Annotated in this window: 58 protein-coding genes (2 of these 58 cut by a window edge); 23 read left to right on the top strand and 35 right to left on the bottom strand. The window is 54.2% G+C overall.

Going from position 1 to position 57222, the window contains the following annotated elements; translation table 11 throughout:
- On the bottom strand, positions 1 to 1418 hold the 5' portion of the coding sequence (gene fdhF / locus NIG5292_RS06880; protein WP_048598740.1) for a formate dehydrogenase subunit alpha. 1351 nt of this gene lie to the left of the window's left edge; only the first 1418 of its 2769 coding nucleotides appear in the window; its start codon is at positions 1416 to 1418; the stop codon falls past the left edge of the window.
- A 137-nt stretch (positions 1419 to 1555) separates the two neighbouring features.
- Between fdhF and NIG5292_RS06875 the strand changes: the two genes are divergently transcribed.
- A complete protein-coding gene (locus NIG5292_RS06875) occupies positions 1556 to 2233 on the top strand; it encodes a histidine phosphatase family protein (RefSeq protein ID WP_048598739.1) in 678 nt (225 codons plus the stop codon).
- Positions 2234 to 2248: 15 nt separating this feature from the next.
- Positions 2249 to 3310, top strand: a complete 1062-nt coding sequence (locus NIG5292_RS06870) for a saccharopine dehydrogenase (protein ID WP_048598738.1) — start codon at positions 2249 to 2251, stop codon at positions 3308 to 3310.
- On the opposite strand, the gene NIG5292_RS06865 is transcribed toward NIG5292_RS06870, so the two are convergent.
- Genes NIG5292_RS06865 through NIG5292_RS06845 form a run of 5 tightly spaced genes read right to left on the bottom strand, consistent with a single transcriptional unit; the run spans position 3287 to position 7926 of the window.
- A complete protein-coding gene (locus tag NIG5292_RS06865; RefSeq protein WP_048598737.1) occupies positions 3287 to 4021 on the bottom strand; it encodes an SDR family NAD(P)-dependent oxidoreductase in 735 nt (244 codons plus the stop codon). The two genes, NIG5292_RS06870 and NIG5292_RS06865, sit on opposite strands and share 24 nt — an antisense overlap.
- Positions 4022 to 4039: 18 nt before the next feature.
- A complete protein-coding gene (locus NIG5292_RS06860; RefSeq protein ID WP_048598736.1) occupies positions 4040 to 4624 on the bottom strand; it encodes a DUF3833 family protein in 585 nt (194 codons plus the stop codon).
- Positions 4621 to 5868 carry an MFS transporter gene (locus tag NIG5292_RS06855; protein ID WP_048598735.1) on the bottom strand — a complete coding sequence of 416 codons (1248 nt, stop codon included), beginning with the start codon at positions 5866 to 5868 and terminating at the stop codon, positions 4621 to 4623. Before NIG5292_RS06855 ends, NIG5292_RS06860 begins: the two co-directional genes overlap by 4 nt.
- Positions 5865 to 6635 carry a DUF1365 domain-containing protein gene (locus NIG5292_RS06850; RefSeq protein WP_143082001.1) on the bottom strand — a complete coding sequence of 257 codons (771 nt, stop codon included), beginning with the start codon at positions 6633 to 6635 and terminating at the stop codon, positions 5865 to 5867. Before NIG5292_RS06850 ends, NIG5292_RS06855 begins: the two co-directional genes overlap by 4 nt.
- 1 nt (position 6636) lies before the next feature.
- Positions 6637 to 7926, bottom strand: a complete 1290-nt coding sequence (locus tag NIG5292_RS06845) for an NAD(P)/FAD-dependent oxidoreductase (RefSeq protein WP_048598733.1) — start codon at positions 7924 to 7926, stop codon at positions 6637 to 6639.
- 234 nt (positions 7927 to 8160) lie between these two features.
- Here NIG5292_RS06845 and NIG5292_RS06840 point away from each other — a divergent pair, with 234 nt between their 5' ends.
- Together NIG5292_RS06840 and NIG5292_RS06835 are read left to right on the top strand one after the other, a co-directional pair.
- Positions 8161 to 8712 (top strand): sigma-70 family RNA polymerase sigma factor, encoded by a 552-nt coding sequence (locus NIG5292_RS06840; RefSeq protein ID WP_143081997.1) that lies wholly within the window; start codon positions 8161 to 8163, stop codon positions 8710 to 8712.
- A 4-nt stretch (positions 8713 to 8716) separates the two neighbouring features.
- Positions 8717 to 9385, top strand: a complete 669-nt coding sequence (locus tag NIG5292_RS06835) for a ChrR family anti-sigma-E factor (protein WP_048598732.1) — start codon at positions 8717 to 8719, stop codon at positions 9383 to 9385.
- A gap of 27 nt (positions 9386 to 9412) precedes the next feature.
- On the opposite strand, the gene NIG5292_RS06830 is transcribed toward NIG5292_RS06835, so the two are convergent.
- From NIG5292_RS06830 to NIG5292_RS06790, 9 genes are all read right to left on the bottom strand, one after another.
- Entirely contained in the window at positions 9413 to 10579 is a 1167-nt protein-coding gene (locus NIG5292_RS06830; RefSeq protein ID WP_048598731.1) for a DNA recombination protein RmuC, read from the bottom strand.
- Positions 10576 to 12405, bottom strand: a complete 1830-nt coding sequence (gene mutL / locus NIG5292_RS06825; RefSeq protein ID WP_048598730.1) for a DNA mismatch repair endonuclease MutL — start codon at positions 12403 to 12405, stop codon at positions 10576 to 10578. Before mutL ends, NIG5292_RS06830 begins: the two co-directional genes overlap by 4 nt.
- Positions 12406 to 12438: 33 nt before the next feature.
- On the bottom strand, positions 12439 to 13755 hold the full coding sequence (locus NIG5292_RS06820) for a M16 family metallopeptidase (protein ID WP_048598729.1): 1317 nt from the start codon (positions 13753 to 13755) through the stop codon (positions 12439 to 12441).
- The gene (locus NIG5292_RS06815; RefSeq protein WP_053084845.1) at positions 13752 to 15122 is read right to left on the bottom strand and encodes a M16 family metallopeptidase; all 1371 of its coding nucleotides are present in this window, start codon (positions 15120 to 15122) and stop codon (positions 13752 to 13754) included. Before NIG5292_RS06815 ends, NIG5292_RS06820 begins: the two co-directional genes overlap by 4 nt.
- A gap of 79 nt (positions 15123 to 15201) precedes the next feature.
- A complete protein-coding gene (locus tag NIG5292_RS06810; protein WP_048598728.1) occupies positions 15202 to 15732 on the bottom strand; it encodes a DUF3035 domain-containing protein in 531 nt (176 codons plus the stop codon).
- 50 nt (positions 15733 to 15782) lie between these two features.
- Positions 15783 to 16256 (bottom strand): signal peptidase II, encoded by a 474-nt coding sequence (gene lspA, locus NIG5292_RS06805; RefSeq protein ID WP_048598727.1) that lies wholly within the window; start codon positions 16254 to 16256, stop codon positions 15783 to 15785.
- A complete protein-coding gene (gene purH / locus NIG5292_RS06800; protein ID WP_048598726.1) occupies positions 16256 to 17839 on the bottom strand; it encodes a bifunctional phosphoribosylaminoimidazolecarboxamide formyltransferase/IMP cyclohydrolase in 1584 nt (527 codons plus the stop codon). The genes lspA and purH overlap by 1 nt, the downstream gene beginning before the upstream one ends.
- Positions 17840 to 17855: 16 nt before the next feature.
- On the bottom strand, positions 17856 to 19571 hold the full coding sequence (locus tag NIG5292_RS06795) for a heparinase II/III family protein (protein WP_306372342.1): 1716 nt from the start codon (positions 19569 to 19571) through the stop codon (positions 17856 to 17858).
- Positions 19572 to 19675: 104 nt separating this feature from the next.
- Positions 19676 to 20944: an RsmB/NOP family class I SAM-dependent RNA methyltransferase gene (locus NIG5292_RS06790; protein WP_048598724.1), complete on the bottom strand. Its 1269-nt coding sequence runs from the start codon at positions 20942 to 20944 to the stop codon at positions 19676 to 19678.
- Positions 20945 to 20991: 47 nt separating this feature from the next.
- Between NIG5292_RS06790 and NIG5292_RS06785 the strand changes: the two genes are divergently transcribed.
- Entirely contained in the window at positions 20992 to 21180 is a 189-nt protein-coding gene (locus NIG5292_RS06785) for a DUF1674 domain-containing protein (RefSeq protein ID WP_048598812.1), read from the top strand.
- 18 nt (positions 21181 to 21198) lie between these two features.
- Here NIG5292_RS06785 and NIG5292_RS06780 read toward each other — a convergent pair whose 3' ends face one another.
- Together NIG5292_RS06780 and dapB are read right to left on the bottom strand one after the other, a co-directional pair.
- On the bottom strand, positions 21199 to 21564 hold the full coding sequence (locus tag NIG5292_RS06780) for a hypothetical protein (protein ID WP_048598723.1): 366 nt from the start codon (positions 21562 to 21564) through the stop codon (positions 21199 to 21201).
- A 65-nt stretch (positions 21565 to 21629) separates the two neighbouring features.
- Complete coding sequence (gene dapB, locus NIG5292_RS06775; protein WP_048598722.1) at positions 21630 to 22439, bottom strand: 4-hydroxy-tetrahydrodipicolinate reductase; 810 nt, start codon at positions 22437 to 22439, stop codon at positions 21630 to 21632.
- 75 nt (positions 22440 to 22514) lie between these two features.
- Between dapB and rbfA the strand changes: the two genes are divergently transcribed.
- From rbfA to NIG5292_RS06730, 9 genes are all read left to right on the top strand, one after another.
- The gene (gene rbfA / locus NIG5292_RS06770) at positions 22515 to 22931 is read left to right on the top strand and encodes a 30S ribosome-binding factor RbfA (RefSeq protein ID WP_048598721.1); all 417 of its coding nucleotides are present in this window, start codon (positions 22515 to 22517) and stop codon (positions 22929 to 22931) included.
- A 4-nt stretch (positions 22932 to 22935) separates the two neighbouring features.
- The gene (locus NIG5292_RS06765; protein ID WP_082136644.1) at positions 22936 to 23661 is read left to right on the top strand and encodes a phosphodiester glycosidase family protein; all 726 of its coding nucleotides are present in this window, start codon (positions 22936 to 22938) and stop codon (positions 23659 to 23661) included.
- A 14-nt stretch (positions 23662 to 23675) separates the two neighbouring features.
- Positions 23676 to 24587: a tRNA pseudouridine(55) synthase TruB gene (truB, locus tag NIG5292_RS06760; RefSeq protein WP_048598720.1), complete on the top strand. Its 912-nt coding sequence runs from the start codon at positions 23676 to 23678 to the stop codon at positions 24585 to 24587.
- On the top strand, positions 24584 to 25090 hold the full coding sequence (locus tag NIG5292_RS06755; RefSeq protein ID WP_048598719.1) for a DUF1643 domain-containing protein: 507 nt from the start codon (positions 24584 to 24586) through the stop codon (positions 25088 to 25090). Before truB ends, NIG5292_RS06755 begins: the two co-directional genes overlap by 4 nt.
- A 112-nt stretch (positions 25091 to 25202) precedes the next feature.
- Entirely contained in the window at positions 25203 to 25514 is a 312-nt protein-coding gene (locus tag NIG5292_RS06750; protein WP_048598718.1) for a hypothetical protein, read from the top strand.
- Between the two features lie 159 nt (positions 25515 to 25673).
- Entirely contained in the window at positions 25674 to 25943 is a 270-nt protein-coding gene (rpsO, locus tag NIG5292_RS06745) for a 30S ribosomal protein S15 (protein WP_048598717.1), read from the top strand.
- Positions 25944 to 26220: 277 nt separating this feature from the next.
- A complete protein-coding gene (pnp, locus tag NIG5292_RS06740) occupies positions 26221 to 28371 on the top strand; it encodes a polyribonucleotide nucleotidyltransferase (RefSeq protein ID WP_048598716.1) in 2151 nt (716 codons plus the stop codon).
- A 162-nt stretch (positions 28372 to 28533) separates the two neighbouring features.
- On the top strand, positions 28534 to 29115 hold the full coding sequence (locus NIG5292_RS06735; RefSeq protein WP_048598715.1) for a L,D-transpeptidase: 582 nt from the start codon (positions 28534 to 28536) through the stop codon (positions 29113 to 29115).
- A gap of 68 nt (positions 29116 to 29183) precedes the next feature.
- A complete protein-coding gene (locus tag NIG5292_RS06730) occupies positions 29184 to 30608 on the top strand; it encodes an aldehyde dehydrogenase family protein (RefSeq protein ID WP_048598714.1) in 1425 nt (474 codons plus the stop codon).
- A 71-nt stretch (positions 30609 to 30679) separates the two neighbouring features.
- On the opposite strand, the gene NIG5292_RS06725 is transcribed toward NIG5292_RS06730, so the two are convergent.
- The 6 genes from NIG5292_RS06725 to msrC form a co-directional block, all read right to left on the bottom strand.
- Positions 30680 to 31327 (bottom strand): pseudouridine synthase, encoded by a 648-nt coding sequence (locus tag NIG5292_RS06725; RefSeq protein ID WP_048598713.1) that lies wholly within the window; start codon positions 31325 to 31327, stop codon positions 30680 to 30682.
- A 24-nt stretch (positions 31328 to 31351) separates the two neighbouring features.
- A complete protein-coding gene (locus NIG5292_RS06720) occupies positions 31352 to 33796 on the bottom strand; it encodes a GcvT family protein (protein WP_048598712.1) in 2445 nt (814 codons plus the stop codon).
- 69 nt (positions 33797 to 33865) lie between these two features.
- The gene (locus NIG5292_RS06715; RefSeq protein ID WP_048598711.1) at positions 33866 to 36310 is read right to left on the bottom strand and encodes a GcvT family protein; all 2445 of its coding nucleotides are present in this window, start codon (positions 36308 to 36310) and stop codon (positions 33866 to 33868) included.
- Between the two features lie 2 nt (positions 36311 to 36312).
- Positions 36313 to 36684 carry a GFA family protein gene (locus tag NIG5292_RS06710; protein ID WP_048598710.1) on the bottom strand — a complete coding sequence of 124 codons (372 nt, stop codon included), beginning with the start codon at positions 36682 to 36684 and terminating at the stop codon, positions 36313 to 36315.
- A complete protein-coding gene (locus NIG5292_RS06705; protein ID WP_048598709.1) occupies positions 36684 to 37247 on the bottom strand; it encodes a helix-turn-helix domain-containing protein in 564 nt (187 codons plus the stop codon). The genes NIG5292_RS06710 and NIG5292_RS06705 overlap by 1 nt, the downstream gene beginning before the upstream one ends.
- A gap of 85 nt (positions 37248 to 37332) precedes the next feature.
- Positions 37333 to 37788: a free L-methionine (R)-S-oxide reductase MsrC gene (gene msrC, locus NIG5292_RS06700; RefSeq protein WP_233488185.1), complete on the bottom strand. Its 456-nt coding sequence runs from the start codon at positions 37786 to 37788 to the stop codon at positions 37333 to 37335.
- Between the two features lie 124 nt (positions 37789 to 37912).
- Here msrC and NIG5292_RS06695 point away from each other — a divergent pair, with 124 nt between their 5' ends.
- From NIG5292_RS06695 to NIG5292_RS06685, 3 genes are all read left to right on the top strand, one after another.
- On the top strand, positions 37913 to 38248 hold the full coding sequence (locus NIG5292_RS06695) for an STAS domain-containing protein (RefSeq protein ID WP_048598707.1): 336 nt from the start codon (positions 37913 to 37915) through the stop codon (positions 38246 to 38248).
- Between the two features lie 40 nt (positions 38249 to 38288).
- On the top strand, positions 38289 to 38723 hold the full coding sequence (locus NIG5292_RS06690) for an ATP-binding protein (RefSeq protein ID WP_158441649.1): 435 nt from the start codon (positions 38289 to 38291) through the stop codon (positions 38721 to 38723).
- 72 nt (positions 38724 to 38795) lie between these two features.
- Positions 38796 to 40367, top strand: a complete 1572-nt coding sequence (locus NIG5292_RS06685; protein ID WP_048598705.1) for a gamma-glutamyltransferase family protein — start codon at positions 38796 to 38798, stop codon at positions 40365 to 40367.
- Positions 40368 to 40371: 4 nt separating this feature from the next.
- Here NIG5292_RS06685 and hspQ read toward each other — a convergent pair whose 3' ends face one another.
- Positions 40372 to 40698, bottom strand: coding sequence for a heat shock protein HspQ (gene hspQ, locus NIG5292_RS06680; protein WP_048598704.1), 327 nt, complete (start codon positions 40696 to 40698; stop codon positions 40372 to 40374).
- An 85-nt stretch (positions 40699 to 40783) separates the two neighbouring features.
- Between hspQ and NIG5292_RS06675 the strand changes: the two genes are divergently transcribed.
- Together NIG5292_RS06675 and NIG5292_RS06670 are read left to right on the top strand one after the other, a co-directional pair.
- Positions 40784 to 41665 (top strand): AEC family transporter, encoded by an 882-nt coding sequence (locus tag NIG5292_RS06675; RefSeq protein ID WP_048598703.1) that lies wholly within the window; start codon positions 40784 to 40786, stop codon positions 41663 to 41665.
- Positions 41666 to 41744: 79 nt separating this feature from the next.
- Entirely contained in the window at positions 41745 to 42329 is a 585-nt protein-coding gene (locus NIG5292_RS06670) for a transglycosylase SLT domain-containing protein (RefSeq protein WP_048598702.1), read from the top strand.
- Positions 42330 to 42340: 11 nt separating this feature from the next.
- Here the strand turns inward: NIG5292_RS06670 and NIG5292_RS06665 are convergent, their stop codons facing one another.
- From NIG5292_RS06665 to NIG5292_RS06650, 4 genes are all read right to left on the bottom strand, one after another.
- Positions 42341 to 42940 (bottom strand): LolA family protein, encoded by a 600-nt coding sequence (locus NIG5292_RS06665; protein WP_233488184.1) that lies wholly within the window; start codon positions 42938 to 42940, stop codon positions 42341 to 42343.
- A 105-nt stretch (positions 42941 to 43045) separates the two neighbouring features.
- Entirely contained in the window at positions 43046 to 45961 is a 2916-nt protein-coding gene (locus NIG5292_RS06660; protein ID WP_048598701.1) for a DNA translocase FtsK, read from the bottom strand.
- Between the two features lie 11 nt (positions 45962 to 45972).
- Positions 45973 to 47151, bottom strand: coding sequence for an aminotransferase class I/II-fold pyridoxal phosphate-dependent enzyme (locus NIG5292_RS06655; protein WP_048598700.1), 1179 nt, complete (start codon positions 47149 to 47151; stop codon positions 45973 to 45975).
- Positions 47152 to 47261: 110 nt separating this feature from the next.
- Positions 47262 to 48587, bottom strand: coding sequence for an amidase (locus NIG5292_RS06650; RefSeq protein ID WP_048598699.1), 1326 nt, complete (start codon positions 48585 to 48587; stop codon positions 47262 to 47264).
- 55 nt (positions 48588 to 48642) lie between these two features.
- Between NIG5292_RS06650 and NIG5292_RS06645 the strand changes: the two genes are divergently transcribed.
- Positions 48643 to 49902 carry an FAD-dependent monooxygenase gene (locus tag NIG5292_RS06645; protein WP_048598698.1) on the top strand — a complete coding sequence of 420 codons (1260 nt, stop codon included), beginning with the start codon at positions 48643 to 48645 and terminating at the stop codon, positions 49900 to 49902.
- Here NIG5292_RS06645 and NIG5292_RS06640 read toward each other — a convergent pair.
- The 4 genes from NIG5292_RS06640 to NIG5292_RS06625 all read right to left on the bottom strand — a co-directional run bounded on the left by NIG5292_RS06640 (position 49899) and on the right by NIG5292_RS06625 (position 52553).
- On the bottom strand, positions 49899 to 50096 hold the full coding sequence (locus NIG5292_RS06640) for a Trm112 family protein (RefSeq protein WP_048598697.1): 198 nt from the start codon (positions 50094 to 50096) through the stop codon (positions 49899 to 49901). The genes NIG5292_RS06645 and NIG5292_RS06640 overlap by 4 nt on opposite strands.
- Positions 50093 to 50731: an LON peptidase substrate-binding domain-containing protein gene (locus NIG5292_RS06635; RefSeq protein WP_048598696.1), complete on the bottom strand. Its 639-nt coding sequence runs from the start codon at positions 50729 to 50731 to the stop codon at positions 50093 to 50095. The genes NIG5292_RS06640 and NIG5292_RS06635 overlap by 4 nt, the downstream gene beginning before the upstream one ends.
- Positions 50732 to 50794: 63 nt before the next feature.
- The gene (locus NIG5292_RS06630; RefSeq protein WP_048598695.1) at positions 50795 to 51709 is read right to left on the bottom strand and encodes a tetratricopeptide repeat protein; all 915 of its coding nucleotides are present in this window, start codon (positions 51707 to 51709) and stop codon (positions 50795 to 50797) included.
- Between the two features lie 55 nt (positions 51710 to 51764).
- Complete coding sequence (locus tag NIG5292_RS06625; RefSeq protein ID WP_048598694.1) at positions 51765 to 52553, bottom strand: exodeoxyribonuclease III; 789 nt, start codon at positions 52551 to 52553, stop codon at positions 51765 to 51767.
- A 114-nt stretch (positions 52554 to 52667) separates the two neighbouring features.
- Here NIG5292_RS06625 and NIG5292_RS06620 point away from each other — a divergent pair, with 114 nt between their 5' ends.
- On the top strand, positions 52668 to 53264 hold the full coding sequence (locus NIG5292_RS06620; protein WP_053084844.1) for a pyridoxamine 5'-phosphate oxidase family protein: 597 nt from the start codon (positions 52668 to 52670) through the stop codon (positions 53262 to 53264).
- A gap of 140 nt (positions 53265 to 53404) precedes the next feature.
- On the opposite strand, the gene NIG5292_RS06615 is transcribed toward NIG5292_RS06620, so the two are convergent.
- Positions 53405 to 54091, bottom strand: coding sequence for a response regulator transcription factor (locus tag NIG5292_RS06615; protein WP_048598693.1), 687 nt, complete (start codon positions 54089 to 54091; stop codon positions 53405 to 53407).
- 149 nt (positions 54092 to 54240) lie between these two features.
- Here NIG5292_RS06615 and ribA point away from each other — a divergent pair, with 149 nt between their 5' ends.
- Both ribA and NIG5292_RS06605 read left to right on the top strand, forming a co-directional pair.
- Positions 54241 to 55308: a GTP cyclohydrolase II gene (ribA, locus tag NIG5292_RS06610; RefSeq protein WP_048598692.1), complete on the top strand. Its 1068-nt coding sequence runs from the start codon at positions 54241 to 54243 to the stop codon at positions 55306 to 55308.
- On the top strand, positions 55305 to 55826 hold the full coding sequence (locus NIG5292_RS06605) for a L,D-transpeptidase family protein (protein WP_048598691.1): 522 nt from the start codon (positions 55305 to 55307) through the stop codon (positions 55824 to 55826). The genes ribA and NIG5292_RS06605 overlap by 4 nt, the downstream gene beginning before the upstream one ends.
- Positions 55827 to 55836: 10 nt before the next feature.
- Here the strand turns inward: NIG5292_RS06605 and NIG5292_RS06600 are convergent, their stop codons facing one another.
- On the bottom strand, positions 55837 to 56490 hold the full coding sequence (locus NIG5292_RS06600) for a YggS family pyridoxal phosphate-dependent enzyme (RefSeq protein ID WP_048598690.1): 654 nt from the start codon (positions 56488 to 56490) through the stop codon (positions 55837 to 55839).
- Positions 56471 to 57222, bottom strand: partial view of a tetratricopeptide repeat-containing sulfotransferase family protein gene (locus NIG5292_RS06595; protein ID WP_048598689.1) — the 3' portion only. Its footprint extends 733 nt past the window's final position; only the last 752 of its 1485 coding nucleotides appear in the window; the start codon falls outside the window, past its right edge — the gene reads right to left on this strand; the stop codon is at positions 56471 to 56473. The genes NIG5292_RS06600 and NIG5292_RS06595 overlap by 20 nt, the downstream gene beginning before the upstream one ends.

The following is a 57222-nucleotide window of genomic DNA, read 5'->3' as shown; positions in this document are numbered from 1 at the left end:
TATTGCTGATCATAAAGCTTTTCTTCGACGATCGTATGCATAATCGCGTTCAGCATCGACACGTCAGCACCGGGCCGGAATTGCAGCATATGGCTGGCGAAACGCTTCAACGCTTGGCCGCGCGGATCCATCACAATCAGCTTGCCACCACGCTTGGCGAATTGTTTGAAATACGTCGCAGCAACCGGATGGTTCTCAATCGGGTTAGCGCCGATCACAATTGCTACATCAGCGTTCTCAATCTCGTTGAAAGTGGCTGTCACAGCCGCTGAGCCAACGTTTTCCATCAGTGCCGCAACAGAGGATGCGTGGCAAAGGCGCGTGCAGTGGTCGACGTTGTTGTGTCCAAATCCTTGGCGGATCATCTTTTGGAACAGGTACGCTTCTTCGTTGGTGCATTTTGCTGAACCGAAACCCGCAACTTCACGGCCACGGCCCTTCAGGCCACCTGCGGCAAAATCAAGCGCCTCATCCCATGTTGCTTCGCGGAACACGTCGCCCCAGTTTGCCGGATCAACATTAAGGCCTTTTGCAGGCGCATCATCACGGCGGATAAGCGGTTTGGTCAGGCGGTGATCGTGGTGAATATAATCAAAGCCAAAACGCCCTTTCACGCACAAGCGGCCCTCGTTGGCGGGACCATTGATGCCCTCAACGAATTTCACTTTATTATCTTTAATCTTCAGGCTGATCTGACAACCAACACCGCAAAACGGACAAATACTTTCGACTTCTTTGTCAAAATCAGCGCTATCCCCAACTTGCTGCTCATCAACGACAGTCGAGGGCATGAGGGCACCTGTGGGGCAGGCTTGGACGCATTCACCACAGGCCACACACGTGCTGTCGCCCATTGGGTCAGCCATATCGAACGTTGGGTAGGCGTCATGGCCACGTCCGGCCATGCCGATCACATCATTGACCTGAACTTCACGGCAGGCGCGCACGCACAGACCGCATTGGATACAAGCATCAAGGTTAACGGACATCGCAACGTGGCTGTTGTCGAGCAGTGGAATACGCTCAGCTTCTAACGTGGGCAGGCGGCTTTCAGCGACACCATTCAGATCGGCCATATCCCACAGGTGGCTGGATTTATCGTGGGCTGCGTCACGCTCGGGTTGGTCCGCCAACAGCATCTCAACCACCATTTTGCGCGCATTTTTGGCACGTGCAGTTTCCGTGTTCACCACCATACCATCGGCGGGCTCTCGAATGCACGAAGCAGCAAGCGTCCGCTCGCCCTCGATCTCGACCATACACGCACGGCAGTTCCCATCGGGCCGGTATCCTGGCACGGGTTTGTGACAAAGGTGCGGAATGACCAGACCACGGCCATTCGCGACCTCCCAAATTGTCATGCCAGCGTCAGCCTCAACGGTCTGGCCGTCCAAGGTAAAGGTGATTTTATCAGACATGACGCAAACTTCCCGATTTGAATTTAGTTTAAACTAGGCGATTCAAAATAACCCGCCCACAGCAAGCACGACACGCCACCAACCGTTTGCGCCACGCCGCAAGGCAGGCTACGCACCATAGGAAACAGGAGACGACGATGGGTGAAGTGACAATAACACGCCACGGGCAGGCGAATTCTGGTGCTAAGTCAGAGCTGGAATACGACAAACTATCCGAATTGGGACATGTGCAGGCCCGTTGGTTGGGTGAGTATTTGCAAGACGCGCAGCCCTACACACACATCATCAGCGGCAGTCTGCGCAGACAGCGCGAGACGGCTGAGGGTATTTTGGCGGGACTTGGCGGCCCCGCAATTCCACACACCACTGACGCGCGCCTGAATGAGCTGGATTACTTCGCGCTGTCGGACTCGCTGACTGATATGCACGGCGTCCCTTTCCCCGATAGCGCCGAGACTTTTGCAGCACATGTGCCGCAAATTCTTAGCCATTGGGCCGCTGAGGAAACGCCCCCGCACGTAGAAAGCTATGCCGGTTTTCGAACCCGTATTTTTGACGCAGTCCGAGACGCATCATTGATCGAAGGGCGGGTTTTATTGGTAAGCTCAACAGGCGTCATCGCGTCGCTAACAGCTTTGGCTCTTGGGCTTGAGACAACCCAGAAGGCTAAAATGTTTCTGAACGTGGCGCATACGTCGCTGCATGGGTTTGACTACCGCACAATGAATGGCGCGTCTGATTTGCATTTGACGATGTATGGCTCAACGCCGCATCTGGACCGTGCGGACCGCACTGACAAAAAGACAATGGTATAAGCTGGAGTACACGTTATGCATCTTTGGGTACGGGCTGAGAGCCGCAGTTTTGAACGCCGTGTTGGCCTGACACCCGAAGGTGCTACGCGCCTCATCGAAGCGGGCATGTCGATCACTGTTGAGCAAAGCGATGTACGCGCTATCCCAATCGATGGATACGCAAAAGTAGGTTGCCAGATTGCAGCACCCCACAGCTGGCCAGACGCGCCAAAAGACACAATCATTTTGGGCCTCAAAGAACTGCCTGACGATGGCAGCGCCCTGCCCCACCGTCACATCATGTTTGGACACGCCTACAAAGGCCAGGACGCAGGACCAAAACTGCTTGCGCGGTTTGCAAAGGGTGGTGGCGAGCTTTCGGACTTGGAATACCTGACCGATACCGGCGGACGGCGCGTAGCCGCTTTTGGCTATTGGGCCGGATACACTGGTGCCGCGATGGCACTGCTTTGTTGGGCAGCGCAACAACGGGGTGAAATTACGGGGGCGGTATCTGCTTATGACAGCGCAACTGATCTACGCGCTGAACTTGAAGAGCAACTCAGCCAATGCAGCACCAAGCACCCCACCGCGTTGATCATTGGGGCACTTGGCCGTGTCGGTACCGGCGCATCAGATCTGTGTGAGGCACTGGGTATAACGCCAAAGAAGTGGGACAAGGACGAGACCGCACATGGCGGCCCGTTCCCAGAAATTCTGACACACAACTTATTTATGAACTGCATCTTGGCCAGCCCACAAACACCGCTTTTTGTAGGGCCTGACGCCATTGGGGCAGAGCGGACGCTATCTGTGATAAGCGATATCGCGTGCGACCCAGACAGCCCGTATAACCCGATCCCGATCTATTCCGCCGCAACAAGTTGGGAAACGCCCGCAACGCGCATTTCAAACGAACCGGTTCTGGATGTCACTGCGATTGATAACTTGCCATCGATGTTGCCAGCCGAAAGCTCTGAAGGTTTTGCAGCACAACTGCTGCCGACACTTCTTCAGCTAAAGGATGACACCAACGGCACATGGGGCCGCGCCCGTGACTGTTTTCAAAATGCCCTACGCGAAAATGCGATAGTATAGCCAGTCGGGCAAAAACTGGCTTGCACGGAACATCAGTGAAAATGCGCGCGGGAAGGATTTTTTGAACGCGGTCGAGTTCATATGCTCCCAGAAATCACGCGCTGCCTCTTCAGGGGTCTGGATGAACGGCATGTTGAAATCGTTCTTGTCCGTCAGCCTCGTTTTGATGAAACCGGGGTTAATTAGCTGAACCTCAACACCTGTTTTGCGCAGATCCGCATAAAGGCTTTCACCAAGGTACATCACGCCCGCTTTGGACGCCCCATAACCAACTGCCCCCGGCAAGCCGCGGAAACCTGAAAGTGAACCAGTCAGCACGATATGCCCCGCGTCACGTTTTACAAAGTCTGGTAAAATGGCCCCCAGAACACGCGCAGCACCCGTAAAGTTGATGTCGACCATTTGCTCTAACTGAGCGGCATCAACGGCATCGGCTTTCATAGGCCAGTACACGCCGGCCAGAAATACCACACCATCAATTTCATCGACTTGAGCGTACGCTTCTTCTACGCTTTTGAGGCTACTGACATCGCAGGTGACATAGGATGCTTTCCCCGGAAGGGTGTCTACAACCCGCTTCAAATCATCTTCGGAACGGGCCGACAGGATCACCTCAACACCTGCGGCGCTCATCATCTGGGCAACCGCCTCACCGAGGCCCGCAGATGCGCCAACCAGCCAATACCGTTTACCCGCCCACTGCTTTGTCACGCCACACTCCTTATAATTTCAAGCAACCCGCTTGCGCACAGCATCAACTCCAATTGGCCGCATCGTAGCGACCAATTCTGCCACCTTGATACCAAACTTGCGAAACTGTGATCGATTAATAATGGTCCCGTTCTGCATCAAATACATCCAGTCTGTCACATCAAGCGCATGACCACCCGCCTCTGGGGTCAGCTTAATCGTGTAGTTCAACAGCAGGGCGTTACCACGCTGCTGGCCACTACCGCGTCCCACCAAATCATCCGCATCCGCACGCACCACGCCGCCTTCATCAAGCTGCAAGCGCCACTCGCGGCGCTGAATACTGCCGCTATCGTAGTGAAAGACCTCGCGCATCACGCCGCTATCGCCCTTCCACTCCGCCTCAAACTCGGCGACAAAACGGCTACTCACACGCCCCAAAGGACCATAAATCACACCCTCGCAGGCAATCTTGCCGTTTAGATGATCCTTGATGTCCATAATCGGACCAAGCCCATCATACTCCGCCGGCTTTTGCGCACGGAAAGTGCAGAAACGGACATAGAGCAGCACACAGATCAGTGTGATGACGACACCGATTAGCACAAATAGAAATTCGTTCATTTCGCATCATCCTCCGTCAAATTAGTGCGCCAAAGCAAAAAGATCGCAATCAGCTTCAGCACGCACGGAACGCCCGCATATAAATAGCTCAAAACCCAGAGCGCTTGATCAGGCTGAGTTATCTGCCCCGCTACAAATCCGCTCTGCTCTAATAAAGGAAGTAGGGCCACTGCCGCAAAAGCCAGTGTAAATTTAGTAACAAATGACCACACCCCAAAAGCTTGGCCCGCATTTGGTGCAATTTTAGACAAGCGGCGGGCAAAAAGGGCAGGCAACAAAGTCATGTCCGCGCCCAAAGCGGCACCACTGGCAATGCAAACAACCGCAAAAAGTGCCACGTCACCGGAGCCAAGCAACAGCGCACCTGCAAAGGTCACAACCGCCAACACCATCCCCGCAAGCAAAGTTGTTTTGGGCGAGACCCGCTGCGCCATAAATCCCCAAAGCGGTGCACTTATTGCGGCAGATAAAAAGAACAGCAACAACAGCGGCCCTTCCCAGCCCAACGCATCCAAACGGCTTTCCACGAAGAACAAAAACAATGTTGAACTTACCGCAACCGGCGTCGCATTGACCAAGGCCACTGTAAGCAGCCGGCGAGCAATCGGATCTTTTAGGACAACCGCAGAACCAACAGGTGTAGCCGCTTCATTTTCCGCCTTGCCCGCGCTCCATTCTTTGCGCATCGAACCCCATCCAGCCAGGCACAGCACCGCAAAGCCAAGTGCAAAGCCAACAAATGGACGGCCCATAAAGCCCATCAAAACAGTAGGCGTGATGGCTGCAACACACACACCCAAAAGCCCGCCAGTCTCACGCCAAGTAGCAAGCCTGACATGTCCCGCGCCCATAGCATCTGCTTTGGCAACGCCCTGCGCGTAAAAGCTGATTGTAAGGAAGCTAAACGATGAAAAGAGCCCCCCTAGGGTCAGTGCAAACCACCACAACGCAGGGATGGGCGGGACGACTGCAAACAGCCCCCACATCGACAGTGCCAAAATGATAGCCGCAAACGATACCATCGCCCCACGCACACTGCGCGTCTTTTCAGATAGCCATCCAAGCAGCGGGTCTTGGACCACATCGACAAGGCGCAAAACAAACAAAACGGATGCAAGGGCAGTCAAGCTAAGCCCGTATTCATCCACGTAAAACTTGGGAGCGTGGATATAAATTGGTAAGCCAGCCGCCGCCAGCATGGCCGCAAAAAGCCCATAAGATGGCAAGCGCTGTGCGCGGGTCATCGTGATATCTCAATTTCGGGCGGCTCAGGTTGGGAGCGAAACTTCGCGCCCTTAAACCACAGTTTCACCGCTTGCCAGTGGACCAGCGTAAGCACACGCCGTGAACCAAGCGGACGGCGCACCAGCATCCGCAGCATAGAACGTGTTGTGAGTGGCTGGCGTTTACCGGTCAGGGTTGCAATCAGCCCCCCTCCGCTTGGATCCGCAGTTTCTGTGTAATCAATCCGAATGCTGATCTTTTCATCAGTGATGTCATAATTGAACGCATAACCACCCTCGAGCGGCTGAAACGGCGACACATGCATCATTTTGGTCGCATGGAGCGTGTCCTTGGCAGAAATGGCCCGATGATCGTCATGATGACACAAGTATGAGTGCCGGTCACCGAACGTATTAGCCACCTCAGCAATCACAACACGCAGAGCGCCGGTTGCATCATAGCAAAGCCAAAAAGAAACCGCGTTGAACAAATGCCCCAGTACTTTGGGCTGCGCCAAAAGCTCAATCCGTCCGTCGTTTGGCAAACCGTGCGTACGCAGCACATCGCGGACCCACGCCGCACCGGTTCCGGCCTTGGGCAGCCCTCCATGATCAACGTCATGCAATGCAACCATGCCAGGTCGGTTACGTTTGAAAGGCCAAGGCGCGCGGACATCGGCCTCCGCATCAAGCAGTACGTAATCAACGCTGTAGGAAAACGCATTTTTCACAGAACCCTTACGACCGTGGTAGGTCCGCGCCTCAATGTGGTCGACGGTTTTCATCAGCTTATTCTGCCGCTGCCAACGCCGGAGTTGCACGCATGGCTTCCACCACTTCCACGGCTGATTTTATACCATCTTCATGAAAACCGTTGGCCAACCACGCACCGCAGAACCACGTGTTGTTCGCACCGTTCATCGCTTTGACTGTATCTTGGGCTGCCAAAGCTGCGGCGTCATAAACAGGGTGGCGTAACACAACCTCGTCCCAGATCAGGCTTGGGTCAATCTCACGGGTACTGTTGAGCGTCACGAAAAAGTCCTGCTCCGTTTCGAGCGGCTGCAATTTGTTCATCCAGTACGTTAGGTCAATTTGATCATCTTGCTTGCCTGCTGCCTCGGTGTAATTCCATGACGACCACACCTGTTTCTTGCGCGGCATTACCGAAGCGTCTGAATGCAAAACGACATGGTTGGGCTGGTAGCCAACCGACCCTAGTGCAGAAGTTTCAGCCGCATCCGCGTCTGCCAAAAGCCGGAGTGCGTCATCAGAATGAGTTGCGAACACAACCTCATCAAAAATTTCCGCATCTGCGCCCACGGGCGTCACGTGCACACCAAGGTCAGTGCGGTTGACACAATCGATTGGCGTACCGAGCCGAATGTCGACGCCTTTTGTCACCATCGATGCTTCCAGACGTTTCACATATTCAATCGAGCCCCCCTGAACAGTGTACCACTGATGTTGGCCCGTAGCGCTGAGTAGGGCGTGATTTTCGAAAAACGTCATCATTGCCTTGGCTGGGAAATCCATAATCTTAGCTTTGGGCGTAGACCAAATTGCGCCTGAGAACGGCAACAAATACCGGTCGCGGAACCATTCGCCCGTGCCGAGAGCCTCGAGCAAATCACCGGTGCTCATACCGTCTTTGGCAAGCTTCAGTCCGTTGGCGTTGAAATGGAAAATGTCGCGCAACATTCGCCAATATTTTGGCATCAGCAAGTTACGGCGCTGCGCAAAAAGCGCATCAAGAGACACCAAGCCATACTCCAACGCACCACCATCAATGGACGCCCCAAAGCTCATGTTGCTTGGCGCAACAGGCACATCAAGCTCGGCAAAAAGCGCAGTGAGATGCGGATAGTTAGCATAGTTAAAGACAATGAAACCCGTATCCACCGCCACATCGCTGTCGCGTCCAGCCATCCGCGTGCGCGCATGTCCGCCGAGCCGCCCCTCCGCCTCATAAAGGGTTACCGCGTGGTCGTCTGCCAGCATATGCGCCGCCGCCATGCCAGAAATACCAGCGCCAATCACCGCAACCCGCTTTGGGCCGCGCCCTTTATCCAATGGCATATTGTCGTCCTTATTTGGTTGGTCTTGAGTGCTCTATATACGCCGCGACTGAGAAAGTGGATGACTCATCGTTTATTTCGCACATGCAGTGATCCAAACTCAGCGACCAGCCGTAACAGTGCCATGATAGACGGGATCGCAAGTTTGGAAGAAAGCAGTGCAACCGCGCAGCCGATCAGCTACGCTCGGCCACAGGTTGCACGATTCATCCAGCCCAAAAGGCGGCATTCCCAGATGACGACGACACAAGAGCGCACAGCGTGGGTTGCGGAAATGGACCGCATCAAAACCCTCCGAGATCAGGCAGCTTTCGCTGATCTGTTTGATTATTTTGCGCCAAGGCTGAAGGGGTTTTTAATGCGCGGCGGCACGTCCGAGGCGCTTGCAGAAGAAATTGCACAAGAGGTTATGGCCATCGTTTGGACCAAGGCCGATATGTTTGACGCGTCACGCGCCAGTGTTTCGACCTGGATTTTTACTATCGCCCGTAACCGCAAAATCGATGTGCTACGCAAAACGCAGCGCCCTGAGCCTGAGGACTTGTCATGGGGACCCGAGGCGGAGCCGGATCAGGCCGATCAGCTAAGTGCACAGCAAGAACAATCACAGTTGAAAACAGCAATGTCTCAGCTGCCGCAGAAACAAAGAGAATTGGTCGAACGCGCATATTTTGGCGATCAATCACACTCACAAATCGCGTCCGAGACGGGGCTGCCGCTTGGAACAATCAAATCACGAATACGCTTGGCGCTGGATCGCTTGCGCCACGCAATGGATGGAAATTAGACCGATGACAAATATCAAACATCACCTCACGGATGACGTGCTGCTGGCATATTGTACGGGCACTTTACCTGAAGCCTTTAGCCTTGTGGTCGCTACGCATATTTCGCTTTGTGAAACCTGTCGTTCTCACATGGACACACTGGATGCGCTTGGCGGCGTTGTCATCGAAGAAACACCAAAAGCAGCAATGTCATCTGGCAGTTTGGAAGCCTGCCTAAAAATGGCAGAGAGCATGCCCAAAGACCCGATCAAAATGGAAGCCGCCGGCAAATCGAAGCGTCAGAAATCAGCTGGCTTGTTTCCTGCGCCGCTGCAAGATTATGTGGGTGGTGATTTGGATGCGGTACGCTGGCGGCCGATTGGGCTTGGCGTAAAGCAAGCTATCCTGAAGACCTCGCGCGATGCATCTGTGCGTTTGCTCTACATCCCGACTGGCGCTGCAATGCCAGATCACACGCACAACGGCACAGAGATGACACTTGTTTTGCAAGGCGCCTTTCAAGACGAAAGCGATTACTTCGGCGCGGGCGATGTAGAAATTGCTGACGAAGAGATGAACCATACGCCAGTTGCAGTTGGGCCTGTGGACTGCATCTGCCTCGCGGCAAGCGACGCACCACTTAAGTTCAACGGCATCCTGCCCAAAGTACTTCAGCCGTTCTTCCGCATTTAAGGGCCCAAGCTGACCTCAGCTAACGGGCTATTTGTCTACAAGCGGGACAGCATCAGGGCCGTCAGGTGCCTCGAGTTCTTCAAAATCAAACGCATCAAGACGCCGCGCACGGCGACCCGCCTTTTCGGCGCTAATCCGAATATCTGCCACGTCTTTCGCTGCCTGACCGAAGTGCCGATCAAGGTTCTCAACCCGGGTACCAAGCCGTTCAACATCCTGAAACAGCATCGACAACTCTTTTCGAATTGCACCCGCTTGCGCACGCATTCGCGCATCCTTCAAAATTGCGCGCATCGTATTCAGGGTCGCCATGCAGGTCGTTGGTGACACAATCCAAACGCGCGCCGCAAACCCATCACGCACCACCTCGGGGAAGTTGGCATGCAGTTCTGCATAGACTGCCTCTGACGGTAAAAACATCAACGCACCATCGGCGGTTTCACCCTCAATCAGATACTTTTCGGATATCGCTTTAATGTGGGCGCGCACGCTTTGACGCAACTGACGGGCGGCATCCTTTACCTCCCAATCAGTCGTAGCACTGCGTAACTTTTCATAAGCCTCCAGAGGAAACTTTGCGTCTACAACAATGGGTCCTGGTGGATTAGGCAAGTGAATAAGGCAATCCGCGCGCTTACCGTTCGAAAGGGTCGCCTGCATCGTGTAGCTGTCGCTTGGCAACGCTTTGGACACAATATCCGCCAACTGAATTTCGCCGAACGCCCCGCGCGTTTGCTTGTTGCTCAAGATGTCTTGCAGGGACAGCACATCACCACTCAACTTCGTAATGTTGTCCTGAGCCTTGTCGATCGCCTGCAATCGCTGTTGCAACTCTCCCAAAGACTGCGCAGTGCGGCGTGACGTACCCGACAAGTTTTCATTCATCTGCACGGTAACCGCCTGAAGGCGCTGCTCCATCAATTGAAGCATATTGGCTTGTGCAGCAGCCTGCGCCTCTGACACATGGGTCAGACCTCCTGCAAGTTGCTGTTGCCCATCAGACAGAATTTGAACCCGCTGGCCCAGCCCTTGCATTTGTGCCGCAAGAGGACCTGTTGCACGCGCTGACCGGCCCGCTGCACGAGTGGTCACAACCAACAACAAAATGATCAGCACCAACGCCGCTATGCCCAAGAGGCCCAACAGATGAAGCGGATCTTCAAGCGAAAAGCTATACGCACCAATCTCAATCATGTGCGGCCAAACAACCGCTCAATATCAGTCATCTTCAGCTCCACGTATGTGGGGCGGCCGTGATTACATTGGCCAGAGTGCGGGGTCGTCTCCATCTCGCGCAGCAGTGCGTTCATCTCATCCCCATTCAACCGCCGGCCTGTACGAACCGAACCGTGACAAGCAACACGGCTTAAAATCGCCTCAATCTTGGCTTGCACCAGATCGCTTGAGCCAAGGTCATGCAACTCATCAAGTACATCACGAATAAGGCCTGACACATCACACTGGCCCAATAACGCAGGCGTTTCGCGCACAGCGATTGCCCCTGCACCAAAAGGTTCCACCACCACACCAAAACGCGCCAGCGTATCCGTTTGCCCGATGATCAGTGCCGCGTCCCCGTCAGATAGCTCCACAATGTCAGGGATCAGCAACGCCTGCCGTGCAACACCGTTTTCCGCCATCTGCTTTTTAAGGCGCTCATAAACCAGTCGTTCGTGGGCGGCATGCGCATCGACCAAAACAATCCCATCACGGGTTTGGGCAACGATATAATTCTCATGCAAATGCGCACGCGCAGCCCCCAACGGGTGATCAGGCAATGACGTGTCTGTCGGCGCATTTGCCTCAATACGTGCAGAGGGCGCATCAAAAGGGGTTTGCCCGTCCTCAAACATAGGCGCTTGGGCGGCATAAGACGCAGATAGCCCGCCTTGGCTAGGCCGGTCCATTTGATAGATGCGCGGCTCAACCTGTTCAGCACGCATCGCGCCCAAAGTCTCGCCCGCAATGGTAGTTGATGCACGGTGCCCCGCATTGGCCAGCGCATGACGCACAGCACTCACAATCAACCCGCGTGCCACACCGGCTTCGCGAAACCGGACCTCAGATTTGGCCGGATGCACGTTTACATCCACCATGGTCGGATCACAGTCTAAAAAGAGACACGCGGCAGGATGGCGATCGCGCGACAGGAAGTCCATGTAAGCGCCGCGCAAAGCACCGACGAGGACTTTGTCCCGCACAGGGCGTCCGTTCACAAACAAGAATTGCGCAACCGCAGCACCACGGGAATAAGTAGGAAGGGCCGCGTAACCAGTCAGGTGAAAACCATCGCGTTCCGCATCAATCGGCACTGCGTTATCTGCAAATTCGCGCCCAAGTACGTTTGCAAGGCGGCCACGCAATGCATCGAACATATCACCAGTCTGCGCATCTGCGCGAAACGTCACCCGACCTTCACCACCAGAGACATCGCGCAGGGTAAAACTGACGAAGGGTTCGGCCATAGCAAGACGCTTTACGACGTCACTAATTGCCTGCACCTCGGCGCGGTCAGACCGCATGAATTTCAATCGTGCTGGAGTGGCATAAAACAAATCCTGCAACGTAACGATGGTACCCCGCGTCAGTGCAGCAGGCTTTACGCTGCCCATCTCGCCGCCGCTGACTTTGATTTCAGTGGCATCAAAACCTTCCGCGCGCGAAGTGATCGTCAAACGTCCTACCGCCCCAAGCGACGGAAGCGCTTCACCACGAAACCCGAACGTGTGAATGTTCAAAAGGTCGGTACCATCAATCTTTGAGGTGGCGTGACGCGACAGAGCAAGCGCAAGATCATCCGGCGCGATACCACATCCATCATCAGTAACACGGATTAAAGATTTGCCGCCTTGTGCGATTGCAATATCAATACGCCGCGCGCCTGCATCGATGGCGTTTTCTACAAGCTCTTTCACTGCAGAAGCTGGCCGTTCAACAACTTCACCAGCCGCAATGCGGTTGATGGCATTTGCGTCCAATTGGCGGATGACAGGGCGTATGTTGTTGACGGTATCTGGCATGCCACAATAGCTAGCACGCCACCACAGATTCGACTAGTTGGTGCTTTGCAATCCCATTGGCTGACCGACTACCACAAAATGCAGATCATCTGCGCGTAACAATTCAGCTGCCACACGGTTTACGTCCTCTAGTGTCACGGCCTCGACCTTGTCGTTGCGGGTTGGGATATAGTCAATCGGAAGGCCCTGCATTTGCATTCCAACCATGATGTTCGCGATTGGCCCATTGCCATCAAACCGCAACGGATACGCACCGGTCAAATACGTTTGGGCGCGGGACAACTCATCCTCGGACACGCCATTTCGCGCCGTATCGGCCCAGACTTGCTTGGTGACTTCGACCGCCTCTGCAATCCGGTCATTTGCGCTTGAAACCTGACCCAAATACATCGCGGCATAGTCTTTTGGCACCAAATAGGACCCGATGCCGTAGGTAAGGCCCCGCTCCTCGCGCACTTCCTTCATAAGGCGGGCTTCAAAACCACTACCGCCCAAAATGGTGTTCAAAATAAACGCCGCGAAAAAGTCAGGATCATCTTGGCTAAGTCCGTTGTGTCCAAAAAGCGCAACCGACTGAGGCGTTTCGAATGGTACAACGGTCACACCTGCTTGAAGGCTTTGCGTGACTTGTGCAGGCATCGGCGCGCCACTTTCGGGCAGTCCAAGCAACAGGTCATCCAATAGAAACGCCAGCGCGTCGGGCGTGATGTCACCCGATGCGCCCACATAAAGACGGTCCAACGCCATCGTTCGATCTTTTGCTTCAAACAGATCTGCCTGAGTTAATGCAGCAACAGATTGCTGCGTACCGTTGATGTTAGATGCATAAGGATGCTGCCCGTAGGCAAGCCGCGCAAACGTCTCGCTTGCGATTGAATTCGGGTCTTTTAGGTCCGACGCAATGATCGATTGAACCTGTGATTTCACGCGATCAATCGCTGACTGTTCAAACAACGGCTTGAGGATCGCTTGGCGCAAAAGGGCAATGGCCTCGTCTTGTGTGTCCGTCAAAAAGCGCGCCGAAATCTGTAGCGAGTCGTCATTTACATCAAACGAAAAATCCGCCGCCAGCGCATCACGTGCCTGTGCAAATGCCTGCGCGTCCATGTCGCCACTGCCTTCTTCAAGCAGTGCTGTCATCAGATTGATTGCACCGCGCTTGCCCTCCGCATCAAGCGAAGCACCGCCTTTGAAGCGAATTTCCAGCGCTACAAATGGGATCGAATGCTCTTCCACCAACCACGCCTTGATCCCAGACTTGGACGTTACTTCTTGTATCTCCACGGCGGCAAAGGCTGTGTGTGCCGTCATCAGAAACGCGACGAAGGTGGTGATGAAAGAACGGATCATTGTGACACCTGTGATGCTGCTTCGGGTGAAGTCGGTGAACGAAGATAGCCAGTGACTGCCACTTTACGGTCTGAAAATAGCGCCCACGCGGCCTGCAGGATATCATCAGACGTGACAGCAGCCAAAACATCTGGCCACGCTTGGATATCCGCGACAGTCAAACCGGACGTCAGCCCCGCGCCATATGTTCGCGCCAAGGATTGAACGGAGTCGCGGCCATAAATCTCAGAAGCGCGCAACTGCGCCTTGATACGGGCTAATTGTTCTTCATCAATTCCCGCCTCAAGAAACTGCGCAATGGCGGCATCAAGTTTAGCTTCTGCCTCGCTCAACGAAATCCCAGGCGTGGGCACCATCACAACGCCAAATGTTGTATCGTCCAGCGATAACCCTGAATAGAACGCGCCTGTATAAACCGCGTCTTGGCTATCAAATTGTAGCTGTTGCCCCAAGAATGATGTCGCGGGATTACCGCCCAACAACTCAGACAACAGTGTCAAAGCCGCTGCTTTTTCTTGCGCACCGCTGTCACGCTCGGGCGCCAAATACGTACGGATTACGTAGGGCTGTGCCACGCGGGGGTCTTCAAATACCAACCTGCGTTCAGCGCGGTGAGGCGGCTCAGTGGGCCGCGCACGCGCCGTAAGGTCTTTGGTTGGCTCAAGTACGCCGTAATAGGTTTCCGCAAGGCGCTTCACCTCATCTGGGTATACATCACCCGCCACAACCAACACGGCATTATTGGGGGCGTAAAAGCGCTGATAATATGCCAGCGCATCGTCTAACCCCAACTGCGCAACCTCATGTTTCCAACCGATGACGGGAATGCCGTAAGGGTGATTTTGGTACTGCGCTGCCATGCGCTGTTCCCCAAACAAGGACCCCGGATCGTTTTCTGTGCGCTGGTTGCGTTCCTCTAAAACAACGTTCCGCTCGGTCTCGATATCATCTTCCGTCAGGCGTAGATCGCGCATTCGGTCGCTTTCCATCCGCATCATCAACTCAAGACGGTCCGCTGCCACGCGTTGGAAATACGCCGTGTAGTCGTAGCTGGTAAACGCATTGTCCCGCCCACCGTTGGCCGCAACGACTTTGGAAAATACGCCCGCTTCCATGTCATCCGTTGCTTTGAACAACAAGTGCTCAAGAAAATGCGCGATACCAGATTTTCCAGGGTCTTCATCAGCAGCACCTGCACGGTACCAGACCATGTGCACCACAACAGGTGCGCGGTGGTCTTCGATCACAACCACCTCCATGCCGTTATCAAGCGCGAATGTTGTGACGTTATCCGCCGCAGCCGCAGTTGTGGCAGCAGTCAGTGGCATCCACAGTAAAGAGGCAAGCATAAGAGAGGCTAAGCGCATCGAAAACACTCCGTTGTTACAGACTGTAAGCTACGGTGGCGCGCAAATCATTCAAGGCCGATGGCGTACTCGTGATGAGTTATTCGTCACGTGGCAGCAGCGGTGCAGCGGGGGTACGCACGCCAGCGCTGCGCAGACGTGCAAGCTCGGCGTGCTGATCCAATGCTTGCTGAGCGTAGGCTTTGAAATAAACATTCACATTTGCCGCGCGTTCCAACAAACGCCCACGGTTTGCCTTGCGGAACTCCAGATCACTGGCCGCCAAAGTAGAGCGGATGTTGGCGTCAGTCCCGTAACGGCCAGCATGGGCCAGAACAGCACTGTCACCCGCACGACCATCAGCGTTCATGCGTTGCGGGCTACCGCCAAGTGTCGCCACTGCATCGCGAAAAGGTGTGGGGTCTGCCAAATTGGATTGACCCAACGTAGGTGTAGGAAGCTCAGCAAAACTGGCGGGTTCTTGCAGCGGCTTATTTGGCAAAATTGCAAATTCATCAGGGCCAGACTGGGATTTTTTCAAATTCAACAGCCGAGGTTCCCCGCGCTCGCAGCCAGCAAGTGCAAGAGTGGTAACAATCATCAAAATCGTGGCTTTAATCAGATAACCCATAATGCCCCTACCCAGTCGTTACGTTTTGATAACCTAGATTTTTCGGCGCGTCAGGTGCTTTTCTTATTTTCACCAGACGGCGTCAAAAAGACCAAACCAATCGCGCCCACAAAAATGGCGATGTCGGCCACGTTAAACGCAAAAGGGTTCTCGATCCCGCAGCATGACATATTCAAAAAGTCCGCAACGGCGCCATAAACAATCCGGTCAATGATGTTGCCAAGCGCCCCGCCAATAAGCAAACCGGCGCTGATGTGCGCCCATTTGCCCATTTGTTCCCGTGCGACCCACCACACCACAGCACCCGTGATCACAAGTGCGACACCAATGAGTATCCAGCGCATGTCGAGCCCAGCACCCAAACCGAAGTTAACACCTCGGTTCCATGCCATACGCAGATTAAGGTAGGGATCAATCACATTGATCGACCCAAGCGTTTTAAGGTCCATGACCTGAACAACCCAAACCTTAATCGCTTGATCCAACGCAAAGATCAGCGCGGCAACTGTGAGCGCGCGCTTCATTAGTGGCGGAAATGGCGCATGCCGGTGAATACCATAGCAAGGCCAGCCTCATCAGCTGCAGCAATTACGTCATCGTCACGCATTGAGCCGCCGGGTTGAATAATTGCGGTGGCACCTGCTTCAGCCGCAGTGATCAAGCCGTCTGCAAATGGGAAGAACGCATCGGACGCAACCACAGACCCTTGGGTCAAGGGAGCGGCCAAACCAAGTTCTTGCGCCATATCTTCGGCTTTGCGCGCAGCAATGCGTGTGCTGTCAACGCGGCTCATCTGGCCTGCGCCCACACCAACAGTCGCACCGTCTTTGACGTAGATTATCGCGTTTGATTTGACGTGCTTCGCCACAGTCCAAGCAAACATCAAGTCTTTCATTTCTTGCTCGCTTGGCTGCTTTTTCGTCACCACCTTCAGGTCGTCCATGCTGACGCGGCCTGTGTCTTTGTCTTGCACAAGATAGCCACCCGCTACCTGACGGATCGTCTGACCTGCCGCAGAAGCATCCGCCAAACCACCAGTGGTCAAAAGGCGCAGATTTTTCTTATTGGCAAAGATTTCCATCGCCTCAGGCGTTGCATCAGGGGCGATGACCACTTCGGTAAAGATGCTGGTGATTTCCTCAGCCGTTGCAGCGTCCAACGTTTGGTTCAACGCGATGATCCCGCCAAAAGCGCTTGTCTGGTCGCATTGGAAGGCCCGCGTGTAGGCATCACGAAGTGTCTCACCTGTCGCCACACCACATGGGTTAGCATGTTTGATGATGGCGCAGGCTGGCGCATCAGCGCCAAATTCACTTACCAATTCAAACGCCGCGTCCGTGTCGTTGATGTTGTTGTACGACAGCTCTTTGCCTTGGTGTTGTTTGGCCGTAGCGATGCCCGCGCGGGTGCTGCCATCCGTGTAGAACGCCGCTGACTGATGCGGGTTCTCGCCGTAACGAAGTGTTTGCGCTAACGTGCCTGAAACTGAAACACGGCGCGGCGTGCCTTCGACCTGCGCAGCCATCCATGTGCTGACCGCAGTGTCGTACGCTGCGGTGCGCGCATAGGCCGTTTGGGCCAGACCTTGACGGAATGCGTACTCGGTTTGCCCTCCATTTGCATCAAGTTGCGCAATGACAGCCGCGTAATCCTCAACATCAACAACAACGTTCACAAACCCGTGGTTTTTTGCGGCCGAGCGGATCATCGCAGGTCCACCAATGTCGATGTTCTCAATCGTGGTGTCGTAGTCGGCGCCCTTGGCAACTGTTTCTTCAAACGGATAAAGGTTCACGACAACCAAATCGATCGGGCCAATACCATGCTCATCCATTGCGGCGCGGTGCTCTGTGTTGTCGCGCAGGGCAAGAAGCCCACCGTGGACAACAGGATGAAGGGTTTTGACACGCCCATCCATCATTTCGGGGAAACCCGTCACCTCGGACACGTCTTTCACGTTAAGACCCGCATCGCGTAGCGTCTTTGCTGTGCCGCCCGTAGACAGCAATTCAACCCCGTGCCGCACAAGCGCTTGGCCCAATTCAACAAGTCCGGTTTTGTCAGAAACTGACAGCAAAGCGCGGGTAACAGGGGCAAGATTGGGCATGTGTTTGGTCCTAAGTTTAGTCGTTCCAGTCGCGTGCATCGTCACTGTTGAACAAATCGCGGACCGCCAGCGGCGTATCCTGCGCTTTGGAGAGTGACCATTTCACTTGGCTGGCGTATGCCACGGCTTTACCCGAAAGGACAATCTGCATTGTCGCACGCGGGGCAATTCGCCCCTTTTCCAGATAAACAGACGGCTCAAGTGACAATTGCACACCCTCACTTGCGCGAAACACCCAAATTTCACCCGAGCGTAAAACAAGCGATACCGCACGGCCAGCCATGTCCTGTGAGGCGTCCACTTCTGCATGCAGGTGAAACCGAACACTGTAGGCAATGCCCTGCAAAGATGTGGCATCCAAGGCCAAGTCAAAGCGATTCTTATCCGCATCATTCATCGTCGTAAGCATGTCAGAACCGTTCAAAACGCGCCCATCTGCGGACAGCTCCAACTCACGCACATGCGTCAGCCCGTGCGAGCCTGCCCAAGCATCATGCGCAGCCCCCAACTTTTGGTTCTCTGCGGTGCGCTGAATATCCAACTGAACCGTTAGCGGACCACCCACCAGATGCCCTTCATCGTTCAACTGCGCAGAGGACAGCCCCTCAAGATGCAGAACAGAATGCGACGGCGTCGCCCGTCCCGCCCGCGCCCATCTGTCACCGAAAGATACACCTGCCCCGCAGTTTACGATCAATGGCCGCCTGCCAGACGTGAGTTCCATCGCCAAGGTGCTGGCATGTGCGCGGCGCGCATTCGTGGTTACGGGAGGCGGGCTTGCATCAACAATCAGGCTCGTGCGTCCGCCATTCAACCGCGCAAATCCCATAGCAGTATCACCCGTACGCGCCACGCGGCTCGCAGCATCCGCAAGCGCTTGGTCCAGCTTGCCGTCCACGCCGCGCCCACCGCCATGAAAACGCGTCAGCCCACCATCCGCATGACGCAGCGCCCGCAGAGTTGGGCCTATCCTCTCAACCGCATTATTGATCGCAGTTGCTGGCTCACGCCCAACAGCCGCACACGCTTTTTGCACCCACGTCAAATGTGTCAATACATCCAACAGTTCTTCGGGATTACGGCTTGCAATCGCGCCTTGCGCATCAATGTGGGCGTCACAATCACTAGCCAATGCTTTCATGGCCGGATCAACGTGATGCTGCATCCCCTCAATGGTAAGACCAGCATAAATGATCCCAACAAGCGCTTCGAAACGGCTTAAACCACTTGGCAAAACACGCCAGCGGCGGGCCAAGAATTCAGTCTGCTTGGAAAGAGATGTATAGTAATCGTAAGAGATATCCGCGCCACTACCGCGCAAAATAAACAGCGCGTTGTTCACCCACCGGATCACGCGCCGCCCTGTTACCTCAGGGGACCATGCGGGCAGTGAAGGTGCAGGGTACTTTGCGATCCACTCAGACAGCCACCGTCCCGCCAGATCGCGGGCCTTGGCATCACCTGCCGCGGCTAGATCATCAAGCCACAAGAACCCGTGAGCCTCACTACTGAAATCAGCGGACGGCATTTCAATGTCCCAAAGCGATGTATCAGGCGCTTCGATCAATTCTCCTGCAAACATCAGGTTGCCTGCCACGATCTGGCGGCCTTTGTTGTAACTGCCGATACTCCGGGGCTCAGGCTGGCCTACAAATCCCGTGGCTGCAGCGCATTTACCAGCACGCCACGCATGAAAACGATCCGCCATCGTTGGAACTTGTTTTTTGCTCAACTAACTCACCCGACTACGCGACGTTTATGCCGCAACACCCCAACACCACATCCTACGATATGGCCGGTTTTGTCACAGGTTAGCCCGTTGCTCGCAAGGTGTCATCAATCGTCTTTGTTCAGGCACACGATATAAAATCCGTCCATGCCGCCGCGTTCAGCCCAATAATCAGGCCGCAAGCGCAAACCGCCCTCTTCACTGATCCAATTTGGTTCAACACCCTCAACCGACAGCGCCGCACGGTCAACGCTCCAGCCTGTCAGATCCGCCTCATCGATGTGGACCTCACCCTCATCGGGCAGCAGGCTACAGGTGCAGAAAACCAGCCGGCCACCCGGTTTCACAAGGCGCATCGCGTGCGCAAGCATTCGGGCCTGTAAATCGATCAGCGCACCAAAATCACTGCCGTCTTTGGCGTGGGGCAAATCCGGATGTCGGCGCATCGTACCGGTTGCCGAGCACGGCGCATCCAGCAATACAGCATCGAAAAGCCCGTGCTCATCCGCGCTCACTTCAAACACATCACTGGTCACCAGCTGCGCTTTCAAATCCACACGCTTGAGGTTTTCCTCAACCCGCTTGAGACGGTTGGCATTATCATCAACGGCCACCACATCCGCGCCAGCCGCAGATAATTGCATCGTCTTGCCGCCCGGTGCTGCACACAGGTCCAAGACACGCTCACCTGCTTTGGGGGCAAGCACTTTGACAGCAAGGGCAGCCGCGGCGTCTTGAACCCACCAAGCACCCTCATCGAAACCATCAAGCTTTGAGACTTGCCCAAACGCAGCAAGACGGTCCGATCCTGTGGGAAGCGTCACAGCTTCGGGCGTCAAATCACCGTCGCGACCACGCAAAGAAATATCGAGCGGTGGCGTTGCGGCTTGGACTTTTTCCATAGCCTCGACACTGCTACGGCCCCACGCCGCCACAAGCGGGCCACGCAGCCAGTTGGGCATGCGGGCGGGCGGCAGTTTTGCCCAAGCATCCGGACCCGTTTCGGCCACGCGGCGCAACACAGCATTCACCATACCTTTAAGGCCGCCGACCCGCGGCAATTTCGAAGTCAGCGTGACGCCTGCGTTCACCACACCGTGCGCCGCAGCACCGTCTTCGCAGATCTCCACAACGCCTAATCGCAAGATATTCATCACGATCAGCGGAGGGTTCTTTTTCAAATGCGGTTTCAGAACGCGGTCGCATTTATCAAGGTGCCGCAGTGTTTGAACGGCCAGACGATACGCACGTGCGCGGTCCTCTGCCTTGAGGTGATCGAGGGTATTGCTCACCTCGGCCAGCAAACGCCCTTGGGCCAAAACAGCCTCAAGAAGTTTAAGCGCTGCGCGCCGTGGAGCCAGTCCTTGATCCGCCATGTGGTGATATCCTTGATCAACAATTGCTTGCGGCCTATATCACGCTCATGACTGACGCAACAAATGACCCGCACCAAAATCTTCCTGAAGCCGCCAAACGCGCGCTGGCCGAAGCCGAAGAGCGCCGCGCCAAAGCAAAAGCCGACGCACTGCCCAAGGAACTTGGTGGCCGCGATGGCCCCGAACCTGTTCGCTTTGGTGATTGGGAAAAGAAAGGCATCGCGATCGACTTTTGATCAAGATGTAAGGCAGCGCTAGCGCAGAGATAAAACCGCCGAACGTCCTGCGCCACGATCTGATGTAAAACGTAACTTGTTTTCGTTCACGCGCACCTCTTGGCAGTTGTAGCCAATGTCGCGCGGTCCCCACTTAAGATTTCTGCAAAAATAGCCTGATTGCCACGCCCAATCGCCAGTCACCGCACGGCCAAGTGCGCGGCCCATAATCTCGCCCGTTTCTTCAACACGCAATTTAATGCCCGGATAGTGAAGTGACTTGCCTTGGATCACGCTTCGAAAGCGTTCTTCGTTATCAATTTTCGCGAAACCATCGGCCTGCGCTGCAGACGCAAGCGCATATGTTCCAATCAAAATAGTGGCAAAGACATTTCCCAAGCCCATGGCGCGATCCTCGTTGACATACACTGTTGTTACGTAAGGCATGCCAATTTGGATCAATCAGCGGCCTAAAGGCCCAAAACGTCGAACATATCGTATTGCCCAGGCCCGCGCGACTGACCCCAAAGCGCAGCCTTTAGGGCACCGCGCGCAAAGATCACTCTGTCTGTTGCCATGTGGCGCAGCACAATACGCTCACCAGCGGCGGCAAACATCACGTCGTGCTCTCCAACAATATCGCCACCGCGGACCACGGCAAAGCCGATATCGCCGCGTTTGCGGGCGCCCGTCATGCCATCGCGTCCCGCGTCGCGCACATCGCTCAGTGCAACACCACGGCCCGCTGCCGCAGCCTCGCCCAACATCAATGCAGTTCCGCTTGGGGCATCCACTTTGTGGTGATGGTGGGCTTCAATCACTTCGATGTCAAAATCCTCATCCAACGCTTTGGCGACCATTTGGGTGAGTTTCGTCAGCAAGTTAACGCCCAAAGACATGTTTCCCGCGCGCACCTGAACCGAGTGACGGCTGGCCGGCTCAAGCCGCTCGATCTGCTCGTCCGTGAAGCCCGTCGTGCCGATGACGTGCACCGCACGGGCTTGTGCAGCGATGGCCGCAAACTCAATTGTCGCTTCGGGTACGGTGAAATCAATAACTGCCTGTGCTTGTGCAAATGCGGCAAGAGCATCGTCGCTGACGATCACGCCCATGTCAGCACCACCCATCGCAACGCCGATATCAAGGCCAATCCAATCGTGACCCGCACGCTCAATCGCACCAACCAATGTGCAGGCATTACTCTGGGAAATTGTCTGGCACAGCATCTGCCCCATCCGGCCAGAAGCACCCGTTACCACTATTTTCGGCAAATCAGTCATCATTCTCTCCATATTCCGTACCGTCCTACGACACCTGCGCTTGGCAAGGAAGGCCATCCGTCATACATCCCGCGTATGGCAAAGAACAAATTTGATAACTCTGGTGCTCCGTCCCAACGCCAATTGCGCGTTGGCGAGCTTATTCGCCGCACTCTGTCGGAGGTTTTGACCCGTGGAGAAATCCATGATCCAGACCTGAACCGGCTGTATCTATCTATTGGCGAAGTGCGCGTAAGCCCCGACTTGCGGATCGCGACTGTTTACGCGCTGCCATTGGGCGGGGACAAAAAGGAAGAGGCAATCGCCGCACTTAAGCGCAACAAAGGTGAGTTGCGGCACGCGCTTGATAAAAAGCTGACCTTACGCTTTTCGCCCGAGCTGCGGTTTCTAGCCGATGACACCTACGATCAAATTGATGCGACCAAGAAATTGCTGGCCCAAGACGTTGTGCGCCGTGATGCGCAAGCGACCAGCGACGACGCCGAGGACTAAAGCAATGCGGCGTGCGCTTCTCACGTTGGCCTTTTGGGCCGCGGGCACATGCGCGCTTGCAGATGTTCAACCAACGACATGCGCCGTTCAAAGCCATGAAGGTGCTGAATATACCGTTTGTACTGTGGACGACCCGTCTGTGTTGCGACTGCATCTGAAGGGTGATGATGGTGAGGTTATCGGCAGTTTCCGCCGCCTTGAGGCCACCCAAGGCCCCCTGCCTTTTGCGATGAACGCAGGCATGTATCACCCGGATCGATCACCCGTCGGCTACTATGTCGAGGACGGCGTTGAAATCATGCGAGTCATCCCAAACGCAGGCCCCGGCAACTTCGGACTGCTACCAAACGGGATCCTGTGCATTACGCCCAGCGCTGTTCAGGTTATTGAAACCCTCGCTTTTCAGCAATCTCCACAGTCCTGTGTCCACGCTACACAATCCGGTCCGATGTTTGTGATTGACGGCAAATTGCATCCCCGCTTTTTACCGCAAAGTACCTTTACCAACATCCGCAATGGCGTCGGCACTACAGACAATGGCAAGACTGCCTTTTTCGTCATGTCGAACGGGGCCGTTACGTTCCACCAGATGGCGCTCTTTTTCAGAGATGCCCTCAAAACACCCAACGCGCTTTACTTTGACGGGCGCATAAGCAAGTTGCACGCCCCATCCCTTGGCCGCTCTGATATTGGTCAGCCGATGGGACCGATCATCTCTGCCTCACACTAACACCGAGTATTTACATGGCACGACGCAAAAATGGCCGCGACATCAGCGGCTGGATCATCATTGATAAACCCGCAGGCCCCACGTCTACGACTGTGGTGAACAAAGTGCGTTGGGCGTTTAATGCCAAAAAAGCAGGGCACGCAGGCACGCTTGATCCTGATGCAACCGGCGTTCTGGCCGTAGCGCTGGGTGAGGCCACAAAAACCATTCCCTACATCACAGACGCGCTTAAGGCATACGAGTTTTCCGTGAAATTTGGTGAGGCAACCAACACTGATGACGCAGAGGGCGAAATCATCGCACGCTCTGACACCCGCCCCACGGACGATGGCATCAAAGCAAAACTTCAGGCATTTCTGGGCGATATTGAGCAAGTGCCCCCAAAATTTTCAGCCGTGAAAATCGATGGTGAACGCGCCTATAAACTTGCCCGTGATGGCGAAGACTTCGAAGTTGCCGCACGTCCACTTTTTGTTGACGAGATTATCCTGAGTGACCGGCCGGATGCGGATCACGCGATTATTGAGATGACCTGCGGCAAAGGCGGATACGTGCGATCAGTCGCGCGTGATTTGGGCGACGCGTTGGGCTGTTATGGTCACGTTGCATGGTTACGCCGTGTATGGTCAGGCCCTTTTGACGTAGAACACGCGATTAGTCTTGAGCGCATTGAAGAGCTTGCGCGTACCGCTGATATTGACGACCGGCTGCTCCCGCTTGAGTTGGGCCTGAGTGATCTGCCACATCTGACATGTGATGCAGCAGCGGCCACGCGGTTTCGCAACGGCAACCCTGCCATGGCGCTTGGCGCAGCGGAATATGGCGAAGAAGCGTGGGTAAGCCACCAAGGCGTCCCTGTCGCTGTTGGTATTTTCAAAGCGGGCAACCTACATCCTTCGCGGGTGTTTAACTTACCTGCCGAATGATCACACGAACACATATCAAAGATGATGCGCCGTCCGTAGCGGTCTATTCCGATTGTGAGAAATACCGCTACTCCCTCACGCGCACCTGGGACCAATCCCAAGAGCACGTTTTGTTCGTTATGCTGAACCCATCCACCGCAACAGAGGTGCAAAACGACCCAACTGTTGAGCGTTGTGAAAGGCGTGCGCGGACTTTGGGCTTTGGCAGCTTTTGTGTGACCAACATCTTTGCGTGGCGTGACACAGATCCACGCAAAATGCGCGCTTCAAGAGACCCAATCGGTCCGAATAATGACGCCGCAATCACGCAGGCGGCGTTCATCGCAGATCAAATCGTGTGCGCATGGGGAACACACGGTGCCTTTATGGAGCGGGGTGCCGTTGTGAAAGGACTACTCGATCAGACGGGCAAACCGCTATCGCATTTGGGCTTATCCAAAGACGGGCACCCCAAACACCCGCTTTATATTGCCTACAGTCAAAAACCTGTACTTTGGACTTAACTGCAAACAAATCTCGCTAAAGCCCAAACTCTTGCCACAGTTCACGGCGGACACCTCCACATCCTTGCCACAGATCACCCGTCTTTGGGCGATAGTTTGAGTAGGGGTTAAAATGTTAAAACTAATATCGCCAGAGCCATCAATCCGTCCGCTAAGCTTTGCCCAATGGGCATGGCAATATCCGTGCAATATTGCGGAGTTCAGGCCCGACACAGACCAACTGATTATGATTATTGATGATGAGAAAACCTATGATCCCAGTGAAGTGCAACTGCGGCCACGCCTGAACGGCACAACCGAGGTTTTGTTGGCGGGGCAAACTATTGGGACAGTCACGTCTAACGCCATTGGGGATGTCTCCGATTTGGTGGTGATGAGTATGTCGGATGCTTACGGAACGGTGATTGGCCCCGCTGCGGAGTAAGTTAGGCTGTCACGCAGTGAGCAGAGCGCAAAGAATCGCTTCCATTTACAGCCATCTGTGCCTATACGCCCTCATCCACGCTTTGTGTGGATACCTCCATGGGCCCTGCTGAACGACATCTCGGCTTGCGCCATCACTCTAACCTTAAAGGAGACCCCGATGTCGATTACAGCTGAAACAAAAGCACAGATTATGAAAGATTTCGCAATCAAAGAGGGTGACACTGGTTCCCCCGAAGTTCAGATTGCAATCTTGTCGTCGCGCATCGCGACCCTGACTGAGCACTTCAAAACACACAAAAAAGACAACCACGGTCGCCGTGGCCTTTTGAAAATGGTTGCTCTGCGTCGTAAGCTTTTGGACTATGTCCGTGGCAAAGACGAAGCACGTTACCAAGACCTGATTAAGCGTTTGGGCCTGCGCCGCTAAGCGCATTTCAAACCAGTCGAATACTAAAAGGCCGTCTGTTAAATCAGGCGGCCTTTTTGCTTTCTATCCTACCGCCCCAAAGGCCATTTTCGGACGCAATACGCCGGAATATTTGCGGCCTTGCGGTATTGCTTCCCAAACTGCCCTTTCTGTTGTATTGCGCCGCTATCTGAAAGTTGGCGCCCGGATTCCAGCGCCCACCAAATAAGATATCGGGATCAGAGGGAATTCGCCCTCTACGCTAATGGCCCCACGCGGGCCGAACTAGGAAACGTATATGTTTAACGTCACGAAAAAATCTATCCAATGGGGTGAAGAAACCCTCACGCTTGAGACAGGCAAAGTTGCTCGCCAAGCTGATGGTTCTGTTATCGCTACTTACGGTGAGACATCCGTAATGGCGAACGTCACCTTCGCAAAAGCACAAAAGCCGGGCCAAGACTTCTTCCCGCTGACAGTGCACTACAACGAGAAATACTACGCTGCTGGTAAAGTCCCCGGTGGCTTTTTCAAACGCGAAGCCCGCCCAACAGAAAAAGAAACACTGACATCGCGCCTGATCGACCGTCCCATCCGTCCGTTGTTTGTTCCTGGCTTCAAAAACGAAGTTCTGGTGATCTGTACTGTTCTGTCGCACGACGGCGTGAACGACCCCGACATGGTTGCAATGATCGCGGCATCTGCTGCGCTGACCATTTCTGGTGCTCCATTCATGGGCCCAATCGCTGCGTGCCGCGTCGGTTATGAAGATGGCGATTACATCTTGAACCCAGAGATCGACGATATGCACGATCTAAAGAACAACCCTGATCAACGCCTTGATCTGGTTGTTGCTGGCACAAAAGACGCTGTGATGATGGTTGAATCAGAAGCTTACGAGCTTACTGAAGCCGAGATGCTTGGCGCTGTGAAATTTGCTCACGAGCAAATCCAACCAGCGATCGATCTGATCATTGCTTTGGCTGAAGATTGCGCCAAAGAGCCGTTTGACTTCCAGGCACCTGACTACAGCGATTTGTTCGCAGCAGTTAAAGCCGCTGGCGAAGAGAAAATGCGCGCGGCATATGCGATCGGTGACAAGCAAGAGCGCACAACCGCTGTTGCCGCCGTCAAAGAAGAAATCAAAGCAAGCCTGTCAGAAGAGCAGCTCGCAGACGAGAACCTTGGCACAGCGCTCAAGAAACTCGAAAGTGGCGTTCTGCGCGGTGATGTTGTGAAAAACGGCAAGCGCATTGATGGTCGTCGTACGGATGAAGTCCGCGACATCGTTTGTGAAACTGGCTTCTTGCCACGTACACACGGCTCAGCCCTGTTTACACGCGGCGAGACACAAGGCTTGGTTGTGACCACTTTGGGCACAGGCGATGACGAGCAGATGATCGACAGCCTTCAGGGCATGTATAAGTCGAACTTCTTGCTGCACTATAACTTCCCTCCCTATTCCGTTGGTGAAGTTGGCCGCTTTGGCCCTCCCGGCCGCCGCGAAATCGGTCACGGTAAACTTGCATGGCGTGCTCTTCAGGCTGTTCTGCCAGCTGCAACAGACTTCCCGTACACTGTGCGCGTTGTGTCTGAGATCACTGAATCAAACGGTTCGTCTTCAATGGCGTCAGTTTGTGGTGGCTCTTTGTCCATGATGGACGCTGGCGTGCCGCTTAAATCAGCTGTTGCTGGTGTGGCGATGGGCCTCGTTCTTGAAGATGACGGATCATACGCGATCCTGACCGATATCCTTGGGGACGAAGATCACCTTGGCGATATGGACTTCAAAGTGGCGGGTACCGAAAAAGGCATCACATCACTTCAGATGGACATCAAAGTCGCAGGCATCACACCTGAGATCATGGAAAAAGCACTCGACCAAGCGAAAGACGGTCGTATGCATATCCTTGGCGAGATGAACAAAGCGCTGTCTGGCGCGAGTGAATTCTCTGCTCACGCACCGCGCATTGAAACAATGCAGGTCCCAACGGATAAAATCCGTGAGGTCATCGGTTCTGGTGGTAAAGTGATCCGTGAAATCGTTGAAACATCCGGCGCTAAAGTCGACATCAACGATGACGGCATCATCAAGATCGCCTCTGCAAACGCAGAAGCCATCCAAAAAGCCTACGACATGATCTATTCCATCGTGGCAGAGCCAGAAGTGAACGCGGTCTACACCGGTACAGTCGTCAAAATCGTCGACTTCGGTGCGTTCGTGAACTTCTTTGGTAAGCGCGATGGCTTGGTACACGTCAGCCAAATCGAAAACCGCCGTTTGAACCACCCATCCGACGTCCTCAAAGAGGGCCAGGAAGTAAAAGTCAAACTGCTGGGCTTTGATGACCGCGGCAAGGTTCGCCTTTCTATGAAAGTTGTGGATCAAGCAACTGGAGAAGAGATCAAAGAAGAGCCGAAAAAGAAAAAAGGCGACGAAGAAGAGTAAATTCTTTCTCACCGCTTAATCATCTCAAAGCCCCGCTAGAAATAGTGGGGCTTTTTGTTATCTGGTCGCTGTCTGAGGCAAAATTTTGTGATGCGGCGGCTTTCGTTTTGCGCCCGCATTTTGCCTTATGTTAACCATAGAAAGCGTAAACGGTGTCTTGTTATGATTTCTCGGCGATCTTTTCTTTTTGCATCACCTGCCTTGCTTGTAGCTTCTCCTGCTGCGGCGTTCTTTAAGCGTGCAGCGAAAGACCCGAATGGCGCGTACGAGCTGGAAGAGCATTTCAAACCCGCGATGGTTAAAGTCCCTGCCTCGTGGCGCGTAGGCAGTATTCGGGTGTTGTCAGACCGATTTCAGCTTTTTCATATTCGCAAGCGTGGTGTGGCGTGGCGCGTGGGCGTTTCCTTGGGCGAACAAGGCCTTGATTTCAGAGGTCGCGCCACAATTCACCGCAAAGCTGAATGGCCCCGCTGGACCCCGACGCCCGGTATGCTCAAACGACGGCCAGATCTTTATGCTCAATACAAAGGCGGGCTTGATGGCGGCGATCCGCGTAACCCCATGGGCGCGGCAGCGCTTTACATGGCAGTGAACGGGCGCCCCACATACTACCGCATTCACGGCACCAACATACCGTGGTCAATTGGGCTGGCCTATGAGACTGGCTGCATCAAACTGCGCAATGATCACATGCAAATGCTTTATCCACACGTAAAGGTCGGAACCCGCATGTTAGTGACGTAACTGAGGCTTGAACGAACCCGCCTCCTCGTGACAGTGTGCACAAAATTTAGGCCGTCAGGGAGCGCAAAATGAACACTCAGGAATTCTACATCAACGGTCAATGGGTCGCCCCCAACAGTGCTGCAACGATGGATGTCATCAACCCCTCAACCGAGGAAGTATGCGCCACGATCGCCATCGGTGATCAGGCTGACACAGATGCAGCAGTCGCAGCAGCGAAAGCCGCATTTCCCGCCTGGTCCCAAACAGACAAAGCTGACCGCGTGGCATTGTTGCAAAAGTTCCGCGACATTTACGTGTCCCGCGCCGAAGACATGGCCCAAGCAATCTCAACCGAGATGGGCGCACCGCAGCAACTTGCGCGCGTTCAGCAAATTGGCGCCGGCACATGGCACATCGACGGCTTCTTGAAAGCCTTTGACGGGTTTGAATTTGAAAAAATGCACACACCAACCGAGGCTACACTTCTGGAGCCGATTGGCGTTTGTGCGTTGATCACGCCTTGGAACTGGCCAATGAACCAGATCATCCTAAAAGTGATCCCCGCCATCGCGACCGGCTGTACAGTTGTGCTGAAACCATCCGAAGTATCCCCGCTGTCGGGTATTTTGTTCGCTGAATTCATGCATGAAGCGGGCTTTCCTGCCGGCGTGTTCAACTTGGTGAACGGGGATGGGCCCGGCGTTGGCTCACAGCTTTCATGCCACCCTGATGTGGACATGGTCAGCTTCACAGGCTCATCACGCGCAGGTATCGCAATTTCAAAAGCCGCTGCTGACACTCTCAAGCGGGTCAGCCTTGAATTGGGCGGCAAAGGTGCAAACATCATTTTCGCCGATGCAGACGAAGATGCTGTAAACCGCGGAGCGGCACGCTGTTTCCGCAACTCCGGCCAATCATGTAACGCCCCCACACGTATGCTTGTCGAACGCAGCCGCTATGATGAAGCAGTCATCCAAGCCGCAGCAACAGCAGAAGCAACACGTGTCGGCCCTGCATCTGAAGAAGGCGAGCACATCGGCCCCGTCGTGTCAGAAGCACAGTTCACCAAAATCCAAGACCTGATCGAGATTGGCAAGAAAGAAGCGCGCCTCGTCGCTGGTGGCACAGGTCGCCCAGACGGCTTGAACCGCGGCTATTTTGTTCGCCCGACAGTTTTTGCTGATGTGAACAACGACATGGAAATTGCGCGGACCGAAATTTTTGGCCCTGTGCTGTCAATCATCCCGTTTGACACCGAAGAAGAAGCTGTCGCACTGGCAAATGACACTGTCTACGGTCTTACCAACTATGTGCAAAGCTCGGACGATGCAAAGCGTATGCGCGTGGGTCGTCAACTGCGCTCAGGTATGGTTGAAACCAACGGCAAAGGCTTTGCTCAAGGCTCGCCTTTTGGCGGCTACAAGCAGTCAGGCAATGGCCGCGAAGGTGGTGCGTTCGGTCTGCATGAATTCCTTGAAGTCAAAGCACTGTCCGGATTTGTCGCCGAATAGGCACTGCGCTCGAAACAAAAAGAAGGCCTCGCAACATGCGGGGCCTTTTTCGTTACGCCTATTGCCACTGCCTAAAATGGGACCTTTGCGCGGAAACGGTGACGCTGCCCACCGTCTGGATGGTGCAATTCCAACACCTCTGAATGCAGCATCATCCGTGGATATTCTGCCGCTGTTTCAGGCGCATAAAACGGGTCGCCAATAATCGGATTTCCCATGCTAAGGCAGTGAACGCGCAACTGGTGAGACCGGCCCGTTTGCGGGAACATGCGCAGCCGCGTCTCGCCGTCCAAGCGCTTAATCACTTTCCAATTGGTGACCGCAGGCTTGCCCATCTCATGACAAATCTTCTGTAGCGGGCGGTTGGGCCAATCGACGATCATCGGCAAATCTACAGTGCCCTCGTCCCCCTCAACACTGCCATGCACCCGCGCAACATACGTCTTTTTGGGGCGGCGTTTTTCAAACTGTAGATTGATATGACGTTGGGCATAAGGCGTCAGCGCCCACACCATGACGCCACTCGTGTCGCGATCAAGCCGGTGGACCGTCAACGCTGTTGGAAACACCGCACGGACCCGCGCCTCAAGGCAATCAGCCAGATGTTCGCCCTTGCCGGGAACACTCAACAAACCCTCAGGTTTGTTCACCACGACAATCTCATGATCGTCATGTAAAATCTCTAGCGGGATATCGGGCGGGGCATAGGTATCATTCATGCCCCGCCTCTACACTGAATTATCTCAGACCTTAACCCGTTGTGACTTCGGATCGTAGAAAGGTTGCATCTGTGCTGTCGCCTCAACGCGCACACCGGCCACATCGATCTCAAATTTTGAACCGAGCATCTCAGCAGCGGTCTCACCTTTGCACGGCACGTAGCCCATGCCCATCGCAGCACCTTCGTTGTGGCCATAGGCGCCAGAGGAAAGATATCCAACCACCTCACCATCGCGTAAAATAGGCTCGTTGTGATACAACAGCGGCTCTGGATCGTTCAGTTTGAATTGCACCAAACGGTTCTCAAGGCCTGCATCCTGTTTGCGCAAAATCGCGTCGCGGCCAATGAAGTTTTCTTTGTCCTTTTTGACCGCAAAGCCAAGCCCCGCCTCAAGGATATGATCTTCAGCAGTAATGTCATGGCCAAAGTGCCGGAAGCCTTTCTCAATCCGGCAGGTATCCATCATGTGCATCCCGCATAGGCGCACGCCAAGGTCAAATCCGGCTTCAGCGACCGCCTCAAAAACATGACCGCATTGATCCGCAGAGACATAGACTTCCCACCCAAGCTCACCAACATATGTGACGCGGTGAACGCGGGCGAGGCCCATGCCGATCTCAATTTCTTGGGCCGTGCCAAAGGGGTTCACTTCGTTGCTGAAATCATTCGGCGATACAGCCTGCAACAACTCACGAGAGCGCGGCCCCATAATTGCCAGCACACCTTCACCGGCAGTAACATCCATGATCACAACGTTGAAATCACCACGGTGACGCATCAGCCAGACCTGATCCGCCTGACGTGTCGCAGCAGGCGTCACGACCAAATAGGATGTCTCGCCAAGGCGCGTCACAGTTACGTCAGCCTCAATACCAGCGCGGTTATTCAAAAACTGCGTATAGACAATTTTGCCAACGGGTACTGAGTAATTACCGCCAGCGACATAGTTCAAGAACGCCTCGGCATCTGGCCCCTCAACGCGGATTTTGCCAAATGATGACATGTCGTACATGCCCACGTTTTGACGCACAGCCATGTGCTCTTCGCGGACATTGTCAAAGAAGTTTTGACGCGACCAGCTATATTCATACGCAGGCTCCTGCGCCTCACGAGCGAACCAATTGGGGCGTTCCCAGCCAGCAAGCTCACCCATCACCGCACCACGTTCTGTCATATGGCTATGGAAAGGTGAGCGCCGCACACCGCGTGCTGTTTCTTTTTGTTTGAACGGAAAGTGATCTTTGTAAAGCAGTCCCAATGTTTCTTTAGAACGCTCATACAAATACTTCGCATTCGACTGAAACGGCTGCATCCGTGCAATGTCCACATCACCCAGATCAAACGGTTTTTCACCGCTATCCATCCACTCGGCCAGCGCGTGACCCGCCCCACCAGCAGACTGAATGCCAATCGAGTTGAAGCCACATGCTACCCAGAAATTATCCAACTCGGGCGCAAGACCAAGGTGATACGCATCATCGGGCGTGAAGCTTTCCGGGCCATTAAAGAACGTGTGAATACCCGCCTCAGCAAGCAGCGGCACACGGTCCACGGCTTTTTCCAAAATTGGCTCAAAATGATCAAAATCCTCGGGCAGTTGATCAAATTCGAAATCCTCAGGAATGCCATCCATCGCCCAAGGTTTGGCTTCAGGCTCGAACGCGCCAAGCAAAATCTTACCGGCATCTTCTTTGTAATACGCATATTCGTCTGGCACCCGCAGGACGGGCAGCTGCGTCATGCCGGGAATGTTTTCAGTGACAATATAGAAATGCTCACAAGCATGAAGCGGCACCGAAACGCCAGCCATTTTGCCAACCTCACGGCCCCACATGCCACCGCAGTTCACGACCATGTCTGCTTCGATATGACCGGTATTTCCATCCTCAGTTTGCCAATCGACACCGGTGACACGTTGCCCTTGTTTGGCAATGCCAGTCACTTTTACGCGCTCTTTAATAAGCGCACCGTTCTGACGCGCGCCCTTAGCTAGCGCGAGTGCAATGTTGGCCGGATCGCCCTGCCCGTCCTTGGGCAGATAAACTGCACCGACAACCCCATCGAGGTTGATATGCGGGTAAAGCTCTTGGACACGCTCGTTAGAGATTTCCTCAACCTCAACACCGAAAGCGCGCGCCATTGCAGCTTGGCGGTAGATCTCTTCACGCCGCTCTTCGGTCAGCGCAACCGTGATTGAACCACAGCGTTTGAAGCCCGTAGCAACACCAGTTTCTGCTTCAAGCTCGCCGTAAAGTTCTTGGGAATATTTAGCCAATTTCGTCATGTTAGCCGTTGCCCGGAGCTGCGCAATCAGCCCCGCTGCGTGCCACGTTGTGCCAGACGTCAGCTGCTTACGCTCAAGCAAGACAATGTCTTTCCACCCTTTTTTCGCAAGGTGATAGGCGACAGAACAACCAATTACGCCACCGCCAATGATGACAACGCGGGCTTTTTCAGGAAAGCTCATCAGAAGGATCCTTAAAGATAATAAAAATGAAAGCCGCAGCCCAAATGGGCCGCGCCGAAGCCAAGTAAACTACGCGCGAATGCGAGCGTTCTCAGGGTCCCAAAGGGGCTGATCTTCTTGCACCACTGCCGCCATACGCTTGCCGAAGACATCAATCTCAAGCTGAGTACCAGCAACCGCCGCATCAATGCGAACCATGCCCAGCGCAATGGCCTGATCACACCGATAACCATAAGCGGCAGATGTGACTTCACCGACCACTTCACCATTTGCATAGACCGGCGCCATATAGGGCGCATCTTGCTCGCCCGCCTCCACAGTCATGGTGACAAAAGCTTTCTTACGCCCCTGCTGGTGCTCTGCTGCGATAGCCGCTTTGCCCACGAAGTCCTGCGGTTTATCGAGGCGCACAAAACGCTCCATCCCGCTTTCAAGCACTGTGTAGTCTGACGACAGATCACCCTTCCACGCACGGTAACCTTTTTCGATCCGCATACTGTTAAGGGCATACATCCCGAACGGCGTTGCACCGGCGGCAAGCACAGCGTCATAGATGACCTTGATACTGCTCATCGGTGCATGAATTTCCCAGCCCAACTCACCAGCAAAGCTAACACGGATCAAACGCGCCTGTTCACCAGCCACGGTTGCATCTTGGATCGTTAGCCACCCCAACGACAGATCACCATCGGTCAAGCCAGCCAACAATTCGCGCGACTTCGGTCCAGTCAGAATGAGGGTCGAATAGTCGTCTGTGATATCCACCAACTCAAGACCATCAGGCAACCGGTCGCGCAGCACTTCAAAGTCATGCCACTGCGCAGGTGCTGCGGTGATAAGTTGAAATTCGTCTTCGCCTAAACGGCCAACAGACATCTCAGTAAGAAGGCGGCCTTTGGTGTCTGCGAAATACGCAAGGTTCATCCGGCCAATCTTTGGCAACGCGCCCGTAATTGTGGATCGAAGCGCCTCAGCAGCACCTTCGCCCTTAAGCATGAACCGCGAGAACCCGGGCAAATCCAGAACACCGACACCGTCACGCACCGCTTCTACTTCAGCTTTGATGCGGGGTTCCCATGGACCTGCGCGGTCCCATGTTTCTGTACTCTCTATTGAGGTATCATCGCCGTCTTTGGCAAACCAGTTCGCACGCTCCCAGCCGTTATAGGCTCCCATGACGCCGCCGTTTGCACGAACGGTCGCATCATTGGGTGACAGCTTTTTGTCACGCCCTGCAGGCCATTCTTTGTGCGGGAAATGCATTCCGTATTCATGGCCATAAGTCTCGAGCGACTTTTGCAAGTTGTAGTCGAAATCAGCATGTGCGGTGTAGCGGCGCGGATCAACGGCCCACATATCGTTTGAGGTCTCTCCGTGGATCAGCCATTCGGCCATTACTTTACCTGCTCCGCCGCCTTGCACGATACCAAACGTAAAGCTGTGGGCCTCAAAGGCGTTTTGCACGCCAGGCATCGGACCTATCATCGGTAAGCCATCGGGGGCATATGGGATTGGGCCGTTAATGTTGCGGCCAACGCCACCGGTCCCAAGCAAAGGCACGCGCTCCATCGCGTCTTCAATGTACCATTCCAAGCGGTCCAGATCATCGGGATACAGCTGGAAGCTGAAATCGTGCGGCATTGGATCTTCTTTCGTGGTCCAATGCGCCTTGCAGTTGAATTCATATGGCCCAAGGTTCAGACCATTTTTGTCTTGGCGCAGATAATAGCTGCTATCTACATCGCGGATCATCGGTGTCTTGCGCCCGTTTTCCTGGGTCCACTGTTTGATCTCGTCAATCTCTTCGGTCAGAAAATATTGGTGTGACATCACCGTCAACGGCACATCGCGGCCACCGAAAGGCTTGAACCACTCGCCTACACGCGCTGCATAATACCCCGCCGCGTTCACAACTTTCTCACAGCGGATATCGCCTTTTTCCGTGTGAACGATCCACTCATCCCCATCACGTGATACACCCGTCGCTGGACAAAAGCGCTGGATGTTCGCCCCCAAATCTCGCGCACCTTTGGCCAGCGCTTGGGTCAGTTGTGCGGGGTCAATGTCACCGTCAAGCGGGTCCCAAAGGATACCTTCAAGATCATGCGTCTCAACAAAGGGGTTATAATCCTTCATCTCCTCGCGGGTGATCATGTCCATCTGCAAGCCCATCGCGCGGGCTTGTCCAGCAACTTTTTCAAACTCCATAGCACGTTCTTTAGTGTGACCTAAACGCAGCGCACCCGTGACATGATAATTCATCGGGTAGTCGACCTCATCCGCGAGGCCACGGTACATCTCAAGCGAATAGCGCTGCATGTTCATCACGGCCCAATTGGGCGCAAAGTTGGGGCAGTTGCCCGCTGCATGCCATGTCGAGCCCGCCGTCAGCTCATTCTTTTCAAGAAGCACACAGTCCGTCCAACCTTCTTTGGCGAGATGGTAAAGTGTGGAGACACCCACAACACCGCCCCCAATAATAACAACCCGCGCTGTCGTTGGAAAATCCACCATGTCTAGTTCTCCCTTTGCGGTAAATCATCCGCGATTGTGTAATAGTCGCCCTTGGCGCCTACGTGTATGTGTTCATCAAGCTGACCCTCGGTTGGCCCATCAATGGCCCCAAGCGAGAAACTAACGCTTGGCTCACCAGCTAGTTTCCAAAATAAAACGCTGCCGCAGGTCGGGCAGAAGCCGCGCTGTGCTGTCTGCGAAGACGCAAACCACGACACAGCGCCGGTGATTGAAATACCTGTGTCGCTTACTTGGCCTGCTGCCCAATAGTGGCCCGATTGTTTGCGGCACTGTGTGCAGTGACACGCCGCCATTCGCGTGACGGGTTCAGTCACTTCAAAACTGCAGCCCCCGCACAGGCATGACCCGCGCATCAATAGACCGGTGGTGCGATAACCCAGACCGCCTCACATGTTTCACTGTAGGGGTTCGCCCACCGGAAAGGTTGACCCTTCACGCGGAAGCTATCCCCTTTTGAGAGGGTAAACGTCTTGTCCGCGATGGTTACGTCAAGTTTGCCCCGCACAATATACCCAACCTCTTGTGTCGGGCGCTCTACGAACTGCTCAAGAACGGCGCCCACTGCAAAGCTTGAATGCACCACCTCAAAGTCATCGCTAAGATCGGGCGACAAAAGCTCCTCAACCAGACCGGCGGCGCGTGATCCGATTGGGCGGCGCGCACCTGCACGAACGATCAGCCCCTCCTCGTCAGGGGCTGCATTTACGCGAAACAAAGACGACACAGACACATCAAGTGCACGCGCCATGTCACGCAAATCATTGATTGAAGGCTCAGACATATCGCGCTCAACCTGCGACACCCAGCCGACAGAGCGACCAAGCGTATCCGCAAGATCTTGCAGCTTCATACCACGCGCTTTGCGCAGGGCTCTTAAGTCAGCGCCAAGCGTTTTGACCGGCTGTTCATGTCGCACGACTCAAACCTCTTCGTGAAAAAATAATGCGTTATTTCACGTAGCCGGAAAATTCTGGTTTTGCCAAGATAAAAATTTCAGTTGGCTAAAGAACTTTTTGAAAAACACGGTGCAACAAAGATGTCATCTGCTGCACGTCTTCATTTGTAAAAGCAGCAGGCTGATCGCTGTCCAAATCGAACACCGCCAAAAGAGTACCATGCCCATCAAATACGGGCAAAACCAACTCAGACTGCGTGGACGACGCACATGCAATATGCCCCTCAAACGCATGAACATCCGCAACCAACTGTGGGGACTGAAGGCGCGCTGCAGCGCCACAAACACCACGAGAAAACGGAATTTTTAGGCATCCGTGCCCACCTTGATATGGGCCGATTTTCAAAACTTCGGGTTCTGTCACGCGGTAAAACCCAGTCCAATCAAACCGATCATCCGCGTGATGCACCTCGCACACGACCGTCGCCATCAGAGCAATCTCATCTGTTTCACCTTCAGTCAGCGCATCAATGGTTTTGTGCAAAGCGGGATAATCAATCATGACGGGCGGCTCTGGTTTGGTGATCATTTTAGATAAATGCGCTGCGGATCACGCGGGCACAAGAAAGGAATTGGTAACGGTTGGGCCTTTACACCCGTCTGCAGGGTGAACCGGAGGGTAAAAGGTGAGACTAACACAAACAACGACGCCAGCAGGATTGATCCTGCGCGTCGAAGAGGCAAGGATTGACGCGATGGCGGCGATTGCATTCAAAGACGCGATGAGAGCCGCCACACAAGACGAGACAGGCCGCACGATACTTGATCTTAGCGAAGTAACATTCATTGATTCCAGCGGGCTTGGTGCGATCGTTGCGGCACTTAAACAAATGCCAAACGGCACAGCGCTAGAGCTTGCCTGCTTGTCCTCAGCTGTCGAAAAGGTTTTCAGCCTGACGCGCATGGACACTGTTTTCAAAATCCACAAACAACTGCCAGTGACGTATCCCGCAGATGTGTGAAAAAGCTTTGAGCCAAACGCGCGCCGTTGAGGCGTCTAATATGCTTTTTGAAGTGCAGTGCGACGCCACTCCGACAGGTATTCGGCGCGTGCTCCATAGCATTCGTACGCAACTGTCCAAACGCACACTAGGTGGCGCCGAAACAATTACCATTGCCGAATTGGTATTGGCAGAAATTCTGAACAACATCAGTGAGCACGCTTACAGCAACACAGATTGTGGCACGATCAATGTCACGGCCGATGATCTGGTTTGGGCGTGGCAGTTTCATGTCTTTGATAAAGGCATGGCCATTCCTGAGGCTGTGCAGCTGCCAACTGAAGCAGCTACACCTGAGGCAAGTCGCCTACCTGAAAGTGGTTTCGGCCTGATCATCATCAACACCTTGGCTGACAATCTTGAGTACAAGCGCAGCAACGGCACAAACCACCTAAGCTTTATCATCACCAAAGTGCCAGCGCCCACACCACATTAATTCGAAAGCCCCATAGACGAGCCAAAGATTTAGCCTAATGTCTGCCCAACCAGATCATAAGCGAGGCACGTCATGCGCGATTTCCACAAACCACACCGCTCTTCCGTTTTCGCGCAAGATGCTATGGTGGCCACATCCCACCCAATCGGCAGCAAAATCGCGCTTGATATCATTGCAAAGGGTGGCAACGCGATGGACGCGGCTATCTCTGCAGCAATTGTACTGGGACTGTGTGAGCCACAAATGACTGGGCTAGGCGGCGATTGCTTTGTTCTTTTCACGCCGCCAAACAGCAACGAAATCAAGGCCATGAACGGATCAGGCCACGCGCCCGCTGGCCTTTCCGCCGCTAAATTACGCGCGGACGGTCATGACACTATTCCACTCCGCGATGCTTCTGCCGTCACAATTCCCGGCGCTGTTGATGCCTTTGCGCGGCTCTCCAAAGACTGGGGGCAGCTACCCTGGGATGTTCTGCTGCAACCGTCTATGCACTACGCTGAGCACGGTATACCCGTTGCGCCACGTGTTGCCTTTGATTGGGCGGAGGGGCTTGAAGCACTTCAGGGAAGCGCGCGCGATCAATTCCTCAAGGGCGGCGAGGTCTACAAAACCGGTGAACTATTCCGCGACCCACGACAGCTGAAATTGTTGCGCCATTTGGCGGAACACGGCCGCGATGGTTTCTACACGGGCGCAGTCGCTGAAGAAATGGTAGCGACGCTAAATGCGGCTGGCGGCACGCACACGATGGACGACTTTGCCAGCACCCAGTGCGATTACACACAGCCCATTTCCGGCACCTACGGTGATTTGGAAGTGGTCGAGCACCCGCCAAACGGACACGGCGCGACAGCGATCCTCATGATGAACATGATGAAGCGCTTTGACATTAAATCCATGGACCCGTTTGGCGCAGAGCGCGTGCATATTGAAGCCGAAATCGCAAAGCTTGCCTATGACGCACGCAACCGGTTCATCGCTGACACAGGCACGCCGACCGATTATCTGTTGTCCCAAGATACTGCGGACCGTTTGTGCGACCTGATCGATCCCAAACAAGCGATGGCTGATCCCAAAGCCATCTCGGAAGCTGTTCACAAAGATACGATCTACATCACTGTCGTCGATAAAAACCGGATGAGTGTTTCGTTGATCTATTCTGTATTTCACGGTTTCGGTTCTGGCATCGCCACACCCAACTACGGGGTTTTGTTCCAAAACCGTGGCGCAGGCTTCACGCTTGAAGAAGGTCACCCAAACGAGGCTGCGGGCGGTAAGCGCCCAATGCACACAATCATTCCGGGCATCGTCAAAAAAGCAGGTCGCGTGCTTATGCCGTTCGGCGTGATGGGTGGTGCATATCAACCAAATGGGCATGCGCGTTTGATCAGCAACATGGTCGACTTTGACATGTCAGTTCAGAACGCCATTGATGCGCCCCGTTCGTTTGCGGACAAGGGAACCCTGAAGGTTGAGCGCGGCTACAGCGATGATGTGCGCAACGAACTAACCGGCCTTGGCCATACTGTTGATGTACCAGACACCCCAATTGGCGGCGCGCAGGCGATTGTTTTGCATGACAACGGTGTGCTGGAAGGTGGCTCTGATCCGCGCAAAGACGGATGCGCCTTGGGCATCTGACCTGCTAGTTTAGCTGGTATTGCAGTTGGTAGGCCCCATCATTGAAGGGGCCAAACATCTCATCCAAATCGGGATGGCCAACTGGCTCTCCGGAGTAGTCTGCGATCAGGTTTTGCTCGGAAACATAGGCGACATAGTAGCTTTGCTCATTTTCCGCCAAAAGGTGATAAAAAGGCTGGTCCTTCACAGGCCGGCTTTCCTCGGGAATTGAGTCGTACCACTCTTCGGTGTTGGCAAACTCTGCATCCACGTCGAAAACCACACCGCGGAACGGGTGGTTTTTATGCCGAACGATTTGGCCCAGATAGTATTTTGCGCGCGTTTTGAGCATAGCGTTGTAACCCCCGAGGCCATTGCCTAAACTTTGTAACAACGTGAGTCTAGGGCTCCGAACCCCAAATCGAAGGAAACAGTTTGTGAACCTCGCATTAACAGTTCTCGAGATCACAGCACCAGTATTTATCCTTGGCATGATTGGCTTTGTTTGGGTGAAAATGGGCTTTGAGTATCGTGTCGAATTCGTCACGCGGCTGGCCATGACCATATCTGTGCCCTGCTTGATCTTTGTTGCTTTGATGCAAACTGAAATTGATCCAAACGCGCTAACGCTGCTGTCTCTTGCCACTGTTGCGGCATACGGCGCGGTAACCCTGCTGTGCTGGGGGCTGGTCGCAATAGGCAAGCTCGACCGGCGCACCTATCTTGCCCCGTTAATCATGGGCAACACTGGTAACCTTGGCCTGCCGCTGTGCCTTTTTGCGTTTGGAGAGGCCGGCTTTGGCTATGCGGTTGTGGTTTTCGCGATCATGGCAATCTACTCGTTCACCTTTGGCATCTGGTTGGTCGCGGGGGGCGGCTCCCCGCTTAAGGTCCTCAAGGAGCCTATCGTAGCGGCCACCATTTTGGGTGCGTTGTTTTTGTGGCAAGGCTGGGAAACACCGACATTCCTGACAAACGCCTTGGGCCTTGTTGGGGATATGGCGATCCCGATTATGCTAATCACTTTGGGGGTCGCCGTGGCCCGCCTCACGCCAGCGCACCTTCCCCTTTCAATCATTTTGTCAGCACTTAAAGTTGTGGTCTGCGTCGGCGCCGCAGCTCTTCTCGCGCAATGGTTTGGATTAGAATCCACGGCGGCAGCAGTTTTGATTGTGCAAATCGCGACGCCTGTCGCAGTGACATCTTATCTACTCGCAGAAAAATACGGTGCGGACGCAGATGCGGTTGCGGGCTTGGTGGTTGCTTCAACAGTGATGTCGTTGATCACGATCCCGCTGACATTAGCGTTTCTGGTGTAGCAAAATCCAAAACATGTTTCGCGGATCCCTCAATTGAGTTATGTTCCACGCATAACCCGATAAAAATGGGGACAGGCAGATGAAACGACTATCCAGAGCATTGATGTTTTGCGTGCTAATCGCAGGGTGCGGCAGCAGCAATTATTCAGCCCCCCGCAATCTTGATAATGCTTGCAGCATTCTCAACCAGCGCCCGTCTTACCTGACGGCGATGCGCAAGACCGAGCGCAAGTGGGGCGTACCTGTCGCCGTTCAAATGGCAGCGATTTACCAAGAGAGTAAGTTCATCGCGAACGCACGCACGCCCTATCGTTATGCGCTTGGGGTTATTCCGATGGGCCGCCAAAGTTCTGCCTATGGATACAGCCAAGCGCTTGATGCAACATGGGACGAGTACCGCTCTGAGCAACGCCGTTGGGCTGCACGCCGCGACCGTATTGGCGATGCTACTGACTTTATGGGGTGGTACATGGTTAAGTCGCGCGATGGCTTGGGCATCCCGCTCAACGACGCTCGCAATCAATACCTTGCCTATCATGAGGGTCGCACTGGATACGCGCGGGGTAGTTATAATCGCAAGCCGTGGTTGCTACGGGTCTCACGTGAAGTCGGTAACCGCGCAGTAACTTATGACAGTCAGCTCCGCGCCTGCGGCAAGGCATAAGCGCGTAACCGCTAATTCCAATTTTCTGCCTCTTGGGGGATGCTGAACAAGCGCGCTCCAAGAGGGATGTCCATCTCAAGCTGACCAAGGATCACAGTTGTCTCTGAGCCGATCTCATCCGTGATGATCCACTGACGAAGCTGCGTTGGGCTGTCGGTGAACACCAGCTGAATGCTACCGTATTGTGGATTTTCAGGGTCCTGTGCGCGCACAAACGTCGCCGTACCATCAAATTCATGTCCCACAACCATATCGCGTTTTGCCAAGTCCACGTTGCGTTCCAGCAAAAGGTTCAGCGGTGTGCGGCGCAGCGGATATTGATCGGGGTTATTTGCTGACTTGCCATCAAAGATCGCCACCTGACTACCGCCAGCCATGACAAGCGTTTGCTCTGGCGGGTTGTACTCAAACCGGATGCGTCCGGGGCGTTTGATGTAAATCGTGCCCGTAGAAATAGTTTGGTCCGCATTGATCTGCGTGAACTCACCCCGCGCAGTGGTCATGTCGTTGAGGTAGCCCGATATCTGATCCAGTGAGAGCTTCTCAGCAGCAGATGCAGAAACGCCAAGCGCCAAAAGCATCATCATCGCAAAACTAGCTATTTTCGTCATTCTATTCATCCGCATCCAAACCTGTGCATCATTTACATGACACTGTTTCGCGGAGTTACCAGTGCTAGGCAATAACATCGCCTAACACTTTCGTTTTTGCGCGTATTACTGCGCCTCTGGGATCAGGATCTCGCGTTTGCCAACGTGGTTAGCAGGAGAGACAAGACCTTCTTCCTCCATCTGCTCTACAAGGCGCGCGGCCTTGTTGTACCCAATTGCCAGTTTACGCTGAATATAACTGGTCGAGCACTTGCGATCCTTAACCACGATTTGCACCGCAGTATCATACAGCGCATCTTCGCCATCGGTATTGCCACCGAGCCCAAGAACCAGATCGATATCACTTTCTTGATCCGACGCAGGGCCATCAACAACACCACTTTTATATTCAGGCGGGCCAAAAGCCTTGAGGTAATTTACAATTTCCTCAACTTCTTCATCTGAGCAGAATGGTCCATGAACACGAGTAATTTTGGAGCCCCCAGCCATATAAAGCATGTCACCCATGCCCAAAAGCTGCTCGGCGCCCTGCTCACCCAGAATGGTGCGACTATCAATTTTTGAAGTCACTTGGAACGAAATCCGCGTGGGGAAGTTTGCCTTAATTGTACCTGTGATAACGTCAACAGAAGGACGTTGAGTGGCCATGATCAGGTGAATGCCCGACGCGCGCGCCATTTGTGCAAGACGCTGAATACAGGCTTCGATCTCTTTACCCGCCACCATCATCAGGTCTGCCATCTCATCAACGATGACCACGATGTAGGGCAGCACTTCGGGCTGGAATTCTTCGCTCTCAAAAATCGGTTCACCCGTATCTTCGTCAAAACCGGTTTGAACCGTGCGGCTGAACAGCTCACCTTTGGCCAAAGTGTCGCGGACGCGGCTGTTGTAACCTTCAATATTACGCACACCCATTTTCGACATCTTGCGGTAGCGCTCTTCCATCTCGCCCACAGTCCACTTCAGCGCAACAACTGCCTTTTTAGGGTCAGTCACAACAGGGCTAAGCAGATGTGGAATACCGTCATAAACACTCAGTTCGAGCATTTTGGGGTCAATCATGATCAGGCGGCACTCATCGGGTGTAAGTTTATAAAGCAGCGACAAAATCATTGTGTTGATCGCCACAGACTTACCAGAACCGGTTGTCCCCGCAATCAGCAGGTGAGGCATCTTGGCAAGGTTAGCCACGATACTTTCGCCGCCAATATCTTTGCCCAAGGCAAGCGGCAGACGCATGCTGCTGTCGCCAAAATCACGTGCTGATAGGATTTCGCGCAGGACTACCATTTCACGGTTTTCGTTGGGCAACTCGATCCCAATAACAGAACGTCCCGGCACGGTAGAAACACGCGCGGAAAGCGCAGACATTGAACGCGCAATGTCATCGGCCAGACCAATAACGCGGCTGGCCTTCAAACCCGGCGCTGGCTCAAGCTCGTACATCGTTACAACGGGGCCTGGGCGAACACTGACAATCTCACCCTTTACGCCGTAATCATCCAGAACGCTTTCCAGCATCCGTGCGTTTTGCTCAAGCGCATCATCGGACAGATGGTGCCGCTCAACAGTGTCTGGCGCACGCAACAGGTTCAATGGCGGCAGGTCAAACTGGCTCGCGCTTTCCTCAAACTCTAGGGCTGGCTGCGCCTCAGCTTTGGCCTGACGCGATGGCACGACCGCTTTTTTCACAGGATGCTGTACAACTGAACGCGCTTGCGGTGTGGGAATTTGCATAGGCGGCGTTTGAGTTACAGCCGCATAAGGGTCAGCCACATCGGGCGTTACCGGATCATAACTTTCAACTAAGGCATCTGGCCCCTCATCAAGGGCCTCATGAAACATTGGCGCCTCATCCGCATACATCTGTGGCGGAGTTGTTTGGGCAATCAACGGCTCAGGGCCACGGGGCGTCAATGATGGCTCAACGCGCACCGCAGTTTGTGGCGCGGCTTGCGCTACACCGCGCGCGCGGTTCTTAATCGCGTCAGAAATACGCGCAGATACAGTGCCCGCATCCGGTGCAGACAAATCAGCACTTAAAGCCGGTTCAACCAACTCTGGTTCAGGCATCGGTGCAGGTTTTGGCATCAAGCGCGCAAGCAGGCCTTTCTTTGGCTCGGCCACCGGCATCGGCGCGGGGCGTGGATCAGCAACCAAGGGAGCCGCATTTGTAGCTACCGTAGGCTCGACCCCAAATGCAGGGTCAGCACGTACAACAGACGCCACGCGTGCTTTTTCTTCCGCGCTATGCATCATAGGTAAAAGTGTTTCATGACGGTGTGCTGCCTCAAGTGCTTTTGCATCCGCGCGTGCCTCACGCATCTGCGCGTGACGCTCGGCCATGTGGCGCGCTGCAACACCCGCTCCGGAAGCGCCTTTACCCAACACTTTCAACGTCTGCGCATACGTGACAACCAAACCCACCAACAGGAAACGTCCGATCACACGCAGCTCATCTTTGATGAACCCAAGCACGAACAGACCAAGCGCCACAGTGCCCAAACCAGTCAGCAGGGACATCAGCTTGACCCCGAACGCGGGGGAAAACGGCAAGATACTAAGGATGACCGCAAGAGTAGTCTCGCCAAACAATCCGCCCAAGCCAAACGAGTGGTTCCAATCCGCAGGTGGCGTCAGGCTTGCACCATAGATAGAGGCGATCGCGACAAAAATTGGAAAGAAGATCAGACAGCTCACCGCACGTTCTTGACCGCGGTGCAAAATAAAGCGCACGCCCCACGCGATAAACACTGCTGGGATGACCCATGCACCTTTACCCACGATCATGAAAAGCGGGCCAGACAGTGCCGCGCCAAAGCGGCCAAGCCAATTCTCGATCGGTGCTGTTGTGGCGACCATAAAGTTTGGATCGGACGGGGAATAACTCCACAGCATCGCCCAGCTCAGCGCGCCCAAGACCAAAAGGCCAAGACCAATCAACTCTTTCGAGCGTTTTTCAATCGCCGCCTGCATGTCCGTATCGAACAAAGGGTCACCTTGTGTGCGTAGTGCCATATCCCGTTTCCTCATCCGTAGATGCAGTCGCGTAAAGCAAGAAGCCCGCGCTGCACGTCTTGTTTTGGGGCCACCAATGCGACCCGAATATAATTTTGCCCCGGATTACCTGCATCCGTATCGCGGCTCAGATAACTACCAGGCAGAACACGAACGCCCGTTTGCGTCCAAAGCTTTACTGCTGCTTGTTCTGCGTCCTCGACGGGCAACCACAAAAAGAAGCCAGCCTCGGGCGATTGATAGCCTTCGACATCAGCAAAAATCTCATCGGCTAGATCAAACTTCTCTGCGTAAAGCGCCCGAGACGCCGCAACGTGGGTTTCATCGTTCCAACACGCCACAGCAACATGCTGCAACGGCAATGGCAGTGGTGTACCAGCATAGTTTCTCAGCTGTTTCATGCGCGCAATGTTCTGCGGCCCTGACACAACAAACCCTGAGCGTAAGCCCGCCAAATTTGACCGCTTTGACAGCGAATGGAAAATCAAGACACGCTCGGGATCAGCACCCATTTTTTGCGCAACTTCCAGCGCACCAGTCGGCGGGGCGTCGCGGTAGACCTCGGAATAGCACTCATCCGCGATAATCTTAAAATCAAACCGCTCGGCCAAACCAATCAACTCGCGCCAATAGCTTTCCGTTGCTACGGCACCCTGCGGGTTCGCCGGTGAACAGATATAACACATGGCAGTACGCTTAAGCACATCTTCGGGCAGGCCTGCGTAATCAGGCAAAAAGCCGGTCTCTGCAGTGGCATTTACATAAATGGGCTCGGCAGACGCGCTCAGCGTGCTGACTGCATAAACTTGATAAAACGGGTTCGGAATAAGGACGACTGGCGGCTGCCCGTTCTTACTTTCAGGGCACAGCGCCATGTTCACATTATACAGGCCCTCTCGGGTCCCGTTAAGCGTTAGGACCTCAGTCGCTGCATCAACTTTTGCGCCGAACCGGCGACCAACCCAAGAGGCGATGGCTTCAAGTAACTCTGGCGCGCCATCGTTGGGGGGGTATTTGTTAAAGCCCGACACGTGGGCCGCAAGAACCTCGGGGACAAATTCGGGAAACGCATGCTGTGGCTCACCAATGGTCATAGCAATCGGTTCACCGCCGGACGGCAGGTGGTCCAATAACGCGCGCAAACGCGGAAATGCATAGGCCGGAAGGGCACTAAACCGCTGGGGATACATCAATACTGCCTCATGTTCGGGATCATTATCGCCCCGTTATCCCACTATTAAACCAAATCAGGGGCGCTGCGTCCAGAAAAAGCCAACAGTATTGGGCGGTTATGTGACTTTTAGGCCCCTATTGCGCTTATTGCAGCAGCTAATCGCAGTGTTTTGGCGTCTTGCATCGGCAAACAATTAATCATGAGGCCCCTCGATTTGCGGCCTGCAGGCACCGTGACCGAGCACAATCCAAGAAGATTGGCCACGCGCGTATTGCGAAGCGCCATCAAATTCACCTCAATAAAATAGTCTGGCTCTGCGATCAATCTCGCCAAGTTTGGCGGCATGATTGGCGCAGTCGGCAACAGCACCCCGTCAAATCGCGCGGCTTGATGGGCATAGTCGTGCCGGATCTGATCCAACTTTTGCCAACCCGCCACGAAATCAGATGCGGCTACGTTTTTGCCGGCTCTAAATCGCTCGCGAACCTGATCAAACATCGTGTCTGGCGACGCCTCAATAACCTCGCCCCATGTGCCATATGCTTCGGCAGTAAATAGCGGCCCCGCAACCGCGAAGGCATCATTCAAGACCTCAAATTCGAACGGTTCAACAACAGCACCTGCCTGTTCAATGGCTTCGATTGCGTCCTCGTAAGCAGCGCGCGGCGCATCTTCCAAACCTTCAAGCACCACTGTTTGCAATGCCCCAAACCGCACCCCTTCAAGAGACGCATGGGCCAGATCAACACTGCCACCACCCAACACATCAAACAGTGCCGCGGCATCTTCAACACTACGACACAGCGGTCCAACGGTGTCAAAACGCTGGCAAAGCGGCACCACACCTTTCGTTGCGATCGCTCCATGGGTTGTCTTCAGCCCTACAAGGTCATTCCAAACGGCGGGAATTCTGACGGACCCACCTGTGTCAGAACCTATCGCGGCAGCGGCCAAACCAAACGCAACAGATGCAGCAGCGCCAGATGATGACCCGCCGGCAACTGCATCATGGTCGTTCACACATGGGCTAGTCTCTGTGACGGGATTATACCCAAGCCCAGAAAACGCCAACTCGGACATATGTGTTTTTCCAAGACAGACCAGACCCATTTGTGTTGCACGTTGCAAAACAAGAGCGTCTGCATCGGGGGTTCGCCCTGCAAGCAGCTTTGACCCTGCCTCCGTGACAGTACCCGCCGTATCAAACAGGTCCTTCCAAGAAATCGGAACGCCATCAAGCGGGCACAGTCGGCCCCCGTTTTGTTGCCGAGTCCGTGCCGCAAGCGCCTCAGCCCGGGCGCGGTCAGCGGTAACGCGAGCGTAAATTTTATCCGTAAAGGGGTGGGCCGCAATCGCATCCAGAAAAACATCGCACAACTCAACAGGATCAATATCCCCTGCGCCAATGCCACGCCCAAGATCAAGAGCCGTCATTGTTTGCCATTTATGCATGCCGGAATACCCCAAGATAAATTGTCTCAGGCGAAACCTATCCGCTGCATCCAGCATGGACAATCCCGCCCCAACGCCCATATTCAGCAACATGGATAAGAGTACAGATTTGATCATTGTCGGCGGCAGCCTGAACGGATGCGCACTTGCTTTGGCAGCCGCAGGCGCAGGGCTGAGCGTCACGTTAATTGATGCCGAAGATGTCGCGACGCAGACGCTGTCCAATTTCAACGGTCGCTCATATGCGATCGCACTGGCTTCGCAGCGGTTGTTGAACGGGATTGGTCTTTGGGATGATCTTGAAGACGACGCACAGCCGATGCTTGAAATCAAAGTAACCGATGGGCGCGTTGGCGAAGGTCCATCACCGTTTTTCATGCATTTCGATCATGCTGAAATCGAAGAAGGCCCAATGGGGTTTATGGTCGAAGATCGGCATTTGCGACGTGCGTTTTTGAACGCTGTTCAGAATGCTGAGATCGTCCATCTGCCGAATGCCCGAGTAGTCGCGCAGCACACCGACGCGGCTGGCGCTTCTGTTACCCTTGCGGATGGAACCATGCATACGGGGCGCGTATTAGTCGGATGCGACGGGCGCACATCAGGCACCGCCATGCGCGCCGGTATTATGCGCAACGGTCGCGACTACGGACAGACTGCGATGGTCTGCGCGATTGCACATGAGAAACCGCACGGCGGAATTGCTCACCAGTTTTTCATGCCCGCGGGTCCTTTGGCGATTTTGCCCCTTAGTGGGAACCGAAGCTCTATTGTTTGGTCAGAAACGCATGAAACAGCGACCCGCGTCAGCAAAATGAGCGACAATGACTTTATTGAGCACCTCAAGCCCCGCTTTGGAGACTTTCTGGGAAATATTGAACTTGCGGGCGCACGCTATCACTATCCCCTGTCACTGACCTTGGCCAACGCCCTCACATCACAGCGCATCGCGTTGGTGGGTGACGCAGCACACGGCGTGCACCCCATTGCGGGACAGGGGCTGAACGCGGGCCTAAAAGATGTAGCAAGTCTTGTTGAGGTTCTCGCACTGGCAAAACGCAGGGGCGAAGACATCGGGTCCGATTTGGTATTAGCACGCTATGCGCAGTGGCGTCGTTTTGATGTTGCGGCTCTTGCTGCCTCAACCGACAGCTTCAACGCGCTATTTTCAAATGATAACGGCTTTTTGCGAGGCTTGCGTGACGTAGGGATGGGGATCGTAAACGCAGTTCCTGCCCTGCGCAGAGGCTTTATTCGCGAAGCCGCAGGGTTGACCGGCGATTTGCCCAAACTCATGAAAGGACAAAGCGTCTAAAGGCTACGCGCTTCGTCTACCAACAAGATTGGGATACCTTCACGGATCGGAAAGGCCAGTTTAGCTGACTTACTGATAAGCTCTTGGGCGTCAGCATCGTAATCCAATGTGCCTTGCGTGCGCGGGCAGACCAAGGCTTCAAGCATACGTGGATCAAACTTGGTAGCGGTCTTACCAGATACCTCTTGGCTCATTGCATCATCTCCTCTGACTGGCCCCCTCTTAACGCGAACTCGATCAGCGTCACAATAGTTTCGCGGCGTGTCGTCAGAGATGGCGCCTCAAGCAGCGCCTGTTTGTCTTCTGGCTCAAAGGGGCAAAGCATAGAAAGCGAGTTGATCAGCAACTCCTCGTCCGCTTCCTCCAAGCCATCCCAATCAGTCTTCAAATCATAAGCGTCAAAAAACTTTTCAAGCGACGCCATAAACTTGGGACGGTCAAATTCAGGATCCCGCTCAGTGGCGCCCAAGTCACGCTCAAAACCGCTCCAAGAGACGTCGCATTGACGGTAGGGCGAAAACCCTGCGACTTCTGCCGATACGCGAAACCGCGAAACACCAGCAAGGGTCACCATATAGCGGCCGTCTTCTGTCTCGGAAAATGCAGTGATCCGGCCCGCGCATCCAATAGCGTGCAGACCGTTTTCGCCGCGTGCCTCATAGGGCTGCACCATGCCGATCAAGCGGTGAGAAGTTTTGAGGGCATCTTCGATCATCTGAAGATAGCGTGGCTCAAAAATATGAAGGGGCAAGCGTGCACGCGGCAAAAGCAAAGCACCGGGCAACGGGAATACGGGAACGCGATTTGGCAGGTCAGCTGTTTTCATCATATTCAAGTAGATAGCTTTGCAAAGACGCAGGGCAACGCGACAAATGTGCCCCGCGTGAATTAGTTAGACAAAGATCATCGACGACAGGCGGCGGCGACCGTTCAACGCGATAGGGTCTTTTGCTTCAAGCGCATCAAAGATGGTAAATAGCTGTGCTTTTGCAGCGCCGTCGTTCCATTCACGATCACGCCCGAATAGATCAAGCAACTGATCCACGGCACCCTCTAGATCACCCGCTGCGTGCATGGCGGTGGCCAGATCAAAGCGGGCTTGGTGGTTGTTTTCATCAGCGTTCACCGCTGCGCGCAACTCATCAAGCGGACCTGCACTGGCGGCTTGCTTTGCCAACTCAAGTTGCGCGTGTGCTGCCTCAAGTTCGGCTGACGCAGATATCTCGGCAGGTGCGCCGTTCAGAACTGCTTCAGCTTGCTCAACTTCATCAAGCGCAAGATGTGCACGAACCAAACCGCCGTAAGCCGCTGCATTGGTGGGCTCTTCTTCCAGGATGGCTGCAAAAGTCTGAGCCGCATCTGACGCATCACCGGCAGTCAGCATTTCCTCAGCCGCCTCAACAGCAGCTGCGAGGCCGTCATCCTCACCACCAGGACCCATTGCGGCAACACGTGTGACAAACGCCTCAATCTCGGAACCTGCAACAGCGCCTTGAAAGCCGTCCACTGGCTGGCCTTGCCAAAACGCATAGACTGTCGGGATGGATTGGATTTGCAATTGTCCCGCAATCGCTTGGTTTTGATCTACGTCCAGCTTCACCATGCGAACGGCACCTTTTGCGGCTGTTACCGCCGCCTCAAGTGCAGGGCCAAGTGTTTTGCAAGGGCCGCACCAAGGTGCCCAAAAGTCAACGATGACCGGCACCTTTTGAGACATCTCAACGACGTCCTGCATAAAGGTCGCTTCTGAGCCGTCTTTAATCAGACCATCTGCTTGCTCGTTCTGCGAGGCACCAAGTTCCAACATTGCTTTATCCCTTAAATATCAGTTGCAGGTCATATGTGTAGCGTGGGTCGAAATGTCAAAGATCAAAGGTCGCAAAAACCGGAGCATGATCTGATGGCTTTTCCCAGCCACGTGCATCACGCAACACGCGACTGCTATGTGCTGCGTCTTTGATGTCACCAGTGGCCCAAATGTGGTCCAAGCGGCGTCCTTTATCCGCCGCGTCCCAATCTTTGGCGCGATACGACCACCAGCTATAAAGCCGGCCTGCGGGAATATCCGCGCGCGTCACATCATGCCAGTCACCTGCCGTCATCACATCATTGAAATGCTCTACTTCGATCGGCGTGTGGCTGACGACTTTAAGCAGCTTTTTATGGTCCCAAACATCGTCCTCACGTGGGGCAATATTAAGATCACCAACCAGAATAGCCCGCTTCGGTGCTGACGTCCTGAACGCGTCACGCATATCTGTCAGGTAGTCCAACTTTTGGCCAAACTTTTCATTCACATCGCGGTCCGCGATGTCACCACCCGCAGGCACGTAGTGGTTGTGGATTGTCACACCATTCTCAAGCCGGCCCGCGATGTGGCGCGCATGGCCAAGACTTGCAAAATCTTCTGCGCCGGCCTCGACCATTGGGATCTTGGAAAGGATCGCAACACCGTTGTAACCCTTCTGCCCGCGAGCAACCATGTGCGTGTAGCCAAGTGCTTCAAAACCAGCCGTGGGAATTTTCTCAACGGGAGACTTACACTCCTGCAAACACAGCACATCCGGCGCTTGCTCAGAGAGCAATTTAAGCACCAAATCCTCGCGCAGGCGCACTGAATTAATGTTCCAAGTGGCGAGAGTAAACGACATGGTGGTGCTCCTGATGTAACTTGCCCAAGTCGTAACTTAGCCCGCTTTGAAAGGCCAGTGTTGCAGCGCCTACCTACACTATGCAAAGCTGCGCCCACCCAATAGGAGCACGCGATGACACCCCAAGAGTTACGAGATCTGTATGGTTACCCTAGTGAACGGGCCGCCCAAAAAGAGATCACAATTTTCGACCATCATTGTCGTGCAATCATAGCCGCCTCGCCGTTTGTGATCATGGCGACCAGCGGGGCAAATGGGCTGGACTTATCTCCCAAAGGTGACCCGATAGGCTTTGTGCATGTGCAAGACGACAAAACGCTGCTGATCCCTGATCGGCCTGGGAATAACCGCATCGACGGGCTTCTCAACATTGCGGGCGATCCGCGGGTGGCACTGTTGTTCATGATCCCAACAGTGACCGAGACGTTGCGGGTGAACGGTCTTGCGGAAATCACCGCTGATCCTGAAATTTGCGACCGATTTGCGATCAATGGCCGTAGCCCAAAAACAGTTACCAAAGTTACTGCCACACAAATCTTTACCCATTGCGGCAAAGCGCCGATGCGCGCGGGACTATGGAACCCTGACACATGGCCTGACAAACGACCCGTCGGGACGCTTTACGAAATGGTCCGTGATCACGCCCAATTGCCCGTCGATACAACAGATCAGGCAGCAATTGAGAAGATGTATCAGTCAGAGCTTTACTAGGCGCCCACGTCCCCGAGGCAAAAAAGAAGCCCTGACCAATTTGATCAGGGCAAAGTCCAACAGGGAGAGAATGTTGTATCCCCAACATCAAAGGGTAAATAATGTATGCCACACCGTGCGGCATACGTCTTTGATCCAGATCAACCGTTAAGCCGGTAGCCGCCACTTTCCGTCACAAGCAAACGCGCGTTGCCGGGATCAGGCTCAATTTTTTGGCGCAAACGATAAATATGCGTCTCAAGCGTGTGGGTCGTTACACCGGCATTATAACCCCAAACTTCGTGAAGCAGTACATCACGGGCAACGACACCCTCGGGGGCGCGGTGAAGAAACTTCAAAATATTTGTTTCTTTCTCCGTCAGGCGAATTTTCTTTTCGTCCTCAGTAATAAGCATCTTTTGCGCAGGCTTGAACGTGTATGGCCCAAGGTTGAAAACGGCGTCTTCTGATTGCTCGTGGGTGCGTAGCTGCGCGCGAATACGTGCCAATAGAACCGGAAATTTGAACGGCTTTGTGACATAATCATTTGCACCGGCATCAAGCCCTAAAATGGTGTCCGCATCACTATCGTGACCTGTCAGCATCAGAACCGGACATTTCACACCTTGCTTTCGCATCAAACGGCACAGCTCGCGACCGTCAGTATCAGGCAGGCCTACGTCCAAAATCACCAAATCATAAAGCTGCTCTTTGGCACGCTCCATCGCGTTATGGCCGTTTTCAGCTTCGAAAACATCAAAATCTTCCGTCATAATGAGTTGCTCCGACAGAGCGTCACGCAGATCATCGTCATCATCAACAAGCAGAATTTTCTTCAATTGCGCCATCATGGCCTCCGTGAGTTATTGATCTACAAATGGGCACAAACGCAGAATTGAGCAAGTTTTACCCCGCCGTTTCACAGGCTCGTGTCAAAAGGGTTGCAAATGTTTCAATTTAAAGGGCAAGCATTGGTAACCTTGTAACATTTGAGCCCATGCCCTTTCAGCCCACACCAGCCCAAGCAAAAGCCCAAGCACACGCAGCCCTTCGCATCGGGCTTGGCGTGGGCATTCGCGATGATGATGGTCTTTGGGTTGCCTTTGCCGCTGAAACGCTCAGCCCGGACCAACTCAGCCAAGCATTGGACCTTGGTGGTGCAGAGCTGATCATCACGCACCGGCGCGCAGAAACGCTTAAAACAGCGGCTTATTTTGGCGATGTCGCACGGCTTGCCATACAAAGTGATGCTAATCTTCGCTGGATAAGGGGCGTCGCCGATCCAGCCACAGATCTAAGCACACCTATGAAGGGGCCATTTCGTTCCTTGCGCGACGGAGACCCGCGGGCACACCGAGCCGCCATTTTGCTTTGTAAGGCTGCCCATTTGCTGCCTGCTGCGGTGATGGTGCGCGTGCAATCCGCCGAAGGGCTGAGCATTCTCACCGCATCCGAAGTGTTGGCACAGGCTGACACGGCCCATTACAATGACATCGTTCACGCCGCCCTACCAATGGCCGTGTCAAACGAAGGACGCGTGCATGTCTTTAGACCCGACGATGGATCAGCCGAACACTACGCGATTGAAGTTGGTAAAATAGACCCCAATAAACCCATCCTGACGCGCCTTCATTCCGCGTGTTTCACCGGTGATTTGCTTGGCTCGCTCAAGTGTGATTGCGGCCCCCAACTGCGCGGCGCGATGGCGCAAATGGGCGCGCAAGGGGCAGGCATTTTGCTTTACCTCAACCAAGAGGGCCGCGGCATCGGGCTGGCCAACAAAATGCGGGCCTATTTTCTGCAAGACCAAGGCTTTGACACGGTTGAAGCAAATCACCGCATTGGCTTTGAGGATGATGAGCGCGACTTTAGGATTGGCGCCTCAATTTTGAACAAGCTGGGTGTTGGCAACATTAAGCTGCTGACGAACAACCCCAATAAGGTCGCGCGCATGGAGGATATGGGGATCACCGTCAGCGAACGCGTGCCGCTTATTGTTGGCGAAAACCCTGTGAACAGCGCCTATTTGAAAACCAAAGCAGCTAAATCCGGCCATTTACTGTGACCCCCTACACCACCCCAAACGATCTGGTTTTGACAAAACGCGGCTTGCGTTTTCAGGGGCAGTACTTTCCGTGCACAATCGGAAAAGGCGGCATCTCATCTGACAAACGTGAAGGCGATGGTGCGACACCCGTCGGTATTCACGGCATTGTCGGGATGCTTTACCGGCCCGACCGGATTGCCAAACCGGCTGATTGGGCCGTGCCCATTAGACCCGGTGATTTGTGGTCTGATGATCCACACCACGAAGACTACAACCTGATGGTTCGCGCGCCCTATCCGCACAGTCACGAGGTGCTGCGGCGGGCTGATCCACTTTACGACATTGTGATATTAACTGATTGGAACTGGCCGCGCGCCGAATTCAAACGTGGCTCTGCGATTTTTCTACATCGCTGGCGACGCCCCGTGTTTGGCACCGAAGGCTGCATCGGGTTTCGCCCAGATCACCTGAAACGGATCGCGGCACGGATAACATTTGGCACGCGCCTTATCGTGCCAAACTCCCTCATTCATTAACACTGCTGCCCTAGCTGTAATCACGTTCGCCAAAAATGGCGGATCCTACACGAATATGAGTGGCACCAAGTTGGATGGCGGTCTCAAAATCACTGCTCATCCCCATTGATAACCCCGCCAAACCGTTGCGTTCCGCGATCTTGCGCAGCAACGCAAAGTGCAAAGCCGGTTCTTCATCTACCGGCGGGATGCACATCAAACCTTTCACTGGCAAATCAAGTGCACGTGCCTCGGCGACAAACGCGTCCGCATCCGAAGGCAATACGCCCGCTTTTTGAGGCTCTTCGCCTGTATTTACCTGTACAAATAAGTCCGGACACGCCCCAACTTCTTGCGCAAGCCGCGCAAGGGTGCCAGCCAGCTTCGGACGGTCGACTGAATGGATGGCATCAAAAAGCTCCATCGCTTGGCGGGCTTTGTTGGTCTGAAGCGGCCCAATCAGATGCACGTTTACATCCGCAAACTCATCACGGAAGTCGGGCCATTTGCCAACTGCTTCCTGCACTTTATTCTCACCATAAAGACGGTGTCCTTGGGCCAACACGTCCGCGACACGGGCATTAGGTTGAACTTTTGACACCGCAATAAGCTGAACATCGGCCACATCGCGCCCAAACTGCTCACACGTCTTCGCGATCCGCTCGTTAATCCCATTCAGTGACATCGATACCTCGTTTTTCCAAAGCCTTTAGCAAGGGCATAACCCCATCGCCGTAACGCTGCCATGCCTTTTGCGACGACTTGTAAATTGGCTGACGGACCTGCGCCAGAGATAGCGTTTTGACCGCGCCTGTCGATTTATGAAACTCTAGACACTGATCCTGCCACTCCAAACCACACGCCGCAATCAGCGCACGGGCCTTGTCTTCGGGATCACGAACCAACGCATCATAATCAGCGATGTAAATATCATCCGGCATCTGCTGTTTCCAAAACGAGACCATATCCCGAAAAGCCAAATAGTGATCCGCAAGGCTTTCAAAATCATAGGCGTATCTGTGGGTGCCCGCCTGGAACAGATTGCGATAAATCGACAACAGATTGTCGCGTGGGTCCCGTTGAACAATCAAGAACTTGGCGTTGGGCATGATCGTTTTGATCGCCCCAAGGTAGAGATACGTTTGGATGGATTTATCAACGGTCCGCTTCGCAGCGGGATAACGGGCCGCCACATCCGCAAGGTACTTATCCGCCACGTCACTGCGCAACCTATCCGCTACATCACTAACGGGCTTATAGCTACTGCCATCGCGCAAAAGCCGCTCAACCGCGCCAGAGGCAAACCCCGTCTCCCCCATGCTGGTCACATCAGAATGCGCCGCAATAATCTGTTCAATCAACGTGGTGCCGGACCGCGGCATGCCGGTCACAAAAATTGGCGCGTCTTTGATATGAT

Source organism: Nereida ignava, assembly GCF_001049735.1.
Classification (GTDB): domain Bacteria; phylum Pseudomonadota; class Alphaproteobacteria; order Rhodobacterales; family Rhodobacteraceae; genus Nereida; species Nereida ignava.
This window is presented reverse-complemented; position numbering and strand designations above follow the sequence as displayed.

Bases quoted from the DNA above. Each gene is read 5' to 3' on its own strand.
- NIG5292_RS06875 (WP_048598739.1), top strand. From the start codon at position 1,556: ATGGGTGAAGTGACAATAACACGCCACGGGCAGGCGAATTCTGGTGCT.
- NIG5292_RS06870 (WP_048598738.1), top strand. From the start codon at position 2,249: ATGCATCTTTGGGTACGGGCTGAGAGCCGCAGTTTTGAACGCCGTGTT.
- NIG5292_RS06860 (WP_048598736.1), bottom strand. From the start codon at position 4,624: ATGAACGAATTTCTATTTGTGCTAATCGGTGTCGTCATCACACTGATC.
- NIG5292_RS06855 (WP_048598735.1), bottom strand. From the start codon at position 5,868: ATGACCCGCGCACAGCGCTTGCCATCTTATGGGCTTTTTGCGGCCATG.
- NIG5292_RS06845 (WP_048598733.1), bottom strand. From the start codon at position 7,926: ATGCCATTGGATAAAGGGCGCGGCCCAAAGCGGGTTGCGGTGATTGGC.
- NIG5292_RS06840 (WP_143081997.1), top strand. From the start codon at position 8,161: ATGACGACGACACAAGAGCGCACAGCGTGGGTTGCGGAAATGGACCGC.
- NIG5292_RS06835 (WP_048598732.1), top strand. From the start codon at position 8,717: ATGACAAATATCAAACATCACCTCACGGATGACGTGCTGCTGGCATAT.
- NIG5292_RS06830 (WP_048598731.1), bottom strand. From the start codon at position 10,579: ATGATTGAGATTGGTGCGTATAGCTTTTCGCTTGAAGATCCGCTTCAT.
- mutL (WP_048598730.1), bottom strand. From the start codon at position 12,405: ATGCCAGATACCGTCAACAACATACGCCCTGTCATCCGCCAATTGGAC.
- NIG5292_RS06820 (WP_048598729.1), bottom strand. From the start codon at position 13,755: ATGATCCGTTCTTTCATCACCACCTTCGTCGCGTTTCTGATGACGGCA.
- NIG5292_RS06815 (WP_053084845.1), bottom strand. From the start codon at position 15,122: ATGCGCTTAGCCTCTCTTATGCTTGCCTCTTTACTGTGGATGCCACTG.
- NIG5292_RS06810 (WP_048598728.1), bottom strand. From the start codon at position 15,732: ATGGGTTATCTGATTAAAGCCACGATTTTGATGATTGTTACCACTCTT.
- lspA (WP_048598727.1), bottom strand. From the start codon at position 16,256: ATGAAGCGCGCGCTCACAGTTGCCGCGCTGATCTTTGCGTTGGATCAA.
- purH (WP_048598726.1), bottom strand. From the start codon at position 17,839: ATGCCCAATCTTGCCCCTGTTACCCGCGCTTTGCTGTCAGTTTCTGAC.
- NIG5292_RS06790 (WP_048598724.1), bottom strand. From the start codon at position 20,944: ATGGCGGATCAAGGACTGGCTCCACGGCGCGCAGCGCTTAAACTTCTT.
- NIG5292_RS06785 (WP_048598812.1), top strand. From the start codon at position 20,992: ATGACTGACGCAACAAATGACCCGCACCAAAATCTTCCTGAAGCCGCC.
- NIG5292_RS06780 (WP_048598723.1), bottom strand. From the start codon at position 21,564: ATGGGCTTGGGAAATGTCTTTGCCACTATTTTGATTGGAACATATGCG.
- dapB (WP_048598722.1), bottom strand. From the start codon at position 22,439: ATGACTGATTTGCCGAAAATAGTGGTAACGGGTGCTTCTGGCCGGATG.
- rbfA (WP_048598721.1), top strand. From the start codon at position 22,515: ATGGCAAAGAACAAATTTGATAACTCTGGTGCTCCGTCCCAACGCCAA.
- NIG5292_RS06765 (WP_082136644.1), top strand. From the start codon at position 22,936: ATGCGGCGTGCGCTTCTCACGTTGGCCTTTTGGGCCGCGGGCACATGC.
- truB (WP_048598720.1), top strand. From the start codon at position 23,676: ATGGCACGACGCAAAAATGGCCGCGACATCAGCGGCTGGATCATCATT.
- NIG5292_RS06755 (WP_048598719.1), top strand. From the start codon at position 24,584: ATGATCACACGAACACATATCAAAGATGATGCGCCGTCCGTAGCGGTC.
- NIG5292_RS06750 (WP_048598718.1), top strand. From the start codon at position 25,203: ATGTTAAAACTAATATCGCCAGAGCCATCAATCCGTCCGCTAAGCTTT.
- rpsO (WP_048598717.1), top strand. From the start codon at position 25,674: ATGTCGATTACAGCTGAAACAAAAGCACAGATTATGAAAGATTTCGCA.
- pnp (WP_048598716.1), top strand. From the start codon at position 26,221: ATGTTTAACGTCACGAAAAAATCTATCCAATGGGGTGAAGAAACCCTC.
- NIG5292_RS06735 (WP_048598715.1), top strand. From the start codon at position 28,534: ATGATTTCTCGGCGATCTTTTCTTTTTGCATCACCTGCCTTGCTTGTA.
- NIG5292_RS06730 (WP_048598714.1), top strand. From the start codon at position 29,184: ATGAACACTCAGGAATTCTACATCAACGGTCAATGGGTCGCCCCCAAC.
- NIG5292_RS06725 (WP_048598713.1), bottom strand. From the start codon at position 31,327: ATGAATGATACCTATGCCCCGCCCGATATCCCGCTAGAGATTTTACAT.
- NIG5292_RS06720 (WP_048598712.1), bottom strand. From the start codon at position 33,796: ATGAGCTTTCCTGAAAAAGCCCGCGTTGTCATCATTGGCGGTGGCGTA.
- NIG5292_RS06715 (WP_048598711.1), bottom strand. From the start codon at position 36,310: ATGGTGGATTTTCCAACGACAGCGCGGGTTGTTATTATTGGGGGCGGT.
- NIG5292_RS06710 (WP_048598710.1), bottom strand. From the start codon at position 36,684: ATGCGCGGGTCATGCCTGTGCGGGGGCTGCAGTTTTGAAGTGACTGAA.
- msrC (WP_233488185.1), bottom strand. From the start codon at position 37,788: ATGATTGATTATCCCGCTTTGCACAAAACCATTGATGCGCTGACTGAA.
- NIG5292_RS06690 (WP_158441649.1), top strand. From the start codon at position 38,289: ATGCTTTTTGAAGTGCAGTGCGACGCCACTCCGACAGGTATTCGGCGC.
- NIG5292_RS06685 (WP_048598705.1), top strand. From the start codon at position 38,796: ATGCGCGATTTCCACAAACCACACCGCTCTTCCGTTTTCGCGCAAGAT.
- hspQ (WP_048598704.1), bottom strand. From the start codon at position 40,698: ATGCTCAAAACGCGCGCAAAATACTATCTGGGCCAAATCGTTCGGCAT.
- NIG5292_RS06670 (WP_048598702.1), top strand. From the start codon at position 41,745: ATGAAACGACTATCCAGAGCATTGATGTTTTGCGTGCTAATCGCAGGG.
- NIG5292_RS06665 (WP_233488184.1), bottom strand. From the start codon at position 42,940: ATGACGAAAATAGCTAGTTTTGCGATGATGATGCTTTTGGCGCTTGGC.
- NIG5292_RS06660 (WP_048598701.1), bottom strand. From the start codon at position 45,961: ATGGCACTACGCACACAAGGTGACCCTTTGTTCGATACGGACATGCAG.
- NIG5292_RS06655 (WP_048598700.1), bottom strand. From the start codon at position 47,151: ATGTATCCCCAGCGGTTTAGTGCCCTTCCGGCCTATGCATTTCCGCGT.
- NIG5292_RS06650 (WP_048598699.1), bottom strand. From the start codon at position 48,587: ATGCATAAATGGCAAACAATGACGGCTCTTGATCTTGGGCGTGGCATT.
- NIG5292_RS06645 (WP_048598698.1), top strand. From the start codon at position 48,643: ATGGACAATCCCGCCCCAACGCCCATATTCAGCAACATGGATAAGAGT.
- NIG5292_RS06640 (WP_048598697.1), bottom strand. From the start codon at position 50,096: ATGAGCCAAGAGGTATCTGGTAAGACCGCTACCAAGTTTGATCCACGT.
- NIG5292_RS06635 (WP_048598696.1), bottom strand. From the start codon at position 50,731: ATGATGAAAACAGCTGACCTGCCAAATCGCGTTCCCGTATTCCCGTTG.
- NIG5292_RS06630 (WP_048598695.1), bottom strand. From the start codon at position 51,709: ATGTTGGAACTTGGTGCCTCGCAGAACGAGCAAGCAGATGGTCTGATT.
- NIG5292_RS06625 (WP_048598694.1), bottom strand. From the start codon at position 52,553: ATGTCGTTTACTCTCGCCACTTGGAACATTAATTCAGTGCGCCTGCGC.
- NIG5292_RS06620 (WP_053084844.1), top strand. From the start codon at position 52,668: ATGACACCCCAAGAGTTACGAGATCTGTATGGTTACCCTAGTGAACGG.
- NIG5292_RS06615 (WP_048598693.1), bottom strand. From the start codon at position 54,091: ATGGCGCAATTGAAGAAAATTCTGCTTGTTGATGATGACGATGATCTG.
- ribA (WP_048598692.1), top strand. From the start codon at position 54,241: ATGCCCTTTCAGCCCACACCAGCCCAAGCAAAAGCCCAAGCACACGCA.
- NIG5292_RS06600 (WP_048598690.1), bottom strand. From the start codon at position 56,490: ATGTCACTGAATGGGATTAACGAGCGGATCGCGAAGACGTGTGAGCAG.